The sequence below is a fragment of the Microlunatus soli genome (assembly GCF_900105385.1).
Classification (GTDB): Bacteria; Actinomycetota; Actinomycetes; order Propionibacteriales; family Propionibacteriaceae; genus Microlunatus; species Microlunatus soli.
The window spans coordinates 6,309,832-6,366,260 of record NZ_LT629772.1 but is presented as its reverse complement, the minus strand read 5'-3'; the positions used below and the strand labels follow the sequence as shown (position 1 = coordinate 6,366,260).

General features: G+C 67.0%; 56 protein-coding genes (2 of these 56 only partly in view). 30 read left to right on the top strand and 26 right to left on the bottom strand.

Going from position 1 to position 56,429, the window contains the following annotated elements; genetic code table 11:
* The 5 genes in view from BLU38_RS29150 to BLU38_RS29130 are tightly spaced (at most 13 nt apart) and all read left to right on the top strand, a layout consistent with a single transcriptional unit that may run on beyond the window.
* On the top strand, positions 1 to 257 hold the final stretch of the coding sequence (locus tag BLU38_RS29150) for an ABC transporter substrate-binding protein (RefSeq protein WP_091530658.1). 1,066 nt of this gene lie to the left of the window's left edge; the window shows 257 of its 1,323 coding nt (coding positions 1,067-1,323); its start codon lies beyond the left edge, outside the window; it ends in the stop codon at positions 255 to 257.
* A complete protein-coding gene (locus BLU38_RS29145; RefSeq protein WP_091530655.1) occupies positions 254 to 1,183 on the top strand; it encodes a carbohydrate ABC transporter permease in 930 nt (309 codons plus the stop codon). The genes BLU38_RS29150 and BLU38_RS29145 overlap by 4 nt, the downstream gene beginning before the upstream one ends.
* A gap of 13 nt (positions 1,184 to 1,196) precedes the next feature.
* Positions 1,197 to 2,099, top strand: a complete 903-nt coding sequence (locus tag BLU38_RS29140; RefSeq protein WP_197679917.1) for a carbohydrate ABC transporter permease — start codon at positions 1,197 to 1,199, stop codon at positions 2,097 to 2,099.
* Positions 2,099 to 3,124: a ribokinase gene (locus BLU38_RS29135; RefSeq protein ID WP_091530653.1), complete on the top strand. Its 1,026-nt coding sequence runs from the start codon at positions 2,099 to 2,101 to the stop codon at positions 3,122 to 3,124. The genes BLU38_RS29140 and BLU38_RS29135 overlap by 1 nt, the downstream gene beginning before the upstream one ends.
* Position 3,125: 1 nt before the next feature.
* Positions 3,126 to 4,223 carry a LacI family DNA-binding transcriptional regulator gene (locus BLU38_RS29130; protein WP_172836247.1) on the top strand — a complete coding sequence of 366 codons (1,098 nt, stop codon included), beginning with the start codon at positions 3,126 to 3,128 and terminating at the stop codon, positions 4,221 to 4,223.
* Here BLU38_RS29130 and BLU38_RS29125 read toward each other — a convergent pair.
* Positions 4,186 to 4,614, bottom strand: a complete 429-nt coding sequence (locus BLU38_RS29125; protein ID WP_091530648.1) for a hypothetical protein — start codon at positions 4,612 to 4,614, stop codon at positions 4,186 to 4,188. The two genes, BLU38_RS29130 and BLU38_RS29125, sit on opposite strands and share 38 nt — an antisense overlap.
* A 132-nt stretch (positions 4,615 to 4,746) precedes the next feature.
* Between BLU38_RS29125 and BLU38_RS29120 the strand changes: the two genes are divergently transcribed.
* A complete protein-coding gene (locus tag BLU38_RS29120) occupies positions 4,747 to 5,763 on the top strand; it encodes an alpha/beta fold hydrolase (RefSeq protein ID WP_157683834.1) in 1,017 nt (338 codons plus the stop codon).
* On the opposite strand, the gene BLU38_RS29115 is transcribed toward BLU38_RS29120, so the two are convergent.
* Positions 5,705 to 6,532, bottom strand: a complete 828-nt coding sequence (locus tag BLU38_RS29115; RefSeq protein WP_157683832.1) for a nucleotidyltransferase domain-containing protein — start codon at positions 6,530 to 6,532, stop codon at positions 5,705 to 5,707. The genes BLU38_RS29120 and BLU38_RS29115 overlap by 59 nt on opposite strands.
* 90 nt (positions 6,533 to 6,622) lie before the next feature.
* On the opposite strand from BLU38_RS29115, the gene BLU38_RS29110 reads away from it, so the two are divergent.
* The 3 genes from BLU38_RS29110 to BLU38_RS29100 all read left to right on the top strand — a co-directional run bounded on the left by BLU38_RS29110 (position 6,623) and on the right by BLU38_RS29100 (position 9,676).
* Complete coding sequence (locus tag BLU38_RS29110) at positions 6,623 to 7,177, top strand: TetR/AcrR family transcriptional regulator (RefSeq protein WP_091530638.1); 555 nt, start codon at positions 6,623 to 6,625, stop codon at positions 7,175 to 7,177.
* Entirely contained in the window at positions 7,174 to 8,490 is a 1,317-nt protein-coding gene (locus tag BLU38_RS29105) for a cytochrome P450 (protein WP_091530635.1), read from the top strand. Before BLU38_RS29110 ends, BLU38_RS29105 begins: the two co-directional genes overlap by 4 nt.
* A 124-nt stretch (positions 8,491 to 8,614) precedes the next feature.
* Positions 8,615 to 9,676, top strand: coding sequence for an amidohydrolase family protein (locus tag BLU38_RS29100; RefSeq protein WP_091530632.1), 1,062 nt, complete (start codon positions 8,615 to 8,617; stop codon positions 9,674 to 9,676).
* Here BLU38_RS29100 and BLU38_RS29095 read toward each other — a convergent pair.
* Positions 9,647 to 10,990, bottom strand: a complete 1,344-nt coding sequence (locus BLU38_RS29095) for a serine hydrolase domain-containing protein (RefSeq protein ID WP_231920088.1) — start codon at positions 10,988 to 10,990, stop codon at positions 9,647 to 9,649. The two genes, BLU38_RS29100 and BLU38_RS29095, sit on opposite strands and share 30 nt — an antisense overlap.
* 245 nt (positions 10,991 to 11,235) lie before the next feature.
* Here BLU38_RS29095 and BLU38_RS29090 point away from each other — a divergent pair, with 245 nt between their 5' ends.
* From BLU38_RS29090 to BLU38_RS29060, 7 genes are all read left to right on the top strand, one after another.
* Positions 11,236 to 11,604 carry a TfoX/Sxy family protein gene (locus BLU38_RS29090; protein ID WP_091530625.1) on the top strand — a complete coding sequence of 123 codons (369 nt, stop codon included), beginning with the start codon at positions 11,236 to 11,238 and terminating at the stop codon, positions 11,602 to 11,604.
* A 148-nt stretch (positions 11,605 to 11,752) separates the two neighbouring features.
* Complete coding sequence (locus tag BLU38_RS29085; protein ID WP_231920087.1) at positions 11,753 to 12,625, top strand: aminoglycoside phosphotransferase family protein; 873 nt, start codon at positions 11,753 to 11,755, stop codon at positions 12,623 to 12,625.
* Positions 12,626 to 12,873: 248 nt separating this feature from the next.
* A complete protein-coding gene (locus BLU38_RS29080) occupies positions 12,874 to 13,623 on the top strand; it encodes a dienelactone hydrolase family protein (protein WP_091530622.1) in 750 nt (249 codons plus the stop codon).
* Positions 13,623 to 14,216, top strand: a complete 594-nt coding sequence (locus tag BLU38_RS29075; RefSeq protein WP_157683829.1) for a dihydrofolate reductase family protein — start codon at positions 13,623 to 13,625, stop codon at positions 14,214 to 14,216. The genes BLU38_RS29080 and BLU38_RS29075 overlap by 1 nt, the downstream gene beginning before the upstream one ends.
* Before the next feature lie 82 nt (positions 14,217 to 14,298).
* Positions 14,299 to 15,252, top strand: coding sequence for a cyclase family protein (locus BLU38_RS29070; protein ID WP_091530617.1), 954 nt, complete (start codon positions 14,299 to 14,301; stop codon positions 15,250 to 15,252).
* Positions 15,253 to 15,713: 461 nt separating this feature from the next.
* On the top strand, positions 15,714 to 16,241 hold the full coding sequence (locus BLU38_RS29065) for a hypothetical protein (protein WP_157683827.1): 528 nt from the start codon (positions 15,714 to 15,716) through the stop codon (positions 16,239 to 16,241).
* A gap of 123 nt (positions 16,242 to 16,364) precedes the next feature.
* Positions 16,365 to 17,432: a DUF2330 domain-containing protein gene (locus BLU38_RS29060; protein WP_157683825.1), complete on the top strand. Its 1,068-nt coding sequence runs from the start codon at positions 16,365 to 16,367 to the stop codon at positions 17,430 to 17,432.
* Between the two features lie 35 nt (positions 17,433 to 17,467).
* Here BLU38_RS29060 and BLU38_RS29055 read toward each other — a convergent pair whose 3' ends face one another.
* Positions 17,468 to 19,558 (bottom strand): hypothetical protein, encoded by a 2,091-nt coding sequence (locus BLU38_RS29055; protein WP_091530608.1) that lies wholly within the window; start codon positions 19,556 to 19,558, stop codon positions 17,468 to 17,470.
* Between the two features lie 284 nt (positions 19,559 to 19,842).
* On the opposite strand from BLU38_RS29055, the gene BLU38_RS29050 reads away from it, so the two are divergent.
* Positions 19,843 to 20,100: a VOC family protein gene (locus tag BLU38_RS29050; protein ID WP_157683823.1), complete on the top strand. Its 258-nt coding sequence runs from the start codon at positions 19,843 to 19,845 to the stop codon at positions 20,098 to 20,100.
* Here the strand turns inward: BLU38_RS29050 and BLU38_RS29045 are convergent.
* The 7 genes from BLU38_RS29045 to BLU38_RS29015 form a co-directional block, all read right to left on the bottom strand.
* Positions 20,070 to 20,894: a DUF899 family protein gene (locus tag BLU38_RS29045; protein ID WP_091533355.1), complete on the bottom strand. Its 825-nt coding sequence runs from the start codon at positions 20,892 to 20,894 to the stop codon at positions 20,070 to 20,072. The genes BLU38_RS29050 and BLU38_RS29045 overlap by 31 nt on opposite strands.
* Before the next feature lie 56 nt (positions 20,895 to 20,950).
* A complete protein-coding gene (locus tag BLU38_RS29040; RefSeq protein ID WP_197679916.1) occupies positions 20,951 to 22,432 on the bottom strand; it encodes an MFS transporter in 1,482 nt (493 codons plus the stop codon).
* Between the two features lie 71 nt (positions 22,433 to 22,503).
* Positions 22,504 to 23,742 carry an RNA polymerase sigma factor gene (locus tag BLU38_RS29035; protein WP_091530603.1) on the bottom strand — a complete coding sequence of 413 codons (1,239 nt, stop codon included), beginning with the start codon at positions 23,740 to 23,742 and terminating at the stop codon, positions 22,504 to 22,506.
* Entirely contained in the window at positions 23,739 to 24,074 is a 336-nt protein-coding gene (locus tag BLU38_RS29030) for a YciI family protein (RefSeq protein ID WP_091530600.1), read from the bottom strand. The genes BLU38_RS29035 and BLU38_RS29030 overlap by 4 nt, the downstream gene beginning before the upstream one ends.
* Before the next feature lie 115 nt (positions 24,075 to 24,189).
* Positions 24,190 to 26,577 (bottom strand): ATP-binding cassette domain-containing protein, encoded by a 2,388-nt coding sequence (locus BLU38_RS29025; RefSeq protein ID WP_091530597.1) that lies wholly within the window; start codon positions 26,575 to 26,577, stop codon positions 24,190 to 24,192.
* A 290-nt stretch (positions 26,578 to 26,867) separates the two neighbouring features.
* Positions 26,868 to 27,293, bottom strand: coding sequence for a VOC family protein (locus BLU38_RS29020; RefSeq protein WP_231920086.1), 426 nt, complete (start codon positions 27,291 to 27,293; stop codon positions 26,868 to 26,870).
* A 4-nt stretch (positions 27,294 to 27,297) separates the two neighbouring features.
* On the bottom strand, positions 27,298 to 27,744 hold the full coding sequence (locus BLU38_RS29015) for a helix-turn-helix transcriptional regulator (protein WP_231920085.1): 447 nt from the start codon (positions 27,742 to 27,744) through the stop codon (positions 27,298 to 27,300).
* A 162-nt stretch (positions 27,745 to 27,906) separates the two neighbouring features.
* Between BLU38_RS29015 and BLU38_RS29010 the strand changes: the two genes are divergently transcribed.
* The 3 genes from BLU38_RS29010 to BLU38_RS29000 are packed head-to-tail and all read left to right on the top strand — an operon-like array spanning position 27,907 to position 30,637.
* Entirely contained in the window at positions 27,907 to 29,250 is a 1,344-nt protein-coding gene (locus BLU38_RS29010; RefSeq protein WP_091530590.1) for an MFS transporter, read from the top strand.
* 20 nt (positions 29,251 to 29,270) lie between these two features.
* Positions 29,271 to 29,975, top strand: coding sequence for a Sua5/YciO/YrdC/YwlC family protein (locus tag BLU38_RS29005; protein ID WP_091530586.1), 705 nt, complete (start codon positions 29,271 to 29,273; stop codon positions 29,973 to 29,975).
* A gap of 56 nt (positions 29,976 to 30,031) precedes the next feature.
* A complete protein-coding gene (locus BLU38_RS29000) occupies positions 30,032 to 30,637 on the top strand; it encodes a hypothetical protein (protein WP_091530583.1) in 606 nt (201 codons plus the stop codon).
* Positions 30,638 to 30,709: 72 nt separating this feature from the next.
* Here the strand turns inward: BLU38_RS29000 and BLU38_RS28995 are convergent, their stop codons facing one another.
* Both BLU38_RS28995 and BLU38_RS28990 read right to left on the bottom strand, forming a co-directional pair.
* Positions 30,710 to 31,297, bottom strand: coding sequence for an AAA family ATPase (locus tag BLU38_RS28995; RefSeq protein ID WP_091530579.1), 588 nt, complete (start codon positions 31,295 to 31,297; stop codon positions 30,710 to 30,712).
* Positions 31,294 to 31,974 carry a hypothetical protein gene (locus BLU38_RS28990; protein ID WP_091530575.1) on the bottom strand — a complete coding sequence of 227 codons (681 nt, stop codon included), beginning with the start codon at positions 31,972 to 31,974 and terminating at the stop codon, positions 31,294 to 31,296. Before BLU38_RS28990 ends, BLU38_RS28995 begins: the two co-directional genes overlap by 4 nt.
* A gap of 90 nt (positions 31,975 to 32,064) precedes the next feature.
* Here BLU38_RS28990 and BLU38_RS28985 point away from each other — a divergent pair, with 90 nt between their 5' ends.
* Positions 32,065 to 32,550 (top strand): HIT family protein, encoded by a 486-nt coding sequence (locus BLU38_RS28985; protein WP_091530572.1) that lies wholly within the window; start codon positions 32,065 to 32,067, stop codon positions 32,548 to 32,550.
* An 18-nt stretch (positions 32,551 to 32,568) separates the two neighbouring features.
* Here BLU38_RS28985 and BLU38_RS28980 read toward each other — a convergent pair whose 3' ends face one another.
* The 4 genes from BLU38_RS28980 to BLU38_RS28965 all read right to left on the bottom strand — a co-directional run bounded on the left by BLU38_RS28980 (position 32,569) and on the right by BLU38_RS28965 (position 37,645).
* Positions 32,569 to 33,639, bottom strand: coding sequence for a phosphotransferase enzyme family protein (locus BLU38_RS28980; RefSeq protein ID WP_091530568.1), 1,071 nt, complete (start codon positions 33,637 to 33,639; stop codon positions 32,569 to 32,571).
* Positions 33,636 to 35,705 (bottom strand): elongation factor G, encoded by a 2,070-nt coding sequence (locus BLU38_RS28975; RefSeq protein ID WP_091530565.1) that lies wholly within the window; start codon positions 35,703 to 35,705, stop codon positions 33,636 to 33,638. The genes BLU38_RS28980 and BLU38_RS28975 overlap by 4 nt, the downstream gene beginning before the upstream one ends.
* 189 nt (positions 35,706 to 35,894) lie before the next feature.
* Positions 35,895 to 37,070 carry a DUF805 domain-containing protein gene (locus BLU38_RS32155; protein WP_269458144.1) on the bottom strand — a complete coding sequence of 392 codons (1,176 nt, stop codon included), beginning with the start codon at positions 37,068 to 37,070 and terminating at the stop codon, positions 35,895 to 35,897.
* A gap of 95 nt (positions 37,071 to 37,165) precedes the next feature.
* Positions 37,166 to 37,645, bottom strand: coding sequence for a DUF805 domain-containing protein (locus BLU38_RS28965; protein ID WP_091530562.1), 480 nt, complete (start codon positions 37,643 to 37,645; stop codon positions 37,166 to 37,168).
* 554 nt (positions 37,646 to 38,199) lie between these two features.
* On the opposite strand from BLU38_RS28965, the gene BLU38_RS28960 reads away from it, so the two are divergent.
* Positions 38,200 to 39,078 (top strand): PP2C family protein-serine/threonine phosphatase, encoded by an 879-nt coding sequence (locus BLU38_RS28960; protein WP_157683821.1) that lies wholly within the window; start codon positions 38,200 to 38,202, stop codon positions 39,076 to 39,078.
* Position 39,079: 1 nt separating this feature from the next.
* Here BLU38_RS28960 and BLU38_RS28955 read toward each other — a convergent pair whose 3' ends face one another.
* Genes BLU38_RS28955 through BLU38_RS28945 form a run of 3 tightly spaced genes read right to left on the bottom strand, consistent with a single transcriptional unit; the run spans position 39,080 to position 40,759 of the window.
* On the bottom strand, positions 39,080 to 39,895 hold the full coding sequence (locus BLU38_RS28955; protein ID WP_091533347.1) for a peptidyl-tRNA hydrolase: 816 nt from the start codon (positions 39,893 to 39,895) through the stop codon (positions 39,080 to 39,082).
* 23 nt (positions 39,896 to 39,918) lie between these two features.
* Positions 39,919 to 40,470 carry a Clp protease N-terminal domain-containing protein gene (locus tag BLU38_RS28950; RefSeq protein WP_091530555.1) on the bottom strand — a complete coding sequence of 184 codons (552 nt, stop codon included), beginning with the start codon at positions 40,468 to 40,470 and terminating at the stop codon, positions 39,919 to 39,921.
* 37 nt (positions 40,471 to 40,507) lie between these two features.
* Complete coding sequence (locus BLU38_RS28945) at positions 40,508 to 40,759, bottom strand: RNA polymerase subunit sigma-70 (protein WP_231920084.1); 252 nt, start codon at positions 40,757 to 40,759, stop codon at positions 40,508 to 40,510.
* A 146-nt stretch (positions 40,760 to 40,905) separates the two neighbouring features.
* On the opposite strand from BLU38_RS28945, the gene BLU38_RS28940 reads away from it, so the two are divergent.
* Positions 40,906 to 42,252: a polysaccharide pyruvyl transferase family protein gene (locus tag BLU38_RS28940; RefSeq protein WP_157683818.1), complete on the top strand. Its 1,347-nt coding sequence runs from the start codon at positions 40,906 to 40,908 to the stop codon at positions 42,250 to 42,252.
* On the opposite strand, the gene yczE is transcribed toward BLU38_RS28940, so the two are convergent.
* The gene (gene yczE / locus BLU38_RS31110) at positions 42,237 to 42,959 is read right to left on the bottom strand and encodes a membrane protein YczE (protein ID WP_157683816.1); all 723 of its coding nucleotides are present in this window, start codon (positions 42,957 to 42,959) and stop codon (positions 42,237 to 42,239) included. The two genes, BLU38_RS28940 and yczE, sit on opposite strands and share 16 nt — an antisense overlap.
* 93 nt (positions 42,960 to 43,052) lie before the next feature.
* Here yczE and yczR point away from each other — a divergent pair, with 93 nt between their 5' ends.
* Positions 43,053 to 44,498: a MocR-like transcription factor YczR gene (gene yczR, locus BLU38_RS28925; protein WP_172836246.1), complete on the top strand. Its 1,446-nt coding sequence runs from the start codon at positions 43,053 to 43,055 to the stop codon at positions 44,496 to 44,498.
* 15 nt (positions 44,499 to 44,513) lie between these two features.
* Here the strand turns inward: yczR and BLU38_RS28920 are convergent, their stop codons facing one another.
* Complete coding sequence (locus BLU38_RS28920) at positions 44,514 to 45,101, bottom strand: HhH-GPD-type base excision DNA repair protein (RefSeq protein ID WP_091530548.1); 588 nt, start codon at positions 45,099 to 45,101, stop codon at positions 44,514 to 44,516.
* 76 nt (positions 45,102 to 45,177) lie between these two features.
* Between BLU38_RS28920 and BLU38_RS28915 the strand changes: the two genes are divergently transcribed.
* The 3 genes from BLU38_RS28915 (at position 45,178) to BLU38_RS28905 (ending at position 49,988) form a co-directional block, all read left to right on the top strand.
* Positions 45,178 to 46,443, top strand: coding sequence for an APC family permease (locus tag BLU38_RS28915; protein ID WP_231920083.1), 1,266 nt, complete (start codon positions 45,178 to 45,180; stop codon positions 46,441 to 46,443).
* Positions 46,444 to 46,559: 116 nt separating this feature from the next.
* A complete protein-coding gene (locus tag BLU38_RS28910) occupies positions 46,560 to 46,994 on the top strand; it encodes a CBS domain-containing protein (RefSeq protein WP_091530546.1) in 435 nt (144 codons plus the stop codon).
* 105 nt (positions 46,995 to 47,099) lie between these two features.
* A complete protein-coding gene (locus tag BLU38_RS28905) occupies positions 47,100 to 49,988 on the top strand; it encodes a DEAD/DEAH box helicase family protein (RefSeq protein ID WP_091530543.1) in 2,889 nt (962 codons plus the stop codon).
* Between the two features lie 9 nt (positions 49,989 to 49,997).
* Here the strand turns inward: BLU38_RS28905 and lpdA are convergent, their stop codons facing one another.
* Positions 49,998 to 51,398 carry a dihydrolipoyl dehydrogenase gene (gene lpdA, locus BLU38_RS28900; protein ID WP_091530539.1) on the bottom strand — a complete coding sequence of 467 codons (1,401 nt, stop codon included), beginning with the start codon at positions 51,396 to 51,398 and terminating at the stop codon, positions 49,998 to 50,000.
* Positions 51,399 to 51,714: 316 nt separating this feature from the next.
* On the opposite strand from lpdA, the gene BLU38_RS28895 reads away from it, so the two are divergent.
* Positions 51,715 to 53,241, top strand: a complete 1,527-nt coding sequence (locus BLU38_RS28895) for a helix-turn-helix domain-containing protein (RefSeq protein ID WP_091530536.1) — start codon at positions 51,715 to 51,717, stop codon at positions 53,239 to 53,241.
* Positions 53,242 to 53,322: 81 nt separating this feature from the next.
* Here BLU38_RS28895 and BLU38_RS28890 read toward each other — a convergent pair whose 3' ends face one another.
* The 3 genes from BLU38_RS28890 to pdxY all read right to left on the bottom strand — a co-directional run bounded on the left by BLU38_RS28890 (position 53,323) and on the right by pdxY (position 55,290).
* A complete protein-coding gene (locus BLU38_RS28890) occupies positions 53,323 to 53,748 on the bottom strand; it encodes an MmcQ/YjbR family DNA-binding protein (protein ID WP_197679915.1) in 426 nt (141 codons plus the stop codon).
* 90 nt (positions 53,749 to 53,838) lie between these two features.
* Entirely contained in the window at positions 53,839 to 54,267 is a 429-nt protein-coding gene (locus BLU38_RS28885) for a large conductance mechanosensitive channel protein MscL (RefSeq protein ID WP_091530529.1), read from the bottom strand.
* A 171-nt stretch (positions 54,268 to 54,438) separates the two neighbouring features.
* Complete coding sequence (pdxY, locus tag BLU38_RS28880) at positions 54,439 to 55,290, bottom strand: pyridoxal kinase PdxY (protein ID WP_091533341.1); 852 nt, start codon at positions 55,288 to 55,290, stop codon at positions 54,439 to 54,441.
* 76 nt (positions 55,291 to 55,366) lie between these two features.
* On the opposite strand from pdxY, the gene BLU38_RS28875 reads away from it, so the two are divergent.
* Positions 55,367 to 56,308, top strand: a complete 942-nt coding sequence (locus tag BLU38_RS28875) for a serine hydrolase (RefSeq protein WP_157683814.1) — start codon at positions 55,367 to 55,369, stop codon at positions 56,306 to 56,308.
* A 70-nt stretch (positions 56,309 to 56,378) separates the two neighbouring features.
* Positions 56,379 to 56,429 carry the 5' end (the start) of a PGPGW domain-containing protein gene (locus BLU38_RS28870; RefSeq protein WP_157683812.1) on the top strand. It continues 552 nt past the right edge of the window, so 51 of the gene's 603 nt are visible here — the first part of the coding sequence; its start codon is at positions 56,379 to 56,381; its stop codon lies beyond the right edge, outside the window.

Genomic DNA, 56,429 nt, shown 5'->3' with positions numbered 1-56,429 from the left:
CGGCGAACCGGAAGGGACTGACCGCCCACTTGGGCTCGGAGATGTTCACCGACACCGCGTCCGGTCGGCAGGCGGCCAAGATCATTTCCTACCAGAGTGCGCAGACCTCGGTTCCGCGGCTGCAGACCCCCGGCTACATCGAATTCGAGGACATCATCGGCCGGACCTTCGCCGACGTGTCCAACGGCATCGCGCCGCGACGCGCCCTGGCGTCGGCACAAGAACAACTCGAGGCGGCATGGCAACAGTACCGATGACCAACACGACGGACCGGGACGGCACCGGCCGCCGGACGCAGGGCCGACGACGGCGCGGCCGTCTGGACCGCCCGGTCACAACGATCATCGCCTTCCTGGCGCCGGCCGTGATCGCGATCATCCTGCTCCGGTTGCTGCCGTTCGGCGGCGCGATCCGATCGAGTCTGTTCGTCCGCGACGGCGTCGGATTGCTGGCGCCGGAACGCTTCGCCGGCCTGCACAACTTTGCGATCCTGTTCGGTGATCATTTCTTCGTCGGCACCCTGATCCGGACGATCCTGTTCAACCTGATCATCAACCCGGTCCAGATCGCCTGTTCGATGGCCGTCGCGCTGTTGCTGACCCAACGGCTTCCCGGCCGCGGGCTGTGGCGGACGGCCGTCTTCATCCCCTGCACCATCCCGATGGTGGGTTCGTCCATCGCCTGGGGGATCGCGCTGCGTCAGGACGGCCCGATCAATGCACTGCTGGGTGTGATCGGGCTCGGCGAGCAGCCGTTCTTCAGCTCACCGACGCAGGCGCTGCCGAGCATCATGCTGGTGGCTTCCTGGATCGGCATCGGCTACTGGATGCTGTTCCTGATCGGCGGTCTGAACGACGTCAACGCCGAGACCTACGAGGCGGCCAAGATCGACGGTGCGTCGGCCTGGCAGACTCTCTGGCGGATCACCATCCCGCAGATGCGCCGACCGCTGCTCTTCGTCCTGGTGGCCGACACCGTCGCCAACTTCGTCCTGTTCATCCCGGTCCAGATGCTCACCAACGGCGGCCCGGCGGACTCCACGACGTTGCTCATGTTCGACGCCTATCGTCGGACCTACACCTACTCCAATCCCAATCTCGGAGCTGCCTCGACCCTGGTGCTGATCGTGATCATGTTGATCATCGTCGCGGCCCAGTTCCGGCTCCTGCGGGAGCGTGACTGACCCGATGACCACCATGACTTCAACCCCTGTCCGAGCCAGTCAGAAGGGTGATGTGATCGACAGGCGACGCCGACCGGAGCGGACCCAGCGACGGCTGCTCACCGTGTTGCTGACGGCGCTGGCCGTGCTGGTCGCGATCGGCTTCCTGCTCCCCGTGATCTGGATGCTGTTCGGCTCGCTGCGCCCCGGCAACGAAGTGATCGAGCAGATCCGCCCGCTGGGCTGGCACACCCTGTTCCCGACCGAGTGGACGCTGGACAACTACCTGCAGTTGTTCGAGAGCCTGCAGTTCGGCCGCAACCTGATCAACTCGTTGCTGGTCGCGTTCGTCTCTGTCGTCGTCGGGCTGGCACTGTCCGCACCGGCGGCGTACGCGCTGAGTGTCTTCCGGTTCCCCGGCCGGGAGTTGATCTTCGCGGTGCTGGTCGTCGGATTCATGATCCCGTTCGAGGCGATCGCGATCCCACTGGCCCAGATCTTCACCGGTCTGCACCTCAACAACACCTATCTGGGCCTGATCCTGCCAGGGATCGGGAACGGGATGGCCGTGTTCAACATGCGGCAGAGCTTCCTCGGGGTCCCGTCGTCCTTGCGCGAGGCAGCGATCCTGGACGGCGCGGGCGACTTCCGGATCATGTCTCGGATCTACCTCCCGCTGAACGTGACGAGCCTGATCAACTCCGGGCTGTTGATCTTCCTGGCCCAGTGGTCGTCCTATCTGTGGCCGCTGCTGGTGATCTCCGACGAAGCCAAACAGGTCGCGCCGATCGCGATCTCGAAGACCTACACCAGCACCGACTTCAACTTCGGGCAGCTGTTCGGTGGCACCTTGCTGCTGTCGTTGGTCCCGGCGATCCTCCTGTTGCTGCTGCAACGGTTCTTCGCCCGCTCGATCGCCACCTCGGGGGAGAAGTGATGACAGGTACGACCGACCGGGCGGAGATCGCCGATCAGGAGGGCAACGTGACCGAGGCACCCGCAACGACGGCGGCACCGGAGCGCCACGACGTGATCGTCGTCGGCTCGGCCAACCAGGACTACGTGATCACCTGCGACGCGCTGCCGACGGCCGGGGAGACCCGCCTGGCGTCGGGAATGCAGAAGTTTCCCGGTGGCAAGGGAGCGAACCAGGCAGTCGCCGCAGCCCGGCTCGGCGCGCCGGTCACCTTCGTCGGAGCCGTCGGTGATGACGACGACGGCGCACTGGTGATCCGCGAACTCCGGGCCGAAGGCGTGGACACCAGTGAGATCGAGATCAACTCCTCGGAGCGAACCGGGCTGGCGATCGTGTCGGTGCTGCCCGACGGCGAGAACGCGATCACCGTGGTTCCCGGCGCCAACTACACGGTTTCGGCCGAGCGCACCGCACGAACGGTCAGCCGCTTGACCGGACCGCAATCGATCCTGGTCGTCCAGGCCGAGATCCCGGTCGACGCCATCGCAGCGGCCGTGGATGCCGCGGTCCGGGCCGGCGCCCGCTCGGTGATCAATCTGGCACCGTACACCGAGCTGCCGGACCGGGTCCTGGCGGCGGCGGATCCGTTGGTGGTCAACGAGATCGAGGCAGCCGCCCTCACCGGGTACGCGATCGACAGCACCGACACCGCGCTGCGAGCGGCATCGGAACTCGCCGCTCGGAGCCGCTCCTGCGTGATCACCCTCGGAGCCGACGGCGCCTGCTGGGCGATCGCCGACGCTGCCGGCCGGGTCGCCGCACCACCGGCTGCACAGGTCGTCGACAGCACGGGCGCCGGCGATGCCTTCATCGGCGGCCTGGTCCGCCGACTGACCGAGGGCGATGTCGACCTCGCCGACGCGGTCCGGGTCGGCGTGGAGGTCGGCACGGTTGCGGTCACACGGGTCGGGGCTCAGGCGTCGTACCCGCTGGAGACCGAGATCAAACAACTGCACCGGCACGCATCGGACGCGGCGCGGAGCTGAGATGGCCGACAGCACCCGCTCCGACGTCGCCCGACTGGCCGGCGTCTCGCCCGCCGTGGTGAGCTATGTCGTCAACGGGGGACCCCGGCCGGTGTCCCGGGCGGCCCGAGAGCGGGTCGAAGAGGCGATCGCAACGCTGGGCTATCGTCCGAACAAACTGGCCAACGCCTTCCGACACGGGCGGACGCGGTCGGTCGGGCTGTTGCTGCCGGCACCGATCAACCCCTTCTACGCCGAACTGGCGGCGATGGTGGAGGGCGAACTGCTGACCGCCGAATACATCGCGTCGATGGCGATCAGCAGCTTCAATGCCGAACGCGATGCCCAGCACCTGCAGTCGTTCATCGATCGGCGGATGGACGGTCTCATCATCGCCTCGGGTGCATCCCTCCCGACCGATCATGTTGATCTCGACACCGTGCCACACGTGATCCTTGATTCCGGGGCCCGGACGGCCACCGGCGCCGATCCCCACGTTCGCGTGCACACCGACGAACGGCACGACGTGGGACGTGCGGTCGACCATCTGAGACTGCACGGTCACCAAGTGATCGGCTGTATCGCCGGACCGCCGAGCTGGCCGGTCAATGCCGGCCGGGTAGCAGTCTGGCGTGATCAACTCCGCGCCGCGGACCTACCAGCGGGCGCCGACCTGGTCGCCCATGCCGACCTCACCGAACACGGCGGTGCGACAGCACTGCGCAGCCTGCTCGCCGAGGATGCTTACCGGCGGTCCCGTCGTGATCATCATCCGACGGCGTTGTTCGTGGCCAGCGATGTCCAGGCGTTCGGCGTGCTGCGGGCCTGCTACGAGCTCGGCATCTCCGTGCCGCAGGACCTGGCGATCGTTTCCTTCGACGGTGTCGCCGCTGCCGCCTATACCCAACCGCGGTTGACGACGATGCGGCAGCCGATGTCGGAGATCGTCCGGACCTCGACCCGGCTGCTGGTCCAACAGATCGAGACCGGCGACCGGCCCGGGCCGGCCGAGATCACGATCCGCGGCAACCTGGTGATCGGCGAGAGCTGCGGCTGCCTGCCGGCGGGCGGCCGGCGCTCCACTACCGAGTCTGCAGCGGGCCGGCGAACGACTTCTTGAGTGCACTGCCAGCAGCTATCGGCAGCAGCGCCGCGATGATCTTGCCCTTCAGCGCCCTGCCGATCCGGGTGACGCTGACCGAGACCAGTGAACCGTCACCATCGGCAGCAAACCGATAGGTCCATCCCGAGCCGGCTGCCCAGATGTTCGAATCCGTCGTCGTGACGGTCGCCGTACCCGCCGCCTTGTCCCAGCTGTAGCGGACACGTTCCCAGGTCTGATCATTGCCCTCGGTGACGTCGGCCCACCCCTCACCACGATCATGGACCTGGTAGTGATCCGTGCTGATCCCCGGCCAGATGGACGGTCGCTCGGGGCCGAAATCGGTCAAGACCGCCAACGCGGCATCCGGCGCCAGCCGGGAACGCAGTTCGAAGCGACCGGTGGGCATGGTTCCTCACTGACGGGGGCTGGACAACTGGTACGCCTTCAGCGTGATCGACCGCTACCGAGGACCGGTAGGGGCGAAGGTCCGGAACAATGCGATGGACGCGTCGGCTTCCAGCCCACTAGCGTGATCGCGATGACAGACGGCGGCCTGCGCCGCGACAGCGACCAGGCGGAACGGTTGCCCACAGTGGATGCGACGCAGGACAGCGCGGTCGTCGCGTTCGGTGCACTTCTTGGTGCAGCGGTTGATCGTCGCGAGATCGACCGCGGCGGACGCCGGTTGCGTTGGCTGGAAGCAGGCACCGGGCCCGTGGCGATCATCTTCGAAGCCGGGGCCGGCTCGCCATCCACGACGTGGGCGGCGTGCTTCGCCGCCATGGCGACCGACCACCGTGTGATCGCCTACGACCGCGCCGGTTGCGGTGCCAGCGATCCGGCTCCGCTGAGCCTCGACGCGCAGCTGGCCGACCTGATAGCGATCGTCGAAGCAGCAGGTCCCGGTCCGTCGGTGCTGGTGGGGCACAGCTGGGGTGGCCTGCTCGCCCAACTGGCGACCTGGGAGCGTCCCGATCTGGTCGCGGGACTGGTCCTGGTCGACCCATCCCATGAAGCGCTCTGGCTCGATCCTCCGGATCCCGATGCCATCGGTGAGTGGGCGACGTTCTCCGACCCGGCCGTGCCGGCCGGCGACGATCCGCGCAGTCCCGAGGTACTGAGCTCGGCGGCGCAGCTGGACCAGTCGGTTGCCCGTGGTGCCACAGCTGATCCCACGATCCGGTCGCTGCTCGTGGAGGCCGGCCGTTCACATCGGCAGACCGATGATCAGCTCCGGGTCTCCATCGACGAATTCCCGATGATCCTGAGCAGCCTGGGCAAGATCAGCGAGCGCCGCGACAACGCCATCTGGCCGAGCATCCCGGTCGCCACCTTGACCGCAACCAAGGGACGACCGTCGATCTATGTCGCGCCGGTGATCGCTGCGCAGGAGGCGTTGATCGCAGCCACTGCCGGCACGCACGTCGTGGTGCCGGATTCCGGCCACTACATCCACGTCGAGCGTCCGGACCTCGTGGCGCGCCAGATCCGCAGTGTCAGCCGGCGGGCGCTGGCCCATCGACGCCGAGACTCTGATGCAGATGATGCCGGGTGACCTCGTACATCTGTTGGGGAAACTCGATCCCGTCGCGTCGGCTGATCCGCTCGGCTCTGCTGGCGAAGCTGGAGAAGATGGCGGCGGCGGCCGCCGTGACGTCGTCCAGGGATGCCAACGCTCCGACGTGCTCCAGCTCTGCTCGTTGTTCGGCCGTCAGCAGCGGATTGAGCCGCCGTGCACCGCCGAACGGTTGCAATCGGTTCTCCGCCAGCATCAGCCGAACCAGCCATCGGCGCAGATCAATGACCGCGTCCTGGGCCAGCGCCAGCTCGCCGCGCCCGATCACGGTGGCGAAACTGCCCGCCAGGTAGAAGAAGAACTCGCTCATGTCGCCGACGTCCATCTGCGGTTCGGCTGCAGCTGATCTTGGGGCGCTCTCGATCAGTCGATCCGGATCGTAGAGCGTTCGGTGGTCGGTCGGCCGGTGGGCGAAGGAGGTGAGCGGATGCAGGATGAGATCCACATGCTCCCAGTTGCTGGTCAGGCTGAATCCGCCGATGATCGCATCGTTGATCGTCCGGCTGAGCGTCAGGTTGCCGACACACCGCGCGACGACTTCGCTCCACTGCGCGCGCCAGAACGGGATCGAGTCGTCGGTGATCAGGCAGTTGAGGTCGACATCGCTGTACTGGTCGCCTTCTCCACGGGCGAGGCTGCCAGCGACCCACACCGCCCGGACGCCCTGGCACGTCGGCAGGATCTCGATCGCGGTTTCGATGCATCGGCGCTGCCACGGCAGGGGGAGCGTGTCGAGCCAATCGGTCATCACGGCCACCGATTATCTCCATCCGCAATGGCTTTGGGAAGGGATCGATCCCGAAGGACACCGAAACAACATTTGTTGTAGACTGGCTTCATGACGCGTCGCGAGACGTTGGTGCAAGCCGCCGTGGACGTGGTGGCGACCAGCGGGCTGAAGGGGTTGACGCACCGAGCCGTGGACGGCCGGGCCGGTTTGCCCAGTGGGAGTGCGGCCAATGTGTTCCGCGATCGGGACAGCCTGATTCGAGGCGTGCTGGACGAGTTGGAGCGACGCAGTCGCGAACTCTGGGCGACGGTGCCACCCGAGCACCTGAAATCGATCGATGACCTGGCTCGCGTCCTGGCCAACTGGCTCGGTCGGATGACCACCGAACCGGACGCCACGTTGACCAGAGCACGGTTGGCCATGACCTTGGCCTACCCGGAGCAGGTCGCGTCCGGCCACCTCGGTCTGCTGACTGTCTTGGAACGGGCGATGGCCGACTGCGGCGTCACCAAGATCACGTCGAGATCGCGCGCGGTCGCGGCGTTCCTCGACGGCCATCTCCTGCACGCTCTGACGGTGGCACCAGCGCAGAAGCTCAGTGCGCGGCAGCTGCTTCCAGTGCTGCGCGGCCTGCTGGGCAACGATGAAGGGACGGTCGGATGAACGTCGGCGACGTGGTGCAAGGTTTTGCCCGGGACCGGATCCGCACCGCCCTGCTCGCTGGGCTGCGATTGCGTGGCGATCTGATGGGGCAGATCTTCGACAGCACAGTGCGGGACGACCCGTACCCGATGTATCGGCGGCTGCGCGAGATGGGGCCGGTGGTGCGCACAACGATGGGCCCGTTGACGACACACCACGCGGTCTGCGACGGAGTTCTGCGGCACCCGTCAGTGCTCACCGCGACGACGATGCGCGACGAGATCGCCGGGGGAGGCCAGCGCTTCCAACGATGGTTGTTCGGGACACCGAACAGGGGAGCGCTGATCGAGCCGATCGGCCCTGAGTCCATGATCGGGATGAATGCACCGGAACACACGCGGATGCGCAAGCTGGTCAGCAAGGCCTTCACCCGCCGGGCGGTGGAGGAGTTGCGTCCGCGGCTCACTCGGATCGCTGACGATCTGGTGCACCAGGTGCGGTCCGAACCGAGCTTCGATCTGATGTCCGAGGTCGCCGGAGTCTTCCCGGTGTCGGTGATCTGCGAGTTGCTCGCGATACCGGAGCCGGATCATCAGCAGTTCCGCCGGTGGGGTTCCGCGTTGGCCGCCGATCTCGACACCCTGACGCCGGCGCCCAAGGAGCGCGAGGCGACAAACGCCCTGCGCGCGCTGCAGGACTACTTCACCGACCTCTTCGATCAGCGACGACGAGACCCCGGCGACGATCTACTCTCGGAGTTGATCATGGTCGAGGAGGCAGGGGACCGGCTCACCTCCCGGGAGCTGTTGGCGACCTGCACCCTGCTGCTGTTCGCCGGGTTCGAGACCACGGTGAACCTGATCGGCAACGGAGTCGCCGCGCTGCTCGACCACCGCGACCAGCTTGATCAACTACGGAGCGATCATGGACTGATTCCTGCTGCTGTGGACGAACTGCTGCGATACGACACGTCGATCCAGCTCACCTCACGGGTGCCGAGCGAAGACATCGAAGTCGAGGGTGTTCAGCTCAGAGCTGGAGAACCCGTCTCAGTGATGATCGGCGGCGCGAACCGCGATCCGGCCGTCTTCGACGATCCCGAGTCGTTGGACATCGATCGGCACAACGCCAGACGACACCTGTCGTTCGCTGCCGGTCCGCACCATTGCCTCGGCGCATCCTTGGCCAGGCTCGAAGGCGAGATCATGATCACTGCTCTGCTTGATCAACTCGGTGACCTGCGGCCTGCCGGCGAGGCCCCACGACGGCCGACGTTCGTCCTGCGTGGCTACGAATCCCTGCCGCTGCGCGGCAACCCGACACCTGTTCGATGATCATCCTGGCCAAGTGCTGGTCCGGCTGCTTTATCTACCGAAGCCGTACCACGTGCGATGGCTACGACGTGTGCGGGGTACGGTAGGTGTTCCGTTCGTTCTGCTTCCGAGAGGGATCATCACGATGACGCTGCACCTGCGAGGAGTCGTGCTCCCCGATGGGAACACCGGCGACGTGTGGGTGGATGGTGATCGGATCAGTCTTGAACCGTTGCCGGGGGCTGTCACGTTGACCACCGAGGGCTATCTCGTCCCAGGCTTGGTCGACGCGCACTGTCATCCCGGCACTTTTGAGGTCGGTGCCGCGCTGGATGACGACCGCCTCGTTGCCGACGGCGCCGCCTACCTGCGGCAGGGGACGTCAGCCGTGCGTGTTCCGGGCTCGGCGAGCCGGCTCCCGTCCTGGTTCGGTGCACAGGACGACATGCCTCGCGTCGCCCATGCCGGTGTGCCGGTGGCGGCGGTCGACGGATTCTTCCCGGGTTGGGGCCGCCAGGTGCCACCGGAGCGGATCGTCGAGACTGCAGTCGAGGAGGCATCGAGCGCGGGCTGGACCAAGATGATCATCGACTGGTTCACCGCCGCCGATCGGTATGGACTGACGATGTCGGAGGAGGTAGTGGCCGAGGCAACCCGCGCGGTCCACGCCGTCGGTGGCCGGATCGCCGTTCACACCCAATCCGCTGCGGGCTGCCGGGCGGCAGTCGCCGCGGGCGTCGATTCCATTGAGCACGGTCTGCATTGCCCGTTCGAGCTGGTCGACGAACTCGCGGCCAAAGCCATTGCGCTGGTTCCGACGGCGTCGGCGTTTCTGGCTCTGGAGGGGGAGATGACGTCCGAGGCCGTGCCCGCCGGACTGCGCGCCTGGTTCGGCACCGGGCTGGAGCGGCACCCCCGCTTGGTACTGGAGGCGTACCGGGCCGGTGTGACGATCTTGGCCGGCACCGACCTTCCGCCGGGATCGCTGACCAGTGAGATCCGATGGTTGGCTGCTGCCGGGCTGTCGCCGCATGACGCCCTGGGCGCGGGATCCTGGACCGCACGCAGCATGCTCGGGCTGCCCGCCATCGAGCACGGCGCGCCCGCCGACATTCTCGTTTATCCCGTCGATCCGCGGACCGACCTCACGATCCTGGACCAGCCGAGTCATCGAGTGCTACGCGGCCGACTGCTGCGATCGCCGTGACATCACCAGGCCGCGGATGCGGAGCGCGGTCAGCAGAAGCCCGGCGACAGCCGCGGTCAGAAACAAGATCATCGCGGCCGGCCACAAGCCGAACGCATCCAGCGGCGTCGCGCTGTTGTTCTTGATCGCGGGCATCACCAGGAACACACCGACCGCGGCCGCGGGGATGATCAACTGTGGCAGCAGCCGGAGGGCGATCCGCCAGATCGGGAAGCTGCGCCGGCGTTCGACCCAGGGTCCGTGCCGGACGGCACCCCGAACGGCCAGGGCCGCGACCCCTACGGTGATCAGCGCAAGCACGAGATCGATGATCGTCGCCGTCGGGGGACCGGGAGTCGCCGCCCGTCCCTCAGCGATATCGATCACGCCGGTGCTGATCTCGAACGGATGCTTGAAGGTCGGCGTGTAGCTGTTCAGCAACACGGCCACGGCATATCCGCTACCGGGGACCAGGTCGATCCTGGCGCTGTAGCGGGTGAGTGATCCATCCTTGCCGATCCGCGCCGGCTGCGCCGTGCTGGTGTGCTGCCAGCCCAATCCGGTCGAACCGGCGGCCGGTTGCCGCCGGAACGACTCCTTGATCAACTTTTCCGACAGCAGCCGAGTACCGTCCGTGGCCACACCGCCACGCTGCACCATCGCCAACCACAAGGCGAGGTCGTGAGCGGTGCTGACGACTCCGCCGGAACCGGCATTCATGCCCGCCATCTCACGCAGCGGCAACGCAGCACCGTACGCGGTGACGTGACCGTCCGACATCCCTGTGGTGTCGGACTTGGTCACGACCGAGTACGTATCCCGCATTCCCAGCGGGTCGAACACGTGCCGGTCGAGATACTGCTGGAACGGCTCGCCGGAGACCACCTCGACCAGCCGAGCCGCCACGTGATAGCCCAAATTGCTGTACTCGTAGGCTGTTCCCGGAGCGCTCGACAGCGGGATCGTGCGCAGCTGCGACACTCGCTGCCGCAGCGAGTTCGCCGGCGGAACGAGGGTCGGATTCGGTAGCCCCGAAGTGTGGCTGAGCAGCTGTCGGACCGTGATCGCCGGACCACGCGGATCATCGACGGCGAACTCCGGGAGCACGGCGACGACCGGATCATCGAGGTCGATCCGTCCCCGGTCGACGAGCTGGAGAACCGCAAACGCTGTGATCACCTTGCTGACCGACGCGATCGCCATCGGAGTTCGCGACGTCACCTCAGCACGGTCGCCACTCGCGGTCTCGTACACCGGTTTGCCGTCCTTGACCACCGCCACCTGGGCACCGGACAGGCCGTGCCGTTGGACATAGCTGTCCAGGAAACGTTGCATCTGTTGACGGTCGACGGGTTGCTCTGCCTCAGCCGGCGCAGTCGGCAACAGCAGTCCGACAACACCAAGAGCAAGCAGCAGGGCAAACGCTGATCGCAGCCACAGACGGAAGAACGCGGACATCACGATCCACAACCCTCGCAGAACTGGGGCTCGATAATCGTCGGTGATATGCCTGAGCCATCCCCGATCACGGCGCTCACTCCGCGAATCGTTCTATGGTGTATCGGAGAGGTGGGAGGAACATGGGCTACAACGCCGAACTCGCCGACCGCATTCGTCTCTCGTTGTCCGGGCGTCATCCACGCGAGGTCAGGATGTTCGGCGGACTTGCCTTCATGGTCGATGACAGGATGCTCGTCTGCGTCACGATCGGCGGTGGCACGCTGTTGGTCCGGGTGGCACCCGAACGCGACGCCGAATACCTCGATCGTGGTGCCCGCCGAGCCGTGATGGGCAAGGGACGATCGATGGGGGAGGGCTGGATCACCGTCGACGAGGAGGCTCTCCACGACGACGCCGATCTTCGATACTGGCTCGATGCCGCCCTGGAGTTCCACGCCAACGGGTCGGGCAAGAAGTCCAAGCCGGCAAAGAAGACTCCAACCCGCTGATCCGAGGACTCGGCGACGCGGCAATCGGACGGATACCACGCCGATGTGACTGCGTCGGGCCTGTCATCGAGATGATGGGTTGTAGCGGAACCGACGGAAGGGCGAGATGTCCGAGTTGCCTGATGAGTTGTTGGGGTGGGTGTCGGAAGTGGCGGGTGCCGCGATCCAGGACGCTGTGTCAGTTCACATCGGGGCCCAGCGTGCTTCTGGCTCGTTTCACCTGCGGATGGTCGGCGGCGATTTCACCGATCTTCTGCTGAAGGTCCCGGTCCCGGAGTGGATCGGGCCGCGCATGGTGGCTACCAACGCACGAGCGTTGCAGTTGGCGGCCGAATTCGGCTTGTCGGCGCCGCGACTGGTTGGTGCCGATCTTGATGGCAGCGCCTCCGGAACCGTGGCGACATTGGAGACCTGGCTGCCCGGCAGCAGCGCGCTACCGCCGGCGGTGTCAGTGACCCGGCTTCGGAATGCGGGCGCCGCTCTGGCCAGGGTGCATGCCTTTTCGCTCGCACCCCACGAGGATCTTCGACTTCGGCCGCGGCCGGTCGCCGACGATGACTTCGCAGCCGAGCGGCGTGCGGGCCGGATGCCGACCACCGGGCTGCTGCAGCGGGCCGATGAGATGACCAGGCAGCATGGGGTTCCCGCGACAGACCCGGTCTTCGTCCATGGTGACGCCTGGCCGGGAAACATGTTGTTCGAGGGCGACAGCTGCACGGCGCTGATTGACTGGAAAACAGCCGGTATCGGTGATCCCGGCGTCGACTTGAGCGGGTTCCGGCTGCAGATGGCCATCCAGTACGGGCCCGATGCTCCCGACGAGGTGCTGCGTGGTTGGCAGGAGCAGGCTGGCCGTGATGCCGGATCGGTTTCCTATTGGGATGCGATCGCCGCGCTGAACACTCCAACCGAGTTGAGCGGTTTTCCAGGGTTCGGCGCCGACGGCAGTCGGCTTGACGCTACGGCCGTAACACAACGTCGCGACGAATTCCTGCAGACGGCGCTGAATGCGCTGACCTGACGCATGACTTTGGCGGAACACCGACGCACAGTCGTACGTGTTCCGGCGTCCGTGACCGGTTGCATCCCCGCGTCTCAGGTGCAGGATGCGACTCGTCCCTGCTAGTCTCCTCAATGGACCGTGGAGTGACTTAGAGGAGGTGGTATCCGTGAACGAATCGACATGGGTGCTCCTCAACGGAGTCTCGGTCGGGCGATAGGTCGTCCGGGAGCGCCGCCTATTCAGCAGCACTTCCGAAGGGCACGACCGTGCATTTCACCTCAGAACAACGCTTCGATGCGCTCGTCGAGCGCACCTTCACGCTCGGTGGCATTTCCGGGGTCCTGTGGACGCCCGCGTCGACGCCAGCTCCCCTCATTCTGATGGGCTTGCCCGGTGGGTTCAGCATTCAGGACATGCTTCCCCGCTTACGGGCGCGGGCCCGAAGTTCGGCTGACCATGGACTCGCCGCCGTCGCGATCGAGCAACCCGGTGCGGGTGGCCGCCCCGGACTGCCGGGTGTCACGCAAGCGCGCGAGGACCTCCGCCGGGCGCTGACGGCTGGCGAGCAGCCAGGAAAGGACGTGATCGATCGTCTGATCCTGCCGCTGGTCGAGGAGTCGGTTCCGCAATGGCAGGCGACACTCGATGAAATCCTCACCCTTCCCGACGTTGGCGACCGTGTCGCCTTCTCCGGCGGAGTGATCGCGATCGGCACACGCCTTGCCGCGATCGATTCGCGTATCGTGGCAGCCGGCCTCTTTGCAGGCAGCTACGTGCCGCGCAGCACCATCGACGACGCGCGGCGCGTCACCATCCCGCTGCACGTTCTTTTGCAATGGGATGACGAGGGCAACGACCGCCAGATGGCCCTGGAGCTCTTCGACTCTTACGGTTCCAGTGAGAAAACGCTCTACGCCAACATGGGCGGCCACACCGGCGTCCCCGCGTTCGCCGGTGAGGATGCGGTCCGATTTTTCGTCCGGCATCTCATCCCAGCCCATGAAGGAGCCGCGTGATGGCAAAACGCAGACTCGTCGTCTCGGTCCTCACCTCCATCGACGGCTACTACGAAGGACCCGACAAGGACCTCAGCCAGATGCCTTTCGAGGACGCGTTCAACTCCCACAACCTGGAGCTACTTCGTCGCGCCGGAACACTCGTCTACGGGAGCAGATGGTTCGAAGACAACTGGAACACATGGTCAGCAGTAGCAGCAGATGAGAGCCAGGGCGATCGTGAGCATGAGATCGCCGGCCTCGTCCTGGCAATGGACACGCTGATCATCAGCGACTCAATGGCGATAGACGCTGACGATCCATGGGCCTCGACCGCGCGCGTCGTATCGCGCGCCGCTGCCGCCGCCGAGATATCGAAACTCAAAGCGTGTGAGGGCGGCGACATGCTCGTGTTCGGCAGCGCCACGACCTGGAATCCACTCCTCGAAGCTGGCCTGGTGGACGAGCTGATCGTGCTCATTGGGCCCGCGTTGATGGGCGAAGGCTCAAAGCTGTATCAAGGACCGCGTGCGGCCTTGCAGCTATCGGGGGCTCGAACGCTGACCGGATCTCAGCTCGTCGAGCTGACATACAACGCGAACACCGGAGGGTGAAAGGCAGGGCGTGGGACGACACGAGCCACCGTCCCACGCCATCGCTCGTCCCATATCGCCGACTGGAAGGTTTGATGCCGCGATGAATGCAGCGCGACCGGTACCGACTCGAGACGACGTGCTCGGCTACTTCGACAGGCTGTCGAACTGGGGGCGATGGGGCGACGACGATGAGCTCGGCACTCTGAACCACATCACCGACGAGGTCCGGCTCGCGGCGGCGCGGACGGTGCGCCACGGCAGGAGCGTGTCATGTGCGTGGGAGGTCAACGCACCCGAAGAGATGGAACGGTCGACGAACTCATGCCCGCGCGCCGCCGACATGCCAGGGGCCGAAGCCATGCCTGCGGCGTTCCAAAACGACCGTCGGTGGGGCTTCTCGAACGAGCACCTCGGCATCATGTTCCACGGCAACACCATCACCCACCTGGACTCGCCGTGCCACATCTTCTGGGACGACACGATGTACAACGGGCGCCCGCACTCTTTGGTCGACGCCGCAACGGGCTCGGCATGGGCGGCAGTCACGGCGGCGGCGAGCGGGATCGTCACGCGGGGTGTCTTGCTGGACGTCGCGGCGGTCCGCGATTCGCCGTGGCTGGAACCGGGCGACGGGGTGTATCCCGAGGATCTCGAGGAAGCCGAGCGCCGACAAGGCGTCCGGGTGCGGTCCGGAGACGCGGTGCTCCTCCGGACCGGTCGTGGCCGTGTCCGTCACGAGGGCGGTGAGGCGGGCGGCATGGTCCAGGCCGGTTGGCACGCGTCCTGTCTGCCGTGGTTGCACGAGCGGGAGGTCGCGCTGATCGGCGCCGACACTCCACAGGACGTTCAGCCGTCGGGATACGACGACATACTGATGCCGGTTCACGCCGTCAGCCTCGTGGCGATGGGTCTCTGGCTGCTTGACAACTGCGATCTGGAGCTGTGCGCGAGAACAGCTGCGGCGCTCGGTCAGTGGGAGTTCCAACTAGCAGTTGCGCCGGTCCGCTTCGCCGGTATCTCTGGCAGCCCAGTCAATCCGATCGCTACCTTCTAGTGGGTTGGAAGCCCGATAACTTGACGTTTGGCGGCGTCCAGGTGCGTGCAGCGCAAGGACGCCGAGGGAAGGTCTACCCACTAGGCCAGGTCAGTGTTCGGAGAAGACTCGGGGGAGCGGTGAGGATCCTTCCAGGGGGACGAGGCGATCACGTTTGCTCAGCTGGGCGCTGATGTCACCGCGGTTGATATCGCGCCCAGCCACTGTGCGACGGCGCGGTCCAAGGCGGCCGAGGTCGGTGTCATGGACGAGTTCCTCGAACAGGACGTGATGGCGGCGGAGTAGCGACTGCGACCTGGTTGGTTGAATCATCTGATGCCGCACGCAGACTCAACTTGACATAATGTAGCTTATCGGACAGACGCCTGGGCTGCGGAAACAGCGGTTCCCGCGAGCCGCTCACAGCGCGTTCTGTGCGCCCCTGCAGCCGCTTCTACGCCACTCGTGTGATCATGGCGGGCATGCCTTCCGTCGACGATGAGCAGCCGATCGCTGTCCGTGCGAGCTCGTCGTACCGGGAGTCTCGCTGGCTGCATCGGCGGATCCGGATCTGTCGCTACGACGCTTGCTGGGCCGACGGCCGCGTCGAGTTCGACGTCGATCTGGTCGGGCTGATGTATCGCGGCCAGCCGGCCGATTTCGACCCGATCGACCGGACGGTCCATCTGGAGTGTCCCGAGGACGGAGTCGGCCCGTGGGTCGACCGCCAGGGCCAGATCACCAGCGGCCCCGAACCGGAGATTCCGTCCGGCCTGGACGGTGTCGGACGCCGGTTCCCGGATCGGGTCAAGCGATACACACCCGGAACCTCGCCACGCCCGTCCACCTATGCCTGGCGGATCGGACCGGGCCTGGTCGGGCTCGCCATCGGTGTGCTGCTGCTGACCAAGGCTTCCGGGGCCAGCGCATTGGGCGTGCTGGGCGTCATCTGCGTGCTGATCGGGCTGGCGTCCCTGGTCAGCCTGGTGAGTGGCATCCGTCGCAGCTGAACAACTCCCCCATCAAGATCAACTTCTCGGCAGGTTCGACTGCCGGCTTCATGATCGACTTTACCCGGACGCGGTGTTGATCATGTACCAACTGCGCCCCTCGGATCTCCTATGCTTGTTGTTGTGAAGCGTTCTCGGGCGGCTGCGACGGTCCTGCTCACTGTGCTGCTGGCCGGGCTCGATCTGACAGTAGCTCCTGCGGCCAGAGCCTGCGCCTGTGGCGGATTCGTAGCTGCCGACGGTGAGCGGATGGCCACCAGCGCCGAGCACGCCGTGATCAGTCTGGACGGAGATCAGGAGCGGATCCTGCTCTCGATGGACACCCGGACCGTGACCGACGACGCGGCGCTGCTGATTCCCACTCCGGCACCGGCGGAAGCCGCATTGGCCGAGAAGACCGTCTTCGCCGAACTCAAGGCCGCAACGGCACCCCGGTATCAGATCGACCACACCTGGTGGCCCGAACGGGATCCCGGGGACGGCTCTGCTCCCGGCACGCCCGTGGGCAGTAGCGTCGACGTGCTCAAGACCAAACAGCTCGGTGCACTCGAGGTCACGACGCTGGCCGCGACCGATGCCGACAAGCTCGCCAACTGGTTGACCGCGCACGACTACGTGATGGCCGACAGCATGGCCACAGCGCTGCAGCCCTACGTCGCCGACGGTTGGTACTACACGGCAATCCGGTTGACCACCGACGCCGCTGATCTCAGCGGCGCGCTCCAACCGCTGGACCTGACCTTCGCCTCGGATTCGCTGATCTATCCGATGCGACTGTCGGCGGCAGCGCCCGGATCCCAGTTCGTCCGGACCTACGTGTTCTCCGATCATCAAGTCCGCCGCTCGGACCGCACGGCCGGCCGGACCAACACCTCGACCTACTTCGCCGGTCAGCTGCCTGCGACGGCCGTGACTGCCAGATCGTTGACCGAGATCATCGCGACCAACGACTACCTGACCGTGACCGACAGTTACATCGGCGACCCGTCAGAACAAATCGTGTCCGATTTCACCTTCGTCCGAGCGGACCAGGACCGGCCGTATCACAAGATCATCCACCAGACCCGGGTGCGGACCGTCCTCGGCATTCCCGCTGGTCCGGCAGTTGTCGGTATCGGCGTTGTCCTGGTCGCGGCCGGCGTGATCATCGGCCTCGGCCGGATCCGCCGGCGTCGGGCCGACCAGCCTTGAAGATCACCAGCCGTCATGATCACCAGGTCGCATGATCAACTCGACACTCCCCTGTTGATCTTGACCGTCGTCCCGGCCGGCTCGCCCTGGTGCCGTAGCCACAGTACGCCGGCTTGCGCATCATGTTGCCAGTCGGCGCCACTGACCTGGTCGGGTGCGACAGGTGCCCGCAGCGCCGTCACGACCTGGACCTGGGCCGGCGCCTCACAGCGGTAGCTGATCGAACCGTCGGCACTCTCGACGAGATCGCAGACCCGTCCGGCCGAGGCCAGGACGGTTTCGTTGTCGTCGTCGAGGTCGCGGAGCCAGGTCACGTCGCCGGGACCGAGATCGACTCGTCGACGGATCGGCAACGCCGGATCCAACAGGTCGAGGTAATGACCCTCGACGGTGACGCCGTCGGTCGCTTCGGACAGCACCGCACCGATCAGATACGGTCCGCGACGGATCGACAACCAATCGCTCGGCGTCCAGCTGTGCCCGGCTGCTTCGGCGATCTCCTGCACCGCGGCAACCAGCTCGGCTGCCCGGACGGGTGTCTCGCTGAAGGCCGCGGGCGGCTGCTGGATGAACCGGACGAACCCGGAGCCGACCGATTGGACGGCAGCGTTGTCAGGATCGATTCCCAGCGCTTCGCCGAGATGATGGGCCGGCGTCGGGTAGCTACCGGTCCACCATTGCCGGATCCGGTGGTAGGGATCGGCGCCGTCGCCGACGTACAGCAACGCACCACCGCGGGACACCCAACCGGCCAACGCATAGTGCAATGCCGGGGTCAACGGCTTCTGGAACTCATAGGACAAGATCAGCACATCAAGATCATCCAGAGCGCCCGGTGTGGTGATCACGTTCTCCAGCTGCACCGGCCGGACGGCCTGTCCGGCGAACAACGGCGGCAGCGCGAGGCCGTAGAAGTCGGAGAAGTTGAGCAGCTCGCGACCTTCGACGGCCAGCGCGTCCTGCAGCCCGTCGTAGTGCCCGGTGGATTCGCCCGGACGCCACCGTTGGAACATGGCCGTGTCGGAGAGGAAGACGCCGATCTGCGGACCATCGGCATCCCGTCGGATGTCGGGCTGGTCAAGATCACGCAACGAGTTCATCGTGATCAGATACGAGGTCGCGGTGCTGGCCGGGATGCCGATCCGCTGATCGGCGTGATCACTCGGATACGGTCGGGTGAAGATCCGGTGCGGCCACGGTGCGACCTCGTACCGCGACACCTCAGGATGCAGCAGCGAGGCCACCAGCGTGCGGTGATAGTTGGCCAGGTAATCCTCCCAGGTCCGATCCGGATGATCTTCGATCGGATCGTGCAGGAACCACAGCCGACGGTCGGTCCCCTTCGTCAGGTCCTGGGCGATGCCGTACTCCAGATACGCGGTCTCGAAGGTCCGCTCGGCATGCCGTCCGGCGTAGACGTTCGGTGTCCGGGAGGTCCCGGTCCAGACCTGGGCGATGGCACCGTGCACGGCGGGCAGCTCGCGCAGCTTGGATTCGGGGCTGACGATCTGCCACTGGGTGTAGTTGAGCAGGCTGTGCGTCGGGATGTAGAACCGCAGCTCGCGGCCCCGTCGCAGCGCCTCGTCCCGGAGTACCGTCGTCACCCGGTCCAGGGACCGGACCAGCAGATGCTGTTTCAGCTGCCCGGAACGGAAATGGGCTTCCGGCGATCCGTGCGGCGGCTGCCACGGCTCACCGAAATAGGCCTGCCATTCGCGACGGAACGATTCCGAGTAGCCGGCCCGGGACCAGAACTCCGGCTCTTCCAGGTGAACGTCCTCGACGCCGAGTTCGATGATCGGGCGCAGCTTCTGCACCAGGTAGTCGGTGAAGTTGATCGTCGGCACCATGTACGGGATGTCGACACCATGCTGGATCGGCGTGCCGTCCTCAGCGGTCTGGGCGTCGTCCCAATGGATCTCACCGTCCCAGCCGCCCTTCAGATAGTCCTGATACTGGCCCCAGGAGATCCCGGTCATCAGATGCACCCGGTAGCCGGCCTCCCGCCAGCGCGCGATCCGCTCGGCCGTACTGTCGTTCATCCCGTATGCCATCACGAAGTCGGTCCGCAGATCGATCCGCTCGTCGTACGCCGCTTGTTCCTGGAAGCCGGTGACCTCGGTCATCGTTCGACCCTATGAAGGGGTTCGGGACGCCGACAAGAGGTGCCACTGATCGTCTCCGGTGCTGATACCGATCCCTCCCCCGCTGTCGGTCGGCGATGTTCGAAACGGTTGATCAACTTCGGTCCGGGCTGCACCGTCGAAGCGGCCCCGAATGTGAGCTGATGGCTGGCGGATCGCCGGATGGCGAACCGTACGCTCACATTCCGTGCCGCTTCGCATGCCAGGCGCCTGCTCTGGAGGAGGCCCCGAAGCCGGGCACACCGGCGGACGCGGGATACGCGCTGGTGTGCCCTCCCGAGGGGGTCGCCGGACTAGCCCTCAACTTCGAGTACGACGCCAACTACCGCCGCCCGACCTGGCCGACGGCGCCCGGTGAGCAGATCGTCAGCCAGCATCTTGATATCGGCACCACCGATCTCGACGGATCGGTCGCGTGGGCGATCGAGTGCGGGGCGACCCCGGCCGACCACCAGCCGAGTGATCATTTCCGGGTGCTGTTCGATCCGGACGGTCATCCGTTCTGTCTCTGCCGGTCCGACTGATCAAGATCGTCGCTGTGACCGGCAGCCAGCCGCGACCACTGCGACAGCGGACGCCCGTTCTCGCTGAGCAGTTTGCCGTCGATCGGCCACGGCTGGGGCCAGCCGGCCGGAACGTCCTGCCAGCTCTCCTGTCGGCCGTGCACGGTCAGATCCATCAGCGCATAGCTGTATTCCATCACCTCGGCGCCGCGACCGGTCGTCCAATAGGTCTCGAACACCCGGTCGCCGTCGCGGACGTAGCAGACCAGATGGAACAGACCGACCTGCCGTCCGGCCAGCAAGGTGTCCACCGATGGTTGCGCCGAATACCACGGCGCCTGCCAGCCCATGAAGTCGCGATACCGGCGGCTCTGCTCGTACGGCCCCTGACAGAGCACGGCGAAGCTGATGTCGCGGGAGTGCAGGTAGGACAGTTCCTGGACGTGGCCACCGCACCAGGTGCATCCTTCGCACTGGTCGGCAGCGGAATGATCATGGTGCCACATGAAGTAGTAGGCGATCAGCTGGCTGCGCCCTTCGAACGCGTCCAGCAGCGTCACCGGCCCGTCCGGGCCGATCAGCTCGGCTGCGGCCGGCACCTCGACCATCGGCAGCCGACGGCGTTCGGCCGCAATTTCGTCGCCGTCCCGGGTGTGCGCCTTCTCCCGGATCCGCAGTTCATCCAACCGGGACTGGAACGTCGCCCGGTCGACCACCGGTGGCAGACCTTCGGTCGGCGATGTGCCGTTCGGATCGCCCGGTGTGTTGCCGATGTCGCCCGGTGTGCTGCGCGTATGGCCTGGTGAGTTGATCATGATGATGGTTCCTTGGTTGTCGGTGGTCAGTGCTGGACGGGTCCTTTCTGACCCGGTCACCCCACCGACGAAGGCAGGTTCCCGAGATCGACATCGCCGTCAGACTTTTCTTCGTCGGTCTGGCTCCGACGGCGATCGAAGCCGAGCGTGGCGCAGATCAGCGCGCCGAACCCCCACAGCGCGACGACCGCAAACGCCGTGTGAAAGCCGGTCAGGCCGTGCCCGGACACCAGCACCGCCGTCACCGCTGCGACGCCGGCCGCCCCACCGATCTCCCGTACCGTCTCGAGCAGGCCCGACGCCAATCCTGCATCCGCGTGCGTGACACCGGCCAGGGCACCGATCTGCAACGACGGGCCACAGAGCCCGAAGCCGACGCCCGCCAGCAGGAATGCCGGCAGCAGTCCGCCGAGATAGCCCGAATCGGCCGAGATCCGCGTCAGCCACAGCGCTGCGAGAGCGAGCAATGCCAAGCCGACCAGCAGCAGCCGCCGCACCCGCACCCGTGCGGCCAGCCTGCCACCGGCCATCGCCACCGGCAGGATCGTGGCCGTGGTCGCCAGCCAGCACAGTCCGGTTCGCGTCGGCCCGTAGCCGAGGCCCTGCTGCATCAACAGCGAGCCGACGAAGATGAACGACAGGAACGCCGAGTTGGTGAGGAATGCGGTGATGTTGGCCGCGACGAACCGACGGTTGCCGATCACCCATCGGGGCACCAGCGGCGCAGGTGACCGGGCTTCGATCCGGACGAAGGCCACCAATAACGCCACGGCTGCGGCGAAGAACACCAGGGACGTTGCGGAGAACCGGCCGTCGGTCGCCGCCCGCTGCAGCGCGTAGACCAGTAGCAACAGGCCACCGGTCACGGTCGTCGCGCCGCGAAGATCGAGCCTCGTCCGGGTCGCGTCCGGCCGCGTTCCGGCCAGCAGCAGAACGGCGAGGCCGAGCAACACCACGCCGACCGGGACGTTGATCAGAAAGGCCCACCGCCATCCGGGACCGGCGGCGAGCAGGCCGCTGGCCACCACACCCATCGAGCCCGAGATGCCGCCGACAGCTCCGAAGATGCCGAGCACGCGATTGCGTTCGGCTCCCTCGGCGAAGGTCACAGCCAGCAGCGAGAGCGCTGCCGGCGTGATCAACGCCGCGCCGAGCCCCTGAACGGCGCGGGCGACGATCAGTTGCTCGGCCGCGGCCGACCAGCCCGCCACCAACGAGGCGACGGTGAACACGGCCAGACCGGCGACCAGGATCCGGCGGTGGCCGAACCGATCGGTCATCCGGCCACCGAGCAACAGGAAACCGCCGAGCAGCAGCCCGTACGAGACCACGACCCACTGCAGCATCGCCTCGGACATGCCGAGATCGCGTTGGATCGACGGCAACGCCACGTTCACGATCGCCATGTCGACGCCGACCATCGCCTGCGCCGCACAGGCCAGCACCAACACGAGTCGGCGTCTGATCCGCCGGGTACGGGTGTTGGGGCCCCGCCGTTCATTGATGATCTGCCGGTCGTTGATGATTTCGGGGCACATCGGAGATCCCTCCGTCTGGTGGGTGGTTTCGTCCCACCGACGAAGACCGTCCCAGCAGATCGACAACCGGCTCAGAGTCGATCGAGACGACCGGTCAGGTAGCGGCGCTCGGCATCGCTCGGGGCCAGTTCGAGAGCGTCCCGGTAGGCGGCCCGTGCCTCATCGGTCCGGCCGGCGCGGCGGAGCAGATCGGCCCGGGTTGCGGGCAACAGGTGATAGCCGGTGAGCCGACCCGACGCCTCGAGGTCGGCCACCAGTGCCAGACCGGCCGACAGCCCGTCGACCATCGCGACCGCGACGGCACGATTCAGCTCGACGACCGGCGAGGAGGTCAGGGCGACCAGTTCGGTGTACAACGCGACGATCTGCAGCCAGTCGGTGTGCTCGATGTCCGGCGCCGTCGCATGGCACGCCGCGATCGCCGCCTGGACCTGATACGGCCCGCGGCGGTCGAGCTCGAGTGCCTGGTCCAGGATCATGATCCCTTCGCCGATCATGGCCGTGTCCCAACGCGTACGATCCTGATCCTCCAAGGTGACCAGCACACCGTCCCGGGTCCGCGTCGGCCGTCGGGATTCGGACAACAACATCAAGGCGAGCAACCCTCGCGGCTCGGGTTCGTCCGGCATCAGACCGGCCAGCACCCGGACCAGGTGGATGGCCTCGGCGGTCAGATCACGCCTGCCGTCGACCTCGTCGTAGCCCTGGTTGAAGATCAGATACAGAACGCCGAGGACGGACGCCAGGCGTTCAGGGAGCAGCTCCGGCGGCGGCACCCGATACGGGATGCCGGCTTCGGTGATCTTGCGTTTGGCACGGACGATCCGCTGCGCCATGGTCGATTCCGCGGTGAGGAACGCCTTGGCGATCTCGACCGTGCTCAACCCGGCGAGGGTTCGCAGGGTGAGCGCGACCCTGGCCTCGAACGGCAGCGCCGGGTGGCAACAGGTGAAGATCAACTCCAGTCGTTCGTCGGGAATCTCCTCCAACGTCGGCTGGTCATCGGACCGGTCCCGGGCCAGTACGGCCAGCTGACGGAGCTTGGCCCGACCGGATTGGTCCCGGCGGAGCCGATCGGTCGCCCGATTCCGGGCCGTCGTGGTCAGCCAAGCGCCCGGACGCCGCGGCACACCGTCCCGCCGCCAGGCGACCAGGGCACTGGCGAACGCTTCCTGGGCGCAGTCCTCGGCCAGGTCCCAATCCCGGGTCAGCCCGATCACGGTGGCGACCACCTGTCCCCACTCGTCGCGGTAGGCGGCGGCGACCGCATCCCGGACGGCTTCGTCGTCCGACCCGCCGGGCGGCGTCATTCCCAGACCGGGCGGATCTCGACACTCCCCCGCCGCGCGTACGGATGACCCGACGCGATCGCGATCGCCTCGTCGAGATCGGCGCAGTCGATGCCGACGATGCCGCCGACGAAGTCCTTCGTCTCGGCGAACGGGCCGTCGGAGATCAACGTCTCGCCCTGCCTGCTGCGGACCGTGGTCGCGTCCGCGGATGAACGCAGCCGGGCTCCGAACAGTTCGACGCCCCGCCGCTCCAGATCCGCCGCCCACGCCTGATGCACCGGATCGACCGCCAGGTCCTCGTTGCTCGGCGGGTCCTGCTCGTCGTCGCACATCAGCAGTACGTACTTCATGGTTCAGAGTCTGGCACGGTTCGGAGAACCTCTACAGGACAAAGGATCCCGGGCGCCGTGGCGAGCCGAGAATCCGCGGTCACCAACGGGACAAGGACAGGCCGATGTGGCCGGCTCACGCTCCGACATAGGACGCCAGATGCTCACCGGTCAGAGTGGACCGGTCGGAGATCAGATCGGCCGGGGTGCCTTCGAAGACGATTCGGCCACCGTCATGACCGGCGCCGGGACCGAGATCGATGATCCAGTCGGCGTGTGCCATCACGGCCTGATGGTGCTCGATCACGATCACCGACTTGCCGGTGTCGACCAGCCGGTCCAGCAGGCCGAGGAGCTGTTCGACGTCGGCCAGGTGCAGCCCGGTCGTGGGCTCGTCCAGGACGTAGACGCCGCCCTTGTCGCCCATTTGGGTCGCCAGCTTGATCCGCTGCCGTTCGCCGCCGGACAGCGTGGTCAGCGGCTGGCCGAGGGTGAGATAGCCGAGGCCGACGTCGGCCATCCGTTCCAGGATCCGGTGCGCCGCAGGGACCTTGGAATCGCCGTCGGCGAAGAACTCCAGTGCCTGCGTGACCGACATCGCCAGCACCTCGCTGATGTCCTTGTCGGCCAGGTGGTATTCCAGCACCGACGCCCCGAACCGCTTGCCCTCGCACTCCTCGCAGGTGGTGGCGACCCCGGCCATCATCGCCAGATCGGTGTAGATCACCCCGGCGCCGTTGCAGGTCGGGCAGGCACCTTCGGAGTTGGCGCTGAACAGGGCGGGCTTGACACCGTTGGCCTTGGCGAACGCCTTCCGGATCGGATCCAACAGACCGGTGTACGTCGCCGGATTGCTACGTCGCGACCCCCGGATCGCGCTCTGGTCGACCGTCACCACGCCGTCCCGTCCGGACACCGAGCCGTTGATCAACGAACTCTTCCCCGACCCGGCGACACCGGTCACCACCACCAGCACGCCGAGCGGGATGTCGACGTCGACGCCGGTCAGGTTGTGGGTGTCGGCACCGCGCACCTCGAGCGCACCGTCCGCGGTCCGCACCGACGCCTTCAGCGACGCACGATCATCCAGGTGCCGGCCGGTCAGTGTTTCACTGGTCCGAAGATCATCGACGCTGCCTTCGAACACCACCTCGCCACCGCCGGAGCCCGCTCCGGGACCGAGGTCGACCACCCGATCGGCGATCGCGATCGCCTCCGGCTTGTGCTCCACCATCAGCACCGTGTTGCCCTTGTCGCGCAGCCGGAGCAACAGGTTGTTCATCCGTTGGATGTCGTGGGGGTGCAGGCCGATCGTCGGTTCGTCGAAGACGTAGGTGACATCGGTCAGCGACGAACCGAGGTGCCTGATCATCTTGGTGCGTTGGGCCTCACCGCCGGACAGCGTGCCGGCCGGGCGGTCCAGGGAGAGGTAACCCAGGCCGATCTCGGTGAAGGAGTCCAGTGTCTCGCGCAATGAGGTCAGCAGCGGCGCCACCGACGGGTCGTCCAGCTCGCGGACCCAGGCAGCAAGATCGCTGATCTGCATCGCGCACGCGTCGGCGATGTTGATGCCGTTGATCTTGGACGACCGCGCAGCCTCGCTCAGCCGGGTGCCGCCGCAGTCGGGGCAGGTGTCGAAGGTGATCGCCCGGTCGACGAACGCGCGGATGTGCGGCTGCATCGCGTCCCGGTCCTTGGACAGCATCGACTTGGTGATCTTGGGGATCAGACCCTCGTAAGTGACGTTGATGCCCTCGACCTTGATCCGGGTCGGCTCCTTGTAGAGCAACGCATCCTTCTCCCGCTTGGAGAACTTGCCGATCGGCTTGTCCGGGTCGAAGAAGCCACAGCCCCGGAAGATCCGTCCGTACCAGCCGTCCATGCTGTAGCCGGGGATGGTCAACGCACCGTCGTTCAGGGACAGGGTGTCGTCGTACAGCGCGGACAGATCGAAGTCGCTGACCGAGCCCCGCCCCTCGCAGCGCGGACACATGCCGCCGACGATGGCGAAGTCGCGTCGTTCCTTGATCGACTGCCCGCCGCGTTCGATGGTGACAGCACCGGCACCGCTGATCGAGGCGACGTTGAACGAGAATGCCTGGGCCGATCCGATATGCGGCTCGCCGAGCCTGCTGAACAGGATCCGCAGCATCGCGCCGGTATCGGTGGCGGTGCCGACCGTCGACCGCGGATCGGCGCCCATCCGTTCCTGATCCACGATGATCGCCGTCGTCAGACCGTCCAGCACGTCGACATCGGGACGGTCCTGGCGCGGCATGAAGCCCTGGACGAACGCGCTGTAGGTCTCGTTGATCATCCGCTGCGACTCCGCGGCGATGGTGCCGAACACCAACGAACTCTTGCCCGACCCGGACACACCGGTGAACGCGGTCAGCCGCCGCTTGGGGATCTCCACGCTGATGTCCTTGAGGTTGTTCACCCGGGCGCCGTGCACCCGGATCAGGTCGTGGCTGTCGGCCTGGTGAACGGTGGACGTCGAGGTCTTCTTGGCGGCATCGGTCATCGGTGTCTCCAGGTCGCATCAGGTCGGTACGGGGTCAATTCAGGTCGGGCAGGTCGTGATCATTTGTGTCGGTGGTGATCATTCGGGTCCGAGCCCGGCGCCGTCGGGCTCAGGCATTCGCGAGGGTCTCGGCAACCTTAGCTTCACTCCCGGTCGGGTCCGTGTGTCGTTGCGCTGCAGTCGGTCCCGCAACCGACGGATCCGGACCAACTCGGCCAGCCGCTGCTGCTCCGCCGTCGTCACCACGGGCGCCACGGCTGCGGGGTCAAACCCCTTCAGGCACATCGGAATCAGCCGGCCTGTTTGAGCCGGACCAGATTTCCCGCCGGGTCCCGGAAGGCGCAGTCCCGCACTCCGTACGGCTGGTCGGTCGGTTCCTGCACCACCTCGGCGTCGGCCGCCTGGATCCTGTCGAAGTCGGCGTCGACGTCCTTGCTGGCCAACAGGATCCAGCCGTAGGTCCCCTTGGCCATCATCTCGGCGATCGTGCGCCGCTCGTCCTCGGTGATGCCGGGGTCGGCGTTCGCCGGTGAGAGCAGGATCGAGGTGTCGGGCTGACCGACGGGCCCGACCACGATCCACCGCATGGTGCCCTGGCCGACGTCGCTGCGGACCTCGAAGCCGAGCACGTCACGCCAGAAGGTCAGCGACTCCTCGGGATCGACATGCGGCAGGACGGTGGTGTCGATAGTGATCTGCAGAGGGCGGTTGTCCATGGGTTCACGGTAGTGGCGGCAGCAGTGCCGGTGCTTCTCGATTCCTGACCGGTCTGGTGACCTTCTTCGCCTCACACGCCGGCAGACCTTCGGCCACGTCACCGGCCTGTCGCTGGTACACGCTCGGCGGCATCCCGACCAGCTCGGCGAACCGGGTGCTGAACGTCCCCAACGACGAACAGCCGACGGCGAAGCAGACGTCGGTGACACTGAGGTCCCCCTGGCGCAGCAGGGCCATCGCCCGCTCGATCCTGCGCGTCATCAGATAGCTGTACGGCGACTCCCCGTACGCGCGCCGGAACTCACGGCTGAGATGGCCGGCCGACAGGTTCACCCCACGGGCCAGCGCCTCCACATCCAGCGGCTGGGCGTATTCACGATCGATCCGATCCCGCACCCGACGCAGCAGTGCCAGATCACGGAGCCGCTGTTGATCGGATGAATTCGGCACACCAGTGATCGTGCCACGTGATCGCGGCCTTTCCCAGTAGCGAATCGATCCGGCGGCGGACAGCCGAGCCGACAGCCGACGCCGGACCGCGATACTCTGACCGACCGGGCGTGCCGGCCGGACTTCATCGGCGCCGGACGTCTGCTGCCGAGGAGTTGATCAATGGCGTCGACCGCCGCACCGCCGACCCGGACCGAACGTCTGGACCGGCTGCCCTTCACCGGAGCGCACCGCCGTCTGGTCGGCGGCGCAGGGATCGGCTGGGCCCTGGACGCGATGGACGTCGGCATCGTGTCGTTCGTCCTGGCCGCGCTGGCCAAGCAATGGGCACTGGGCACCGGGCAACTGTCCTGGCTCGCCTCGATCGGCTTCGTCGGGATGGCGCTGGGCGCCGCCTTCGGCGGCCTGCTCGCAGACCGGTTCGGACGACGGTCGGTGTTCGCCCTCACCCTGCTGGTGTACGGCGTCGCCACCGGCGCCTCCGCGTTGGCCGGTGGGATCGCGGTGCTGTTGGTGCTGCGCTTCATCGTCGGCCTCGGACTCGGTGCCGAGCTACCGGTCGCCTCCACCCTGGTCAGCGAGTACGCACCCGCTCGGATCCGTGGTCGGGTGATCGTCATCCTCGAGTCGTTCTGGGCAGTCGGCTGGATCGCAGCCGCGCTGATCGGCTATCTCGTGGTCCCTCAGTCCGCCGACGGGTGGCGGTGGGCGTTCGCCGTCGGGTTGTTGCCCGCGATCTACGCACTGTTCGTCCGTCGCGGCCTGCCCGAGTCGGTGCGTTTCCTGGAACGCCGCAACCGGCACGCCGAAGCCGAAGAGGCGGTCCGCCGCTTCGAACGCTCCGCCGGCGTCGACGACAGCACCACAGACGACCGCGAACAACCACCGGCAGCGGTCCGCGCCGACCCGCGGGTGCCGATCAAGGCACTGTGGACGGCCGGACTCCGGCGCCGGACGATCGCGTTGTGGCTGACCTGGTTCGGGGTCAATTTCGCCTACTACGGTGCGTTCACCTGGATCCCGACACTGCTGGTCGCCGGCGGCTTCCCGATGGTGAAGTCCTTCCAGTACACCTTGATCATCACGTTGGCCCAACTGCCCGGCTACGCCGCCGCGGCCTATCTGATCGAAAAGTGGGGACGGCGGCCGGTGTTGATCACCTTCCTGGCCGGTTCGGCACTGTCCGCGGTCGCCTTCGGGCTGAGCGACCAGCCGGCGTTGATCCTGGCCAGCGGGATCGCCCTGTCCTTCTTCAATCTCGGCGCCTGGGGAGCGTTGTACGCCGTCACCCCGGAGAGCTATCCGACGGCGCTGCGGGCGACCGGTGCCGGCAGCGCCACCGCCTTCGGGCGGATCGCATCCATCCTGGCCCCGTTGCTGGTGCTGCCGCTGCACGACGTCATCGGCACGCCCGGCGTCTTCGGGATCTTCGCCGTCGCGTTCGCGGTCGCGATGGCCGGCGCGGCACTGCTCACCGAGTTGAAGGGGCGCCGACTGGAAGACTGACCGTGCGGCAAGTATCGACCGTGGCCATCGATCGGGAGGAGATGACGACCGCGATCACTCTGGACGCGGCCGGGTTGGACCGGATCGGCGGCAGCCTGGACAGCGGGGCCGCGGTGGTGCTCCCGATGCCCCTGCCCCTGCCGTACGTCGTTGCCGGCCGGGACGCCGGCGCGGTCAACCGTGCCAAGGGTCGCCCCGCCGATCAGCCCTGCGGCGTTGCCGTCGCCGACTTCGACAGAGTGACGCCGTTCCTCCGGCTCGACCAGGAGTCGCTCGCGTTCGCGCACTGGCTGATGACCGACCAACTGATCAACCTGCTGCTCCCGGTCGGCGACGATCCGCCCGACTGGATGGCACCCTCGATCTCGGCCGGACGCTTCGCGATCATGCTCGGCTGGCTGCCGGCGATACGACGGCTGCTCGATGATCGTGATCACCTTTACGTCAGCAGTGCCAACCTGACCGGCGGTTCCGTCGCTGTCACCGCCGCGGCCGCCGAGCAGACTCTCGGCGCAGACACTCCGGTGTTGGACGGCGACCGGCTGCGGCAGCCTCGAGGAGAGTCGGGATCGGCGGCCATTCTCAGTGTCGAATCCGACGGCGCCGTGCAACTCGTCCGCTCCGGCATCCAGACCGTCGGCCGTGATGATCACCGGATCTTCCTGGACGAGCTGCGGCAGGCCTGGAGTGATCGGCCGCATCCTCCGCAGAACACCCGCGGGTGACCCTCGGCAGCGGTATACTTTCTCTCGTCAGCCTTCCCGAGCGGGGAGGCTTTTTTATGTCCATCGTCGAAAACCCGCCCAGCACCAAGAACCCCACGACGACGCACCCCGCACCGCGAGTCCGCGGTGTCCTCTACCACTCCGCAGTCGGCACCGATCACGGCGACGACGTGCTGCCACTGAACCTGATGCGCGACCGCTACCCCGATCTGTACGGCCGGCACCGCAGCCGCTACGACGGCAGAGAGTGGGTGCTCGAGCAACCCGTGCCGCCGTTGGACTGCACCTGGGGCGACGTCGTGTTCTTCTCCCCCGTCGACTCGCAGTTGATCTTCGAAGCGCTCGCCGAGTCCGGACGTCCCGTCACCCCGGTCGCCTTCCCGACCCTCGATGCCGGCGTCCTCGACCCGGCCCGGACCTGCGTCCGGCTGATGCGCAAGTCGGCGACCGGACCCGAGGCCGAACCGGCTGATGCCGACGACTTCCTGCCCTACACGACGGGGACACTCCGGGCGGTCTCACGGGTCAGCTGGGCTGCGATCCAACGGCTTCGCACCCTCCCCGCGGACGAACCGTGGCTGCCGTGGGTGGACGTCCCGCACGTCCTGCATCGCGGCCCGGTCCCGATCCGTCATCTCCGCACGCCGAAAGCTCAGCGGTGACGGTGCGTCACCCGGCGCGATCGGGACGCCAAACAACGCCGGAGGGATTGCTCGGTCCTCGGTCGCCGAGGGTCAGGTGGTGATCGTGGTCAGCGCCGATGCCACGGCATCGGCTGCGTCGCTGGTGTCCACCAGGTGCCGATCACCGTCGCGTTCGACGTCCCAGACAACCCACTCCCCTGCCGTCACCTGATCCCAGGTCGGCACCCGTTGCCCGGGCATGTCGGGACGCCGTTCGGTGACCCGCCGGCGATGTTCCGCGGTGTCGGAGAGGTGGGTTTCGAAGATGATCAACTGCGCGCCGGCCGCCGCTGCCGTATCCATCCAGCCCTGCCGGGACTCCGGGACCGGGCAGACGGCATCGACGACCACATCGTGGCCGAGTTCGAGGTTGGACGCCGCCAGCCGGTGCGCCACCACGTAACCGGCCGGACCGACGTCACCGACGTCACCGACGTCCATCGGTCCGAGATCTCCGATCCCGAAGTCGGCGAGCGCGACCTGCAGTGCTGTCTCGACGGCATCGATCCGCAGGTAGCAGGCGACCAGTTCGGCTGCCAGCGCCTTGCTGAGCGTCGTCTTGCCGGTGCCCGGCCGCCCGGTGACCACGATCAGCCGTGGAAGCGACGTCGGTGCCGTCGACTGCGCGGCGAAGTTCATCGACCGACCGCATCGTGACGAACGAACTCGAACAACCGTCGGTCCGGCTGATAGGGCATGACCGGTCCGGTCCACCGATGGGTACCCACCCGGAAGCTCTCCTGCTGAGGGCGGACGAACGCCAGTTCCTGATAACCGGCGGCGACGAACGCCGCGCGAACCCGTTCACTCGGATCGTCGCCCGCTGGTCGGTCATCGGAGTCCGGCTGATGTCCGCGAGTCCAGATCACCGGTGCGCCGGACATCAGCAGCATCGGCAGATCCTCGATCAACGCGACCAGGTCGTCGGCACCGATGTTGCCGAGAACGCCGCACAGCAGGCAGACGTCGGCCGGGAGGTGATCGGCGTAGGACGTGGTCAGACCGGCATCGGCCGTGCGCACCGTCACCGCATCGACACCGTTCGCGGCTGCACGGTCAGCCGCGGCTCGGCTCAGCTCGGGGTCGAGCTCCACCAACAACACGTCGACCGGCACCGGTTCCTCGGCCAGCACCCCGAGCACGTCCCTACCGTCGCCGGCGCACACGCTGATCAGTCGCAACCGACGATCGGACGGCTGTTCGACGACCCGCAACGCCATCCGGAGTTGATCTTGAACGACGGTCAGTCGTCTGGACAACGACGAGTCGGGGTCGTCGTAGCCGCGGTGCCACTCCCGCCAGAACGTCGAAGACACCTCAGTAGCTTGTCCGGACCTGCTGTCCAGGTCAAGAGATCACCGCCCGGTCGTCGGGTCTCGGCCGATGACCCGGCCTACGCTGCCGGTATGCCCGATGGTGATCACCAGCAGTTCAGTCATCAACCGCCCGACTACAGCTGCCCGTTCTGTGCCCTGATCGCCGGTAGGTCCGACCCGGTGAACAGCCAACAGGACGTCGTCGCCCGGACAGATCGGGCACTGGCCTTCGTGTCGCCCCGCTGGTGGCCGAACAATCACGGCCATGTCCTGGTGGTGCCGACCACCCACCACGAAAACCTGTACGCACTCCCTCCGGCCGACGGACATGCCGTCCATGATCTTGTCCGCGAGGTCGCTGTCGCGATGCGGCACAGCTACGGGTGCGACGGGGTATCGACCCGGCAGCACAACGAGCCGGCTGGAAACCAGGATGTCTGGCATCTGCACGTGCACGTGTTCCCGCGCTATGCCGATGATCATCTCTACCGCAATGCCCCGCTACCGGGCTTCGTATCGGCCGAGCAACGACGCCCGTACGCCGAACGGCTGCGAGCTGCCCTCGCGACCGCCTGACAGTCCGAGGCCCGCTTCTCAGTCGCGGATCGGACCGCCCGCCAGCTGATCGGCCAGGGTCTGCAGCTTTCCCAGTGCCAGATGGGTTGCCGTACCGTCATCGGCGGTGAACCATTCCAGTTCCCCGAGACAGCCCAGCCGGGCGAACGGCAGCAACAGTTCCTGATCTTCATCGGGCAGCGGTCCACCGGCCTGCCGGTAGAGCTGCCACGCGGCGGCCGGATCGACCGCGGGATCGGCGTAGGCCAGTCCGGCGACCTCGCTGATCAGGGGCTCGACCCGGCAGTCGTCGGCGTCGATGATGCCGACCAGCCGATGATCACGGTAGAGCTGATTGCGGACGTTGAGGTCGGCGTGCACGGGCGCGCGACGGTCCAGCCGTCCCTGTCCGTGCCACCGCTCCAGCTGTACGGTCAGTTCGTCAACGGCCCGGTCGACCACGGTCGCCGGTGTCAGGACCTCCGGCCCGGTCCCGTACCTGTCCAGCACCGCAGACCGCACGGCGTGCCAGCGTGCACCGACCGGCGACCGGTGGTCGTTTCCGACCGGGGCGGCGCCGACTCCGAGCAGCGGAAAGCCTGGCCGCTGTCCGAGGTCAAGCTCCAGGGCGATCCGATGCATCGCGGCCAGCACCGGTGCGAGCTCGACGGTCCGCCGCGGTGCGGGCACCTGGGCCCCGGAAATCCCTTCCCGATAAGGGAACACGGTCAGCAGATGCCCGTCGATGCTCGGGCCGGGCGGTCTCTCGGCCAGCACGATCTGATCGATCTCAGCGGCCCACGCCGAGGTCAAGGTGTACTCGTAGGCAACCTGTTCGACGGTGCGCTCGGCACGTCCGACCCGGAGTACCCGATCATGATCATCACACCGCAGCCGCCAGTTCTGATTGAGGAATCCGCCGGACAACAGCTGCGCATCCGACGCGTCGATCCTCAGCTGTTGCCGGCAGACCGGCAGCACGGCGTCGCGGTGCAACCACAGCGGCTGCCAGCCCCACTCGGCGCCGTCGTAGAAGGCGCTCCCGTCGTCGGAGAGGTCACCGCGCACCGGGCACCGCGTCGATCCGGTCTGGCTGTTGATCGTGTTCACGACGCCAATGCGCCCTTTCCCCGCGTGGTCCGCAACAGATACTCCTTGCGGTCCAACGGATTGCGGTCGGTCCGCCGCCGCTGCGGTCGACGACCGGTGACCGGCTGGTAGCGATCGAAGGCCGCCTCCAGCACGCCCTCGCCGCGGGTCAGTCCGGGCAGCTGTTGTTCCAGCGCGTGGATCTCGGCCGCCGGGATGTCCCCCTCGATCACCGTGGTCGCGGCTCCGACGGCCGGGCTGCCCGGCACCGCCCTGCGTTCGGCGAGCACCGGATAGAGCGCGGCGAGCAGGTCGGTGGGGAATTCCAGCTCGAAGCGATGGATCGGCTCCAGGACGTCGGTGCCGGCATCGCGGAGGGCGGCCATCAGCACCAGCGGTGTCAGCTCGCGGAAGTCGCTGCCGGTGCTCGACATCGCCTTGTTGAAGGACTGATGCATGTGGCTCTGTCGTGGAGCGTAGCCGGTGTGGGTCAAGGTGATCACCGCATCGATCAGCCGCCAGCCGTACAGGGATTGTCCTGCGGTCAGCCGGACGGTGTCCTCGATCGCGGAGAAGAAGGCGATCGGCATCGTCCCGTGCACCGAGGTCGCCGTCTCCCACCTGATCCCGGTGCCGATCGGGCCGGGCTCCACCCGTAGTCCGACGGTGGCCAGGAACGGATTGCCCGGGTCCCGGATCCGCTCGACCGCGGTCCCGATGCCGAGCGGACGTTCGACACAGATCGTCGAGGTCTCCGAGAAGGTGACCGGAACGCCGAAGTCGGTGTCCAAGGTCGCGCCGATGACCTCCTTCTGCACCTCCCCGTACAGCGAAACCGACAGTTCGGAGCGTAGGTCGTCCTGCCGTACGTTGATCAACGGATCCTGTTCGGCGAGCCGGTCCAAGGCGGTGCGCAACCGGCCGCGGTCTGCCGGGTCGACGGGATCGACGACGGTCTCCAGGCTGGGCGGAGTGAAGTAGTGATCACGATGCCGACCGTGGGACCGATCCTGAGGTCGCCCGATCCGATCGCCGATCCGCACCTGTGGCAGTCCCCACAGCTTGCCGATTCTGCCGGCTTCGATCCGCTCGGAGCGCTGCTCGCCGCCACGGTCGAAGACGCTGATCGCGGTGATCTTGGCCGGGTCGGCACTGCTGCCGTCGCGATGGCTGACGTCCGGGGCGTCCCGGACAGCCAAGGAGCCCGATGCCAACTGCAGGTAGGCGATCTTCTCCCCTGCCGGTCCGCGGTCGACCTTGAACACCGTGCCGGACGGCTCCGCTGACGCGCGCCCGTCGACCGACGGCAACAGGGATCCGATCCCGGCCATCAGCTCACCGACTCCGGCCCCGGTGATGGCCGAGCCGAAGAACACCGGGTGCAGGTCGGCCCGCGCGGTCTGCTCGATCAGTGCGCTGCGAAGTGCCTCGACGGGCAGCCCGTCGGCCTCCAGATAACGGGTCAGCAGCCGGTCGTCGGCGACCGTGAGCCGATCGGCCAGCCGGTCGGCGAAGGTGGGATCGTCGTAGGAATTGCTGATCGAACGAGCCGTTCGGCTCCCGGCGTCGGCGACCGTCCCCATCCCGACGACGGCGATGTCCAGCCGTCGGGCGATCTCGTCCAGCAGTTCATCGGCGCGGGCACCGGACCTGTCGATCTTGTTGACGAAGATCAACATCGGGATCCGCAGCCGACGCAGGGCTCGGGTCAGGATCCGGGTCTGTGCCTGCACCCCTTCGACCGCGGACACGACGAGCACGACGCCGTCGAGCACGTTCAGGACACGCTCGACCTCGGCGATGAAGTCCGGGTGGCCGGGGGTATCGATCAGATTGACCGTGATCGGATCCTCGGTCCGGAGCGGCCCGGGGCTGCCGGCTGCCGGGCGGTGGATCACAAAGGAGGTGACGGCGGATTTGATCGTGATCCCGCGCTGTCGTTCCAGGGCGAGTGAGTCGGTCTGGGTGTCACCGTGATCGACCCGGCCGATGTGGTCGATGACACCGGCGGTGTGCAGCAGCCGCTCGGTCAGGCTGGTCTTACCGGCGTCGACGTGGGCAAGAATTCCCAAATTGAGCGTTGACAACGAGTAGGTCCTCGGAGGTAGACGACAGAAGCGTGCGGGTGGACCTACGAGGTGCTCGCATGACTGTTGCCTCCTGCTTCCGGGTGTGCCGGTCGATACCAACTGATGCCACAAACGACGGATGCCAGTCGATCAGAAACCTTGATCGACCGGCAACCGGTTATTGCTGTTGAGTTGTACGGGCCTGGCTCAGCCGCCCCAGGTGCCGGTCGGACCGGGCTGGGACTTGATCTGGTCGTACCGGGCGCCCTCGGGCTTGCTCGGCATCGCCATCAGCACCAGCAGGATGATGCCCCCGACCGACGGGATGAAGCTCAAGAAGAAGAACCCACCTGACATGTTCTGGTCGTGCAGCCGCCGCCAGGAGATCGACAGCTGCGGCACGATGATCGCCAGGTAGAACAGCACCATCAAGATGGCGAACGGAACCATCCCTGCCCCGGGTTCACCGGACGAATCAGCGGTGGCGAAGCCGAAGATCATCAAGCCGGCGTAGAGAACGATGCCGATGATCCCCACGAACAGTGTCCACCACCAGTACTCGCTCCGGCTGGCCCGGCCGTCGAAGCGGGCGTACTTGGAGAACGCCCGCTTGATCGCTGCCCCGAATCCGATCCCGTAGTAGGGCAGGTCGAGGGTGCCGGGATCGCCGGCGGCCTGGCTGCCGTACACCGGGGCCGCGTAGCCCTGGCCGTACGGCTGCTGCCCGTAGCCCTGCTGCCCGTAGGACTGCTGTCCATAGGACTGCTGACCGTACGGATCGCTCTGGCCGTAGGCCTGCTGCCCATAGGGCTGCTGAGCCGACTGCTGCCCGTACGGATCCTGGGCCGACTGCTGCCCATACGGCTGCTGCGCGGACTGCTGACCATACGGCTGCTGAGCCGACTGCTGCCCATACGGATCCTGAGCCGACTGCTGCCCATACGGCTGCTGAGCCGACTGCTGCCCGTACGGATCCTGGGCCGACTGCTGCCCATAGGGCTGCTGCGCGGACTGCTGCCCGTACGGATCCTGGGCCGACTGCTGACCATACGGCTGCTGCGCGGACTGCTGACCATACGGATCCTGAGCCGACTGCTGACCGTACGGCTGCTGGGGCTGTCCGCCCTCCGTCGGGGCGGTCGACGACCCGGGGAAGGTTGATGAGCTGGATGCGCTCGAGCCCTGGTCGGCACCGTAGGTGCCCGACCCGTAGCCGCCGGACTGATACGGATCGCTGCCGTAGTTGCCCGAGCCGTAGGTCCCGGCGCCGTATCCGCCCGCTTGACCCGGTTCGTTCCCGGTCGGGTTGTACGGCGACGCCTGCGGCCGCTGGTCGCCCGATCCCTGACCGGGATCGTTCGGCTGTTGCTGATCTGAACTCATCAAAACCTCTTTACCAAAGTCTTTCTTGTCCCCGACATACTGCCCTGTCGCCGAGAACGCTCCCCGAAGGACCGGTTGTACCCCCGATGTGCGGATCAGTTGCGGCGGTCGTACTGCGCGCCCTGCGGATCGGACGGCATGCACATCAGCACCAGCATGATGATTCCGCCGACGGACGGGATCAGGACCAGCAGGTAGAACAAGCCGGACTTGTTCTGGTCGTGCAGGCGGCGGACGCCGACCGCGATGCTCGGGATGATCATCACCAGGCTCAACAGGCCCGCGATGACGTAGAAGACGACGCCGCCGGCTCCCATCGCACCGGTGGTCTTGTCCATCGTGGAAACACCGATGATCGCGCCGATGATGTACAGAACGGTGGGAATACCGGCCGCGGCCAGGGTCCACCACCAGTACTCACTGCGGCTGGCTCGACCGTCGAAGCGGACGAACTTGGAGAACCCGCGCTTGATCGCATCGACGAATCCGATGCCGTAGTAGGGAAGGTCAAGGGTTCCGGGGTCTCCGGCGGCCTGCTGGCCGTAGGGGGTGGGCGTCGGCGCTGCGTAACTCATGACAATTCCTCCTGTAGATGTGCGCTCCGTGCCGCCCTTCGGCACCGAGTCGCGTCCACCGGAAATATCGACGCAGCGCCCATCGAACCGGTTCCTTGTTCGCGAAGAATCTTTTCGCGAGGTCCGACGGTCATCACGTTTGTTCCCGGGGGTAAAGTCGTGCGGGATCGCATTCTGCGCGATTCCGTCCGGAGCAGCCAACCATACGGAATCGGCAGACCACGACTCCACTCGCGACACGGCAGCAACGATCCGGCAACGATGTTGTCATGCGCTGTGCTGCCCGCCGTTGTCAACCTGACACCGGGCGAAGGCCGAAACGGGCCAGAACGGACCGACATCGTGATCCGGACACAACGGGGACTCGATCAGCAATCTGATCCGAGGGCGACCTCGAACCGAGTTGTCAGGCGTTCGACCAGCGTGGCTGATTACGGGTAGTGTGTGCCCGATCCCTGTGCGGACGCCGAGGTTTGCCGACCACTCGCGAGTCGCCGACCACGCTGGCGTTGCCGACCGGGGCCCGGGGTGTTGTCGCGGAGGCTGACGTTCCAGTGCTGAGGTTCCGATGTGCGGCTGCCAGCCATGTGGGGCTGGTCCGCACCAACAATGAGGATTCCGGTTATGCCGGAGCGTATCTGTTGTTGGTCGCCGACGGCGTCGGCGGTGCCGCGGCCGGCGAGGTCGCATCGGCCAGCACGACCTACGTCACCAGTTCGGTGTCGATGATCAGCGATGACGACCCGCTCGCCGTGCTCGCCCAGGCCGTCGAATTCGCCCACCACCACGTCCGCGACGGGGTCGAGGCCGACCCGCAGCGGGACGGCATGTCCACCACGTTGACCGCCGTCCTCGGCAACGGCGAACGATTCGGACTGGTGCACGTCGGAGATTCCCGTGGCTACCTGTGGCGAGACGGTGCGTTGACCCCGATCACCCGCGACCACAGCCTGATGCAGATGCTGCTCGACTCCGGCGAACTGCGCCCCGAGGACGCCGAGGACTTTCCCTATCGGTCGGTGATCGCCCGGTCGATCAACCAGATCGAGGATCCCGAACCGGATCTGGTGCTGCTCGATCTGCGGTGCGGTGATCGGATCCTGCTGGCCAGCGACGGATTGACCGACATCGTTCCCGACGACCTGCTCGGCCCTACCGTGGCGATGCCGGACCTCGATGCCGCGGTCGACGAACTGGTCTCCCTGGCCCTGGCGGCCGGCGGTCGGGACAACGTCACCTGCATCCTCGGCGAGGTCGTCGAGGGCGATCTGATCCACCCGCGAGGCAGGATGATCGGAGCGGCCGCCGATCCGCACAACCTGATCGACCCGGCCGCCGTACGCATCGACCGGGTCGGCGGACGGCGTACGGCCAAGCTGCAGGCCGTGTCGACCGGCGCCGACCCCTGGGGGCACACCGGCGCAACGGCATGACTCAGGACGGCACGCCGGCGATCACGGTGATCGTTCCGGGCGCGATCTCGGTGAAGCCGGCATCCCGGACCGCCAGCAGGCCGTCCTGCGCCCAGGCCCGGCCGGCGTCGGCCACGGCGGACTGCAGCTGCTGCCATCGATGACCGTCGGCCCGTCGGACATCCACCGGGCATTCCGCGTCGGCCCAGCGGCGCAACAGCTCCGGAGAGTCCGCGGACAACAGTGCGGCGGCGATCATGCCCGCGTGCCCGGCCTGTGCCATGGTCTTGCCCAGCGTCATCGCCGGTTCCGGCGGGATCCACACCCTCAGCGTGCCGGCGGGCGGGTCGAAGGTGGGCGGCTCGTCAACCGGCGCGTCGGTCCCGCCGACCTGCAGCTTGGCGACCCGCTTGTCCAACTCGTCGACCAGGCCGGGCAACAGCACGCGGACCTCGGTGTCGCCATCGGCCAGCGTCACACCGGGCAGGTCGGCGGTCGCGGCCCAGGGTGCGCCACGCCCGCGCCGGGTGACCTTGCGGATGTGGCCGCCGGCGTAGGCGGTGATCGCCTCCGTCCAGTCCGGATCGGTTCCGACCCGCGGGTCGAGACAGATCCGGGCGGCGCCGCTCGCCGCGAGTCGCAGCGCGGCGTGCCAGGACGGCGTCCGATCACGTTCCATCCGCAGGATCAGCTGCATCGCCCGGATCTGATCCGGGTCCTCGTCGCGATCCTCGAGTACCTCGCTGACGTCCAGTCCCAGCCATGCGGCGTATCGGGCGCGAAGCGGGGCCAACGGGTCCGACGGGGCGGCGTCGGCGGGAGTGGTCTGATCCGGCATGGTGATCATCTTGCCAACAACGGTCAGGCCGCCCTCCGCAGCATGGCCGACACCCGATCGTGCAACTCTGCCGGCTCGACGCCGAAACTGCGGACCAGCGTCGTAGCGGCCCCGTCCAGTCGGGTCAGTCCGAGCAGCAGGTGCTCGGGTCCGATCTCTTTGTGCTGGAGGTGGATCGCCTCGCGCAACGCCAGTTCCAGTGCCTTCTTCGCCGGTCGATCGAACGGGATGTGCCCGCGACGCCGCCCGCGCGGCTCGAAGGTGCCGTCCAGCGCTCCGGCTCCGAAGGTCTCCTCCACCTTGCTCCGGACGAGCGACAGGTCGATCCCGATCCGGCCGAGCGCATCGTCGTCCGTCACTCCCCCATCCTCGACATCGACCTCCGCCAGCCGATCACGAACCGCGCGATAGCGCAGACCGCTCTCGTCCAACACGTGGCGGATCGGTTCATCGATGTGCCACAGCGTCCCCAGCAGCAGGTGCTGCGGCCCGATGATCGGACTCCGGAGATCACGGGCTTCGGTCTGTGCCTGGATCACGATGTCGCGGGCCGCGACGGTGAACCGCTCGAACATGGTTGTCGTCCCTTCAACGTCGTCGTTCGTTCAGCCGTCATCGACGGATTCGGCCGTACTTCTTGTGCGCCGCCTGCCGTGAGATCCCCAACGCGGCCGCGATCTGCTGCCACGACCAGCCGCGCCGCCGTGCTTGGTCGACGTGCAGGCTCTCGAGGCGATCGGCCAGTGACCGGAGCGCGACGACGGCGCGCAGTCCGATCGCTGGGTCGTCGCTGCCGAGGTCCCGTTCGATCTCCGGACCGACGGGTGCCGCGCCGTCGACCGGTCGATCCCGTTGTGCAGCCATGGTGTCATCCTAGGTTGACGCCCTGGAGTCGTCAACCAATATTGACAACCGGGTCTGCGCGCCGAGTCACCCGGGTTCCCTCTATGCTTACTCGGGTTTGGTCGCAGTCGCGACCTCCCCGATCAGAGAGCGAGTGCGGTTCCGCCGTGTCGAACATCTTCATCCGGGCCCACAAGAGCCCGTTCCGGCCGGCGACCGCCGAGCAGACGATCCGGCAGCACCTGATCGGGAACAACGTCGGCAATCTGATCTTCAGCCAGAGCGTCTGCCGACTTCTCAGCACCCGCGGCACAACCATCCGCACCGGCGGCCTGGGTGGCACGTCACCGTGGGGCGACGATCGACGCCCCGATCGACTCGTGCTGCCGCTGGCCAATGCGTTCCGCCCCGGATTCGGTGACCGGCTGGAGCGGATGGCGACGGTCATCGAGCAGGCAGCCGTCCCGGTGACGGTGCTCGGCGTCGGCGCCCAGGCCACCTTGTCCGGCCGTCGCAAGCATCGCGATGCCACCGACCGGGCCGTCCAACGATTCGTCCGAGCCACCCTGCAGCACTCCACCGGGCCGATCGGCGTACGAGGTGAGTTCACCCGCGAATACCTTGCAGGGTTGGGATTCGGGGCTGCCGACGTCACCGTGATCGGCTGCCCGTCGATGTTCGGCCGCGGTGCCGATCTGAGGATCGACCGGCGGGTCGACGCGATCGGACCGCAGTCGGCGATCGCCTTGAACATCAGCCCGTACGTGCCCGAGATGGGTCCGCTGTCCCGACGCCACGCCGAGCAGTATCCGAACCTGACCTACATCGCCCAGAATCAGCAGTCGTTGGAGTTCCTGCTCACCGGCCACTACCCGGCCCCGCCCGACTCGGTCGTCTTCGGCTCGGGTGTCCCGGTCACCGACGACCACCCACTGATCCAACAGGACCGAACGCGCTTCTTCCTCGATCCGGTGACCTGGATCGACCATCTCCGGGACTACCAGTTCTCCTTCGGCACCCGGATCCACGGCAACATCGCGGCGCTGCTGGCGGGCACGCCTGCCGTCGTGCTCGCGCACGACTCCCGGACCGCGGAACTCGCCGAGTATCACGACATCCCGTTCCGGCTGATCACCGATGCGCCGGGGCAGATCGATGCGGCCGAGCTCTACGCCGAGGCGGACTGGGGTCCGCTGAACCGCGGGCACGCCGCACGCTGGTCGACCTTCGCCGACTTCCTCCGACAGCACGATCTGTCCACCGTCTACGACGACGGCCAGGACGGCGGCGCACGGTTCGACGCCCGGTTGGCAGCGGTCGACTTTCCCGCAGCAGTACGCCGCTCCGGCCCCGGCTCGATCGAGCCGTCGGTACGGCCGAGCAGAGCGGCCGGCACTGCCCCGATCGGCCTTCGACGGACAGCCCGACGGATCCTCGGCGGACCGGCACGGCGGTTACGCGCCCGGGCTCGCCGATTGGTCTCGGTCGAACCGCGGGATCAGCTGCCTTCCTGACCGGCCACTTCTCGATCGGGCAGCGGTAGCCGGACGGCCACCAACGGCAGGAAGAACTGGACCAGCGGGCCGATGGCGACGGCGTAGGCGACGGTGCCGATCCACAGATCACCGCCGAGCAGGAAGCCGATGATCACCACGACGACCTCGATCGCGGTCCGGACCAGCCAGACCGGACGGCCGGTGCGGCCGACCAGACCGGTCATCAGTCCGTCCCGGGCACCGGGTCCGAGCTGGGCACCGATGTAGATCGCACCGGCCAGTCCGTTCAGGACGATGCCACCGGCGAGCGCGACGATGCGGACCGGCAGCCCGGACGGCGCCGGCAGCACCGATAGCGCGAGATCGACGAAGATCCCGATCAGGACGGCGTTGCAGATCGTCCCGAGTCCCGGCCACTGCCGCAACGGGATCCACAGCAGCAGCACGACGACACTGACCGCGATGGTGATCTGTCCGTAGCTGAACGGCAGATGGTGGGTGATGCCCTGCGCCAGCACACCCCACGGCTCGATGCCCAGCGAGGCCCGCAGCATGAACGCCATCGAGACGCCGTACAGGAACAGCCCGAAGATCAATTGGACCAGCCGGCGCGGCAGCCGACCCGCTCGCAACTGCTGGATCGGGCTCATCGGCGACAACGCCGCGGCAGCACGTGCCGCGCTGCCGAACTTCGGCCTGCCGATGCTGGGCGTCGTTCTGCTCACGGTGCACAGCATGCCTAGAATTGGCCCCTGAGTCCATATCCAATTCTGCGGCCGCGGACCGGTCCGCGGCCGATCGCACAGTGGGAGATGACGATGTCCGCGCATTGGCTGACAGCCGCCCAGCTCACCGGACTGCTGGGCGGCAAGGACTGGGAAGCACCGGTCTATCGCGATCTTGCGATGCGGATCCGGCTGCTGGTGATCGACGGCCAACTGCCCGACGGCTTCCGGTTGCCCAGCGAACGGGACCTGTGTGCGTCGCTCGGCCTGAGCCGGACCACCGTCACCAGTGCCTATGCGGCGCTGCGCGATCAGGGGGTCCTGCAGGCACGCCGCGGCGCGGGTAACTTCGTCCATCAGCCCGAGGGTGGACTGGCCAGCAGCCTGTTACCGATCACCCTGGCCGCCGACGAGGACAACGCGCTGGTCGCGCTGAACACCGCTGCCTCCACCGCACCACCGGGACTCGGGCGGGCCTACCAGGATGCGGCCGAACGACTTCCGGCGCTGCTGGCCGGGACCGGCTACTTCCCCGACGGTGTGGAATCGCTGCGGTCCACCCTGGCGGACTGGTTCACCGCACGTGGACTGCCGACCAAGGCCGGCCAGTTGATCATCACCGTCGGCTCACTGTCGGCCTGGAACGTGATCTTGCAGGGACTCGCCGATCCGGGCGACCCGGTACTGCTGGAATCACCGACCTACTACAACGCGATCGAGGCCTGCCGGCGACGCGGCTCCCGCCTGGTCCCGTTCCCGATCTCGCCGCAGGACTGGGATCCGGACCGACTCGAAACGATCTTGGGACGATCGCGGGCGCGGCTGGCCTTCCTGATCCCGGAGTTCCAGAACCCGACCGGGATCTGGTTGGACGAGGAACAACGGCGAGCCGCCGCACGGACCCTCAATCGGCATCAGGTGATCACCGTCATCGACGAGACGCTGGTCGACCTCCGGCTGGACGGCGATGCCGAGCGCACGCCGATGGGCAGCCTGCTGGACAATGCGATCACCATCGGCTCGGCCAGCAAGTCCTTCTGGGGCGGTTTGCGGATCGGCTGGATCCGGTCACCCAAGCAGTATGTCCGCAAGCTGATCGAGACCCAGGCCACCATGGACAACGGGGCGGCGCCGTTCGAGCAGCTCGTGGTGGCCGAGTTGATGCGTAACTCCGAGACGATTCTTGATCATCAACGGCGCCGGATCCGGCAGCAACGCGACCAGTTGCTGACAGCGATGACCGGCACGCTGCCGGAGTGGACGTTGCAGGTGCCGCGCGGCGGGCTGTCGCTGTGGTTCCGACTGCCGACCGAGTCGTCGAATCTGGTCAGCGCCCTGGCCCGGAAACGGGACCTGGTGCTGACCCCGGGGCCGCGGTTCTATCCGCGAGGCGGTGGCCGCCGTCAGTTGCGGATCCCGTACGTGGCCGATCCGCAGGTGCTCAGTGAGGCCGTCCGCCGGTTGAGTCTGGCCTGGGACGAGGCCCGGTCGGGAACCGATGCTCCCACCGGCACCCGGTCCCCGCACCTGATCATCTGATCAGCACGGCCGAACTCAGCCCTTGGCGGCCTTGGCCTTGGCCTTGGCCTTCTCGGCCTTCTTGGTCTCCCGGACCTTGGCCAGTGACTCGTCGTCGACGATGTCGGCAACGGATCGGAAGACGCCGTCCTCGCCGTACTTGCCGGCCGCCGCCTGCCATCCGCTGGGGGTGACACCGCGCTGTTTTCCCAACAGGGCAACGAAGATCGATGCCTTCTGGTCCCCCAGCCCGGGGAGCGCTGCCAGTCGCCGTTTGAGTTCCTTGCCGTCCTCGGCGGTGTCCCAGAGCCGGCTGGCGTCGCCGTCGTAGTCGGCGACCAGCGCGCGGCAGACGTCGTGCACCCGCTTGCCCATCGATCCGGGGAAACGGTGCACGGCCGGGCGCTGGGAGCAGATCGCCACGAAATCGTCGACGTCGAGTTCGGCGATCTTGCTGACGTCGAAGCGGCCGCCCATCCGTTCGGCGATCACCGACGGGCCGCTGAACGCCTTCTCCATCGGGACCTGTTGATCAAGGACCATGCCGATCAGCAGTGCGTTCGGGTCGGTGGACAGCAACCGGTCGACCGCGGTGTCGCCGGTCAGGTGCAGTGCGTCGCTCATGACGCCTCATTGTGCCAGTCGGCCCGTCGGCACCGCCACGATGCGGGAAGCACGGACCGTACGCAAGGATGAGCCCGTGCAGAGTACCTCCGAACCTTTGGCCCGACGGCTCGGGCTGGGCGACGCCGTCCTGATCGGGCTCGGCTCGATGATCGGTGCGGGCGTCTTCGCCGCATTCGGGCCGGCGGCGGCCGCGGCCGGCTCCGGGCTGCTGATCGGGCTGGTGCTGGCGGCCGCCATCGCCTACTGCAATGCCGTGGCGTCGGCCCAGCTTGCTGCCGTCTATCCGGTCTCGGGTGGCACCTACAGCTACGGCCGGGAGCGTCTCGGCGAATGGTTCGGCTTCACTGCGGGCTGGGGGTTCGTGGTCGGTAAGACGGCGTCCTGCGCGGCGATGGCGTTGACCTTCGCCTCCTACGCGGTGCCGTCCGGCTGGTTGCAGCGGGTGATCGCCGTGGTCGCCGTCCTCGCGTTGGCCGCACTCAACTATCGCGGGATCACCCGGACCGCCCAGCTGACCCGGATCCTGGTCCTGGTCAGCCTGCTCGCCCTCGCGGTGCTGGTCGTCGGCATCGGCGTCGGCGGCGACGCCACGACCAGCAAGCTGGGGTTGCCGTCCGCGTTGTGGACCGGCGGCCCGTACGGGATCGCCCAGTCGGCGGGGCTGCTGTTCTTCGCGATCGCCGGCTATGCCCGGATCGCCACGCTGGGTGAGGAGGTCCGGGATCCGGCCCGGACCATCCCGCGGGCGATCCCGGTTGCGTTGGCGATCACCGTCGTGGTCTACCTGGTTGTCGGCGTCGCAGCACTGGCTGCCGCCGGGCCGGACCTGCTGGCGTCCTCGCCGGCGCCGCTGGCGACGGCTGTCCGAGCGGCCGGCGCCGAGCACCTCGTGGTGATTGTCCGGATCGGCGGCGCCGTCGCGGCACTCGGCGCCCTGTTGTCACTGATCGCCGGCGTCGGCCGGACCAGTCTGGCGATGGCCAGGAATCGGGATCTGCCCCGCTGGCTGTCCGCGGTCCATCCACGGTTCCAGGTCCCCCATCACGCCGAGATCGCGCTGGCGGTGGTGGTCTCGGTGGCGGTCGCCGTGGTCGATCTGCGCGAAGTGATCGGATTCTCCTCCTTCGGCGTGTTGATCTACTACGCGATCGCCAACGCGTCGGCCTTCACCCAACCCGTCGCCGAGCGTCGCTGGCCCCGGGCGTTGAACGTGATCGGCTGCATCGGCTGCCTGGTGCTGGTGGCGACCCTGCCCTGGCAGTCCGTGGCAGCCGGGATCGGGATGTTCGCCGTCGGACTCGTGGGGCGGCTGATCGTGCTCTCCCGTCGTACCGGCTGACATCGGCAGCAGCGGAGTTGCGCGGCGACGGCGCAGGGACAGCGAGCGGGGTACGCTGGCGAACGTGACGCTCATCACACAATCCGGGTGAACCTGCGAGTAGCAAGGAGCCTTCGATGCGAATCTCCGACATCCTCCACGACAAGGGCGCCGACGTCGTCACCGCGACACCGGATCAGACAGTCGGGCAGTTGGTGGCCATCCTCAAGCAGCACAATCTCGGCGCGGTCGTCGTCTCCGCGGGTGGCCGCGACATCGCCGGCATCGTCTCCGAACGGGACGTGGTCCGTCGACTGGCCGACGGGCCCGCCGTCCTGGACCAGCGGATCGACGCCATCATGACGCCGGTCACCAGACTGCGCAGTTGCGGCCCGACCGACTCGGTCGACTCGTTGATGGAGCTGATGACCGAGAACCGGATCCGCCACGTGCCGGTCCTGGATGACGACGGCCGGTTGACCGGCATCGTCAGCATCGGTGACGTGGTCAAGAGCCGGCTCGGAGAGCTCAAGTTCCAGCGCGACGAGCTGGAACACTACGTGAGCGGCTGACCCACCCAGCAGGATCGATGGCGGCAGGATCGGTGGCGGCACGATCGGCGGCCCGGTGAGCGGGCCTGCCTCCGTACCGGCCTGTCCGCCCGTCATGATGGCGGGATGCCGGGCCCGCAGACGACAGAGACGACGGCCTCCTGGTCCGATGTCTCCTTCCCGCTGCCGTTGCGTAGTCATCAGACCCGCGCCCTGGCTGCCATCGAGTCATCCTGGTCCGCGGGCTCGCAACGCTCCTGGGTGGTGCTCCCGCCGGGAGCGGGCAAGACGCTGGTCGGACTGGAGGCTGCCCGCCGCCGCGCGCAACCGGTCGTCATCTTCTCCCCCAACACCGCGATCCAGGGTCAGTGGATCGCGGAGTGGCAGCGCTTCGAGCCACCGGACCTGACGATCGGCGACGACCGCGCGTTGGCGACGCCGCTGAGCTCGCTGACCTACCAATCGTTGGCGACCTTCGATCCCGAGTTCGATCCCGACGACGACGTCGGCGACGCCTCCGACGACGGAGACGATCCGGACAGTCTGCTCGCACGGCTGAACACCGGCGGCGCGGCGCTCGTCGAGGCAATGCGTGCCACCGGGCCGTTGACGATCATCCTGGACGAGTGCCACCACCTGCTGGAGGTGTGGGGGCGGCTGATCGCCGAGCTGCTCGAGGAACTGCCGCAGGCCACGGTGATCGCGCTCACCGCAACGCCACCGGACTCGCTGACGCCGACCGAGTCGGAACTCGTCGATGCACTGTTCGGACCGCCGCTCTACGCCACCTCCATCCCGGCCCTGGTCCGCGACGGCTACCTTGCTCCGTTCGCCGAATTCGCCTGGTTGGTCCGTCCGTCGGCGCAGGAGTCGGAGTGGCTGATCGGCGAGGCCGAACGGTTCGCCGTACTGCAGACCGACCTGACCGAAACCGGCATCGCCAGTACCGACTTCCTGGAGTGGATCGATCGCCGTTTCGTCAGCCGCACCATCGACACCGGTGACGATCCGGTCGACCATCCCGGTGCCGACCGGCTCGACGTCGACCGGCTCGAACTCGACTGGTATCGACTCGAACAGGACGAACCCGAGCTGGCCGCCGCGGCTCTGCGGTTCTGCACCGCCGGACTGCTCGCGGTCCCGCCCGGAGCCACCCTGCGCGAGGAGCATCGGCGGCCGCCGAGCGCCGACGACTGGGTCGCGCTGATCAAGGACTACGTCGAGACCTGCCTGCGTCCGTCCAGCGATGAACGCGATCAGGAACTACTGGAACGGATCGGCGCCGCACTCCCCGGAATCGGCTACCAATTGACGCGCCGCGGCATCCGACGGGGACGTTCTCCGGTCGATCGGGTGATCGCCCGCAGCGCGGCGAAGACCGATGCCAGCGTGGAGATCCTGGCTGCCGAGTCCGCCGAGCTCGGTGACCGACTGCGTGCGGTGGCATTGTGTGATCATGAACGAGCCACTGCGACCGTGCCGGCCGGTTTGCGCGGTGTCCTGCGGGCCGAGGCAGGGTCGGCACGGCTGCTGCTGGACACGTTGATCAACGACGACCGGACCGGTGGCCTGTCGCCCTTGATGATCACCGGCCGCACCGTCGCCGGGGCGACGGACACGATCGCAGCCCTGTCCTCGTTCGCCCATGATCAGGATCCCGGCCTCCGGCTGGAGACCGTCCCGGTCGATGATCATGACTTCGTCGAGCTCCGCGGCTGGACGTCACGGCAGTGGGTTCCGATCGCCACCCGCTTCTTCGAGACCGGGCGGAGTCGAGTGCTGATCGGCACCCGTGCCTTGCTCGGTGAGGGGTGGGACGCGCAGCGGGTCAACGTGCTGGTCGACCTCACCACGGCGACAACGCCGACCGCGGTCGTGCAGACCCGCGGCCGCGCACTGCGACTGGATCCGCATTGGCCCGACAAGGTCGCGCACACCTGGAGCGTGGTGTGTGTCAGTGATGATCATCCGGGTGGCGCCGGGGACTGGGATCGCTTCGTTCGCAAGCATCGCGGCTATCTCGCCGTCACCGACTCCGGTGAGATCGCCGTCGGTGTCGGTCACGTCGACCCGGGGTTCTCGCCGTACGCGGCTCCGCCGACCGGCACCTTCGCGGCCAACAACGCCGCCATGCTGGTCCGGGCGCAGAACCGGTGTCGGATCCGGGACCTGTGGCAGATCGGCAGTCCGTACCATGATCAACTCGTGCACGCGGTTCGGCTGACCTCCGATCGACGGACGATTGCCCGACCGGAGCTCCCCTCAGCTGCACTGGTCGCCCCCGAGCTCGTTCCCGGAGATCCCGCGCCGCGAAGGGACCGCGGCAACACGATCATGATCATCGGCGGTTCGGCTGCCGTGCTGATCACGATGATCGTCCTGCTGCTGTTCGGCCAGGATTGGGCGCCGGCGCTGGTGATCCCCATGCTGGCCGGTGGGGGCTGGTGGCTGCGGCAGCGCCGGGCCGCCGACCTGGCTGCCGGACGGCGACTCGCCGCCTGGGCCGAGCCGCCGGACCTGATCGATCTCGGTCGCGCCGTCGCCGACGGGCTGCACGCGGCCGGCCTGAGTGATCGCGGCGCCGAGGCGGTCTCCGCGGCCGTGGACTCCGGCGGCGGTTATCGGATCACCCTTGCCGACGTCTCGACCAGGACCTCGGAGATCTTCGCCGAGGCGATGGCCGAACTGGTCGCCCCGATCGGCTCGCCGCGCTATCTCCTGCCCCGTTATCAACCCGTTCCGATTGCCGACGACGCCCAACAGCTCCGTCGTGCGGGCGCCCGCTGGTCATCGGGACAGCCGCTGGATCGGCAGCGGGTCACCTACCACGCGGTGCCTGCCGTCTTCGGTGTGAACGCCGACCGGGCCGGGCATCTGAGGACGGGCTGGAACCGCTGGGTGAGCGCCGGCGAACCGATCCGGGCAGCCACAGCGGAAGGCACCGGCATCCTGGTCAGTACCCGCGGCAGCTCACCGATCGACGTCGCCGCCGCGCTGCGTCAGGTCTGGGAATGACCTATCCGATCAGAGGTTGATCATCTTGCCGTCGGCGATGCCGTGCGCAACTTCCTTCAACGTCTCCGACAGGGTCGGATGGGCGTGTACGTTGCGGGCGATCTCCTCGGCGGTCAGATCCCACTTCTGAGCCAGGGTCAGCTCGGGCAGCAGTTCGGTGACATCGGGGCCGATCATCGCTGCGCCGAGCAACTCGCCGTACTTGGCGTCGGCGATCAGCTTGACGAAACCGGTCGCTTCGCCGAGCCCGTGGGCCTTGCCGTTGGCAGTGAACGGGAACTTGGCGACCTTGACGTCGTATCCGGCTTCCTTGGCCTGGTCCTCGCTGAGCCCGAAGGAGCCGATCTGCGGCTGACAATAGGTCGCCCGCGGCACCATCGAGTAGTCGACCGGCATCGTCTCCGCGCCGGCGATCGTCTCGGCGGCGACGATGCCCATCGCCTCGGCGTTGTGGGCCAACATGATCTTGGCGGTGACGTCACCGATGGCGAAGATGGTGGGCACCGAGGTCCGGCAGTAGTCGTCGATCTGGATCGCGCCGCGATCGGTCAGCGCGACACCGGTCGCCTCCAGACCGTAGCCCTCGGTGCGGGCGGCGAAGCCGATCGCCTGCAGCACCTTGTCGGCCTCCAACACCTGTTGATCACCACCGGCGGCAGGGCTGACGGTGACCTTCACCTTGTCGCCGGAGTCGTCGATGGTCTCGACCTTGGTGCCGGTCAGCACCGTCACCCCGAGCTTCTTGTAGGCCTTGGCCAGCTCGGCGGAGATGTCCTTGTCCTCGGTCGGCACCATCCGGTCCAGGAACTCCACGATCGTCACGTCCACGCCGTAGTTGGCCAGCACGTAGCCGAATTCGACGCCGATCGCCCCGGCACCGGCGATCACGATCGACCCGGGCAACTGGTCGGTCATGATCTGCTCTTCGTAGGTGACCACCCGTTCGCTGAGCTGGGTCCCCGGCAGCAGCCGGGTGGTGGCGCCGGTGGCGATGATGCAGTTGTCGAAGGTGAGCTCGGTCTGACCGTCGGCGCCGTCGACGGTCATCGCCGTCGCGCTGGTGAAGGTCGCCCAGCCCTCATACTCCTTGACCTTGTTCTTCTTCATCAGGAAGTGCACGCCCTTGCTCATCCGGTCGCTGACCGAGCGGGAGCGCTTGAAGGCCGCACCGAAATCGAACGTCACGTCACCGGAAATGCCGAACGTCGACGCCTCCTTGGTGAAGACATGGGCCAGTTCTGCGTTGCGGAGCAGAGCCTTGGACGGGATGCAGCCGACATTGAGGCAGACACCACCCCAGTATTTCTTCTCCACGATCGCCACGGATTTGCCCAACTGAGCCGCTCGGATCGCGGCAACGTACCCACCGGGGCCGGCCCCGAGAACGACGACGTCGAAGTGTTCGGTCATGCCACGAACTCTAGTGTCCGCTCGGTGACGGATCGCGGCGGGCTCGCCTCCGCTGACGGTGGTGATCTTCGGCACAACCACGGCGGCCTGCGGTCACAACCCGATAACCACTTCGGATTCCCTGCGGGGAAGCTTGGCGGGACTGACCCTGATCGGGCAAGACTGCTCTGCGGTGATCCGATCGGGTCCGGCGACGGACGAGCCCGGGCCGCATGACGACAACGTGTGAATGAAGACAACGCCGAGAGTGGTCAGGAGACGCGCCGTGACCAAGATGAGACTCAGAAATATCTCGGATGTGAGTTATTCTCCTCCGGTGACTGAATTGACCTTGGACCACATCGGTGGACTGATCCGTGACGCACGGAAGCACCGGGGGCTCACACAGACCCAACTGGCATCGCAACTCGGCACCAGTCAGAGCGCAATCCACAGGATCGAGGCCGGCAATCAGAATCTCAGTCTTGACATGGTGACCCGCATCGCAGAGGCCCTCGAGCAGCCGATCATCTCCCTCGGCGCAGCCGGCCCGACACATCTCCGGGTCCAGGGCGGCAACACACTCAGCGGCAGCATCGAGGTCCGCTCCTCCAAGAACGCCGCGGTCGCGGTGCTCTGCGCAAGCCTGCTCAACCGGGGTCGCACGGTCCTCAAGGGCATCGCCCGGATCGAGGAGGTCAACCGGATCGTCGAGGTACTCACCTCGATCGGTGTGGAAGCCACCTGGTCGGCCGACCGGAGCGATCTCACCCTGGTCCGTCCGGACAAACTTGATCTTGACGCGATGGATGTCGACGCTGCTCGACGGACCCGCAGCATCATCATGTTCTTCGGTCCGCTGCTGCATGCCTACGACAAGTTCATGCTGCCCTACGCCGGCGGATGTGATCTTGGTGCGCGCACCATCGAGCCGCACCTGCAGGTGTTGCGACACTTCGGTCTCGAGGTCACCGCGACCGTCGGCTACTACCACAGCGTGGTCGATCCGACCGTCGAGCCGACCCGGCCGATCACCCTGACCGAGCGCGGCGACACCGCGACCGAGAACGCGTTGCTGGCCGCCGCGATGAACCCGGGTGTGACCGTGCTGCGCAACGCCAGCCCGAACTACATGGTGCAGGATCTGTGCTTCTTCCTGACCAAGCTCGGCGTCCAGATCGACGGGATCGGCACCACAACGTTGACGATCCGTGGTGTGGAGGAGATCAGCACCGACGTCGAGTACGCCCCGTCGGAGGACCCGATCGAGGCGATGAGCCTGCTCACCGCCGGCATCGTCACCAACTCCGAGTTGACGATCACCCGGGCGCCGATCGAGTTCCTGGAGATCGAGCTGTCCATCCTCGGCGAGATGGGGTTGGACTTCACCCTGTCGGAGGAGTACGAGTCGCGTAACGGTCACACGCGATTGGTCGACATCACCGTCCGGCCGAGTGCGTTGAAAGCACCGATCGACAAGATCCACCCGATGCCGTTCCCGGGTCTGAACATCGACAATCTGCCGTTCTTCGCCGTGATCGCCGCCGCCGCTGAGGGCACCACCACCCTGCACGACTGGGTGTATGAGAACCGCGCCATCCATCTCCTGGAGATGAACAAGATCGGCGCCAACATGCAGCTGCTCGACCCGCACCGGTTGCGGATCGTCGGCCCGACCCGCTGGCGGGGCTATGAGATCGTCTGCCCGCAGGCCCTGCGGCCGAGTGTCTGCATCCTGCTCGGCATGCTCGCCGCTCGCGGCGAGTCGGTGCTCCGCGACGTCTACATGATCAACCGCGGCTATGAGGACCTGCCCAACCGGCTGAACGCGATCGGAGCCAACATCGAGGTCTTCCGCGACTGACACTCCCGCCGACCCGTCAGTTCCTCCCCGACATTCCGCGCGTGTCGGGGAGGAACTGACGGGTCGGCGTTTGGGGGTGGCTCAGAGTTCTGCCAGGCCTTGGTCGGCGAGCCACTGGCGGGCACGGCGGCGGGAGGCCCGGGACAGCCAGGCGTCCTGGATCAGTTCGGTCACCTCGTCGCGGGTGATCTCGTGCAGTCGGGACGCCCTGACCAGGATCGACAGGTGCCCGTCGAAGTGCGGTGTGCTGAAGAACGGTGTGGACTCGTCCTGGATCAGCGCCATCTTGTCGGCCTGTGATGCGACCCAGATGACGATCACGTCGTCGTAGCGTTCGCCGGTGTCCGGGTCGTAGGCGTCGGGTCGCGGCGTACGGAAGAACACGAACGACTTGCCGCCGACCTGATAGACACGGTTGCCCTTCGGGCCGGTTTCCACCGTGACGTACGGCAACTCCCCCGCGATCCGGTGGACGTCGGCAGCAGTTGCCTGGCAGTGTGCCGTCATGATCATGCACTGTACGCAGAAGTCCCGCCGAGCCGACAGGGCTCAGCGGGACTTCTGCTGTTGATCAACGGGTCAAAACCCTGCCTGGGTTCAAGCAGCGGCGATGTCCGCAGTGCAGTACCTGCACTTGGTGGCGCCGACCGGCAGATCGTCGGACAGGCAGGACGGGCAGGTCTGTGCCGGCGCCGGATCGCCGAAGACGGTCACGCCCCGACGGGCCTGGACATGCTTGTACGGAACGACGATCGCGAAGTAGATCACCGCCATGAAGATGATGAAGTAGATGATCGCGCTGATGAACGCCCCGATGTTCAGGAAGGTCGCGGCGTTGCCTTCTCCACCGAGCTGGACACCCAGTCCCTGGCTGTTCGGCGCTGCGCCGGATGCCCGCGCAACGATCGGGTTGATGATGTTGTCGGTGAAGGCGCTGATCAGTGTGCTGAACGCCGTCGCCACCACCAGGCCGACCGCGACGACGATGATGTCGCCGCGCATCAAGAAATTCTTGAAGCCCTTCATTCTTGCTGGTCTCCTCGTCACGAAATCTTTCCTGCGTCGACCCGTTCGAGACAGACACGCAGTTTGGTCAGGAAGAGATTAGCGTTCTGCCTGCCCGTTGCGATGACACAACGCACCGGGCATCCAGATTGGAGTACTTCCAGATTCGACGGCCGGCTCGTCGACGGTCGTTCACTGCAGCCGGGTCGGGATGAAGACCTCCCGTGGCCGGGCGATGACGTCCTGGGCAGCGACCAACTGCAGCTCCCGGCTGCCGAGGTCGGCGGTGATGCTGAGTACGCCGTAGGCGACGGCGGCAGTGTCGGCCAGCGCCTGGACCGGGTCGGCCGGCGAGAGCAGCCCGCCGAGGAAGACCGCGGCGGTCAGATCCCCTGCCCCGGTGAAGGTCTGGCCCAACAGCGGGGTGGTCACCAACCAGGCGCCGTCGTCGTTGACCATGATCATCGCCAGGTCTTCGGGTGCGTCGGTGGTGATCACGCTGGTGACCAGAACGGTCCGCGGGCCGAGCTCCCGGGCGGCGGTCGCGGCCGCCAGCACGTCGTCGGTGCTGTCGGTCGGCAGCCCGGTCAGCAGTCCGAGCTCGAACTGGTTGGGCGTGATCACCTGTGCGGCCGGGACCACCCGGGTCCGCATGAACTCCGGGATGCCGGGACGGACGTAGACGCCACGATCGACGTCGCCCATCACCGGGTCACAGCAGTAGATGGCCCGCGGATTGCGACTCCGGACCAACTCGACTGCCGCCAGTACGGCTGCGCCGACGTCCTCCCCGCCCTGGTAGCCCGACAGCACCGCGTCGCAGCGGCCCAGTACGCCACGGTCGTCGATCCCGCGCACCACCTCCAGGACGTCGTCGGCCGCCAACAGCGGCCCGCGCCAGGATCCGTAGCTGGTGTTGTTGGAGAAGTGCACGGTGTAGACCGGCCAGACCTCGACGCCGCGCCGCATCAACGGAAAGGTCGCGGCACTGTTGCCGACATGGCCGTACGCGACCGAGGACTGGATGGAGAGGATCGTGGTCACCGCGACATCCTTCCATCCGGGTCCGGTTGTGCACGACTCTCCCACCCGACCCTTCGGATCGGTCAGACTGTGCACTGTGACCGACAGCACCGACCAGCCCGAACCTCAGCACCGCACCTCGGCGTCGTCCCTCTCCGAACGGCTGGACGCCATCGCCCAGGCAGCGGTCGACGAGGCGGCCGGATCCGGGACCGCGATCCGGGTCTCCTACCAGCTCGCGTCGGCGTCCGGGCCGATCGCCGGGCGGGCGGCCGACGATGAGCATTACGCCGCGAGCACGATGAAGCTGCCGCTGGTGCTGGCTGCCTACCGCGGCCGCGACCAGGGACGGCTCGACCTGGACTCGATGCTCACCGTCCACAACAGCTTCACCTCCAGGGTCGGTAGCCCGTTCGGGGTCGACGTCGAGGACGACTCCGATCATGAGGTGTGGGACGCGATGGGCAGCCAGGTGTCGCTGCGCTGGCTGTGCCGGCGTTCGATCATCCGATCCTCCAACCTGGCGACCAACCTGGTGCTGGAGGCGGTCGGCTTCGATGCCGTCGCCGAGGCGATCGCGGCCTGCGACGCCGGCGACCTGCGGGTGGTGCGGATGATCAACGACTACGCCGCCCAGCAGGTCGGCCGCAGCAATGTGGTGACCGCCGCCGGCCTGAACGCCGTGCTGGCCGCGCTGGCCGCCGGCACCGCCGCTGAGCCCGCCACCTGTCGGGAGGTGTTGGCGATCCTGGCGGACAACGAAGTGACCACCGACGTGACACAGGGGCTGCCGGAGGGCACCTGGGTCGCGCACAAGAACGGCTGGGTCAGTGACGCGGTGCTCGACGCCGCCCTGATCCGTCCCGGCGGGGTCGACGACCCGGAGGGGGAATTCGTGCTCAGCGCCGCCGTCAGCGGACGCTGGCCCAATGACCGGTCGCACGACGTGATCGGCCGCCTGGCCGCCGAGGCGTGGGCACACCGTACGGCCTGGCAGGCCGACAGCTATGCCGCCGACGTGCCGGTCGGTCATGGCTGAGGCGCAGCTCGGGGTGGCGTCGGACGCCGAGTCGGAGCTGCCGCTGGATCCAGCCTCTACAGTTGTGGACATGTCGACCGGGGGCGCGCGTGGCCGCGACCACGGCACCGATCAGCAGCCG

Excerpts from the sequence above, each read along its gene's own strand:
- BLU38_RS29125 (WP_091530648.1), bottom strand. The coding sequence starts at position 4,614 with ATGCCCACCGGTCGCTTCGAACTGCGTTCCCGGCTGGCGCCGGATGCC.
- BLU38_RS29140 (WP_197679917.1), top strand. The coding sequence starts at position 1,197 with ATGACTTCAACCCCTGTCCGAGCCAGTCAGAAGGGTGATGTGATCGAC.
- BLU38_RS29010 (WP_091530590.1), top strand. The coding sequence starts at position 27,907 with ATGGCGTCGACCGCCGCACCGCCGACCCGGACCGAACGTCTGGACCGG.
- BLU38_RS29040 (WP_197679916.1), bottom strand. The coding sequence starts at position 22,432 with ATGTGCCCCGAAATCATCAACGACCGGCAGATCATCAATGAACGGCGG.
- lpdA (WP_091530539.1), bottom strand. The coding sequence starts at position 51,398 with ATGACCGAACACTTCGACGTCGTCGTTCTCGGGGCCGGCCCCGGTGGG.
- BLU38_RS32155 (WP_269458144.1), bottom strand. The coding sequence starts at position 37,070 with ATGAGTTCAGATCAGCAACAGCCGAACGATCCCGGTCAGGGATCGGGC.
- BLU38_RS28890 (WP_197679915.1), bottom strand. The coding sequence starts at position 53,748 with ATGACGGCACACTGCCAGGCAACTGCTGCCGACGTCCACCGGATCGCG.
- BLU38_RS29025 (WP_091530597.1), bottom strand. The coding sequence starts at position 26,577 with ATGACCGATGCCGCCAAGAAGACCTCGACGTCCACCGTTCACCAGGCC.
- BLU38_RS29095 (WP_231920088.1), bottom strand. The coding sequence starts at position 10,990 with ATGCAACGTTTCCTGGACAGCTATGTCCAACGGCACGGCCTGTCCGGT.
- BLU38_RS29075 (WP_157683829.1), top strand. The coding sequence starts at position 13,623 with ATGGCAAAACGCAGACTCGTCGTCTCGGTCCTCACCTCCATCGACGGC.
- BLU38_RS28965 (WP_091530562.1), bottom strand. The coding sequence starts at position 37,645 with ATGAGTTACGCAGCGCCGACGCCCACCCCCTACGGCCAGCAGGCCGCC.
- BLU38_RS29045 (WP_091533355.1), bottom strand. The coding sequence starts at position 20,894 with ATGATCAACTCACCAGGCCATACGCGCAGCACACCGGGCGACATCGGC.
- BLU38_RS28945 (WP_231920084.1), bottom strand. The coding sequence starts at position 40,759 with ATGGCTGCACAACGGGATCGACCGGTCGACGGCGCGGCACCCGTCGGT.
- BLU38_RS29020 (WP_231920086.1), bottom strand. The coding sequence starts at position 27,293 with ATGGACAACCGCCCTCTGCAGATCACTATCGACACCACCGTCCTGCCG.
- BLU38_RS29105 (WP_091530635.1), top strand. The coding sequence starts at position 7,174 with ATGAACGTCGGCGACGTGGTGCAAGGTTTTGCCCGGGACCGGATCCGC.
- BLU38_RS29000 (WP_091530583.1), top strand. The coding sequence starts at position 30,032 with ATGTCCATCGTCGAAAACCCGCCCAGCACCAAGAACCCCACGACGACG.
- BLU38_RS29055 (WP_091530608.1), bottom strand. The coding sequence starts at position 19,558 with ATGACCGAGGTCACCGGCTTCCAGGAACAAGCGGCGTACGACGAGCGG.
- BLU38_RS29035 (WP_091530603.1), bottom strand. The coding sequence starts at position 23,742 with ATGACGCCGCCCGGCGGGTCGGACGACGAAGCCGTCCGGGATGCGGTC.
- BLU38_RS28995 (WP_091530579.1), bottom strand. The coding sequence starts at position 31,297 with ATGAACTTCGCCGCGCAGTCGACGGCACCGACGTCGCTTCCACGGCTG.
- BLU38_RS28885 (WP_091530529.1), bottom strand. The coding sequence starts at position 54,267 with ATGAAGGGCTTCAAGAATTTCTTGATGCGCGGCGACATCATCGTCGTC.
- BLU38_RS29065 (WP_157683827.1), top strand. The coding sequence starts at position 15,714 with ATGCCTTCCGTCGACGATGAGCAGCCGATCGCTGTCCGTGCGAGCTCG.
- BLU38_RS28950 (WP_091530555.1), bottom strand. The coding sequence starts at position 40,470 with ATGTTCGAGCGGTTCACCGTCGCGGCCCGCGACATCGTGATCCAGGCA.
- BLU38_RS29100 (WP_091530632.1), top strand. The coding sequence starts at position 8,615 with ATGACGCTGCACCTGCGAGGAGTCGTGCTCCCCGATGGGAACACCGGC.
- BLU38_RS29030 (WP_091530600.1), bottom strand. The coding sequence starts at position 24,074 with ATGAAGTACGTACTGCTGATGTGCGACGACGAGCAGGACCCGCCGAGC.
- BLU38_RS28905 (WP_091530543.1), top strand. The coding sequence starts at position 47,100 with ATGCCGGGCCCGCAGACGACAGAGACGACGGCCTCCTGGTCCGATGTC.
- BLU38_RS29130 (WP_172836247.1), top strand. The coding sequence starts at position 3,126 with ATGGCCGACAGCACCCGCTCCGACGTCGCCCGACTGGCCGGCGTCTCG.
- BLU38_RS29070 (WP_091530617.1), top strand. The coding sequence starts at position 14,299 with ATGAATGCAGCGCGACCGGTACCGACTCGAGACGACGTGCTCGGCTAC.
- BLU38_RS28985 (WP_091530572.1), top strand. The coding sequence starts at position 32,065 with ATGCCCGATGGTGATCACCAGCAGTTCAGTCATCAACCGCCCGACTAC.
- BLU38_RS29115 (WP_157683832.1), bottom strand. The coding sequence starts at position 6,532 with ATGACCGATTGGCTCGACACGCTCCCCCTGCCGTGGCAGCGCCGATGC.
- BLU38_RS28910 (WP_091530546.1), top strand. The coding sequence starts at position 46,560 with ATGCGAATCTCCGACATCCTCCACGACAAGGGCGCCGACGTCGTCACC.
- BLU38_RS28920 (WP_091530548.1), bottom strand. The coding sequence starts at position 45,101 with ATGAGCGACGCACTGCACCTGACCGGCGACACCGCGGTCGACCGGTTG.
- BLU38_RS29120 (WP_157683834.1), top strand. The coding sequence starts at position 4,747 with ATGACAGACGGCGGCCTGCGCCGCGACAGCGACCAGGCGGAACGGTTG.
- BLU38_RS29110 (WP_091530638.1), top strand. The coding sequence starts at position 6,623 with ATGACGCGTCGCGAGACGTTGGTGCAAGCCGCCGTGGACGTGGTGGCG.
- BLU38_RS29090 (WP_091530625.1), top strand. The coding sequence starts at position 11,236 with ATGGGCTACAACGCCGAACTCGCCGACCGCATTCGTCTCTCGTTGTCC.
- BLU38_RS28955 (WP_091533347.1), bottom strand. The coding sequence starts at position 39,895 with ATGCCGGATCAGACCACTCCCGCCGACGCCGCCCCGTCGGACCCGTTG.
- yczR (WP_172836246.1), top strand. The coding sequence starts at position 43,053 with ATGTCCGCGCATTGGCTGACAGCCGCCCAGCTCACCGGACTGCTGGGC.
- BLU38_RS29135 (WP_091530653.1), top strand. The coding sequence starts at position 2,099 with ATGACAGGTACGACCGACCGGGCGGAGATCGCCGATCAGGAGGGCAAC.
- BLU38_RS29145 (WP_091530655.1), top strand. The coding sequence starts at position 254 with ATGACCAACACGACGGACCGGGACGGCACCGGCCGCCGGACGCAGGGC.